General features: G+C 65.1%; 51 protein-coding genes and 1 tRNA gene (1 of these 52 cut by a window edge). 22 read left to right on the forward strand and 30 right to left on the reverse strand.

What is annotated here, in order from left to right; all coding sequences use genetic code 11:
- The 5 genes from J1N50_RS05575 to J1N50_RS05595 form a co-directional block, all read right to left on the reverse strand.
- A partial coding sequence (locus tag J1N50_RS05575; RefSeq protein ID WP_215350843.1) for an acetyl-CoA C-acetyltransferase occupies positions 1-1,149 on the reverse strand: 1,149 nt, incomplete at its 3' end.
- A gap of 65 nt (positions 1,150-1,214) precedes the next feature.
- Positions 1,215-1,997: an SDR family NAD(P)-dependent oxidoreductase gene (locus J1N50_RS05580; protein ID WP_215350846.1), complete on the reverse strand. Its 783-nt coding sequence runs from the start codon at positions 1,995-1,997 to the stop codon at positions 1,215-1,217.
- A 13-nt stretch (positions 1,998-2,010) separates the two neighbouring features.
- The gene (locus J1N50_RS05585; RefSeq protein ID WP_215350849.1) at positions 2,011-3,216 is read right to left on the reverse strand and encodes an acyl-CoA dehydrogenase family protein; all 1,206 of its coding nucleotides are present in this window, start codon (positions 3,214-3,216) and stop codon (positions 2,011-2,013) included.
- Complete coding sequence (locus tag J1N50_RS05590; RefSeq protein WP_215350852.1) at positions 3,213-4,307, reverse strand: acyl-CoA dehydrogenase family protein; 1,095 nt, start codon at positions 4,305-4,307, stop codon at positions 3,213-3,215. Before J1N50_RS05590 ends, J1N50_RS05585 begins: the two co-directional genes overlap by 4 nt.
- 123 nt (positions 4,308-4,430) lie before the next feature.
- Positions 4,431-5,612: an acyl-CoA dehydrogenase family protein gene (locus J1N50_RS05595; protein ID WP_215350855.1), complete on the reverse strand. Its 1,182-nt coding sequence runs from the start codon at positions 5,610-5,612 to the stop codon at positions 4,431-4,433.
- A gap of 118 nt (positions 5,613-5,730) precedes the next feature.
- On the opposite strand from J1N50_RS05595, the gene J1N50_RS05600 reads away from it, so the two are divergent.
- The gene (locus J1N50_RS05600; RefSeq protein ID WP_215350858.1) at positions 5,731-6,711 is read left to right on the forward strand and encodes an NAD(P)H-dependent flavin oxidoreductase; all 981 of its coding nucleotides are present in this window, start codon (positions 5,731-5,733) and stop codon (positions 6,709-6,711) included.
- Positions 6,712-6,820: 109 nt separating this feature from the next.
- Positions 6,821-7,909, forward strand: coding sequence for a flavin reductase (locus J1N50_RS05605; RefSeq protein ID WP_215350861.1), 1,089 nt, complete (start codon positions 6,821-6,823; stop codon positions 7,907-7,909).
- A gap of 15 nt (positions 7,910-7,924) precedes the next feature.
- Here J1N50_RS05605 and J1N50_RS05610 read toward each other — a convergent pair whose 3' ends face one another.
- The 4 genes from J1N50_RS05610 to J1N50_RS05625 all read right to left on the reverse strand — a co-directional run bounded on the left by J1N50_RS05610 (position 7,925) and on the right by J1N50_RS05625 (position 14,226).
- Positions 7,925-9,463 carry an acyl-CoA synthetase gene (locus J1N50_RS05610; RefSeq protein ID WP_215350864.1) on the reverse strand — a complete coding sequence of 513 codons (1,539 nt, stop codon included), beginning with the start codon at positions 9,461-9,463 and terminating at the stop codon, positions 7,925-7,927.
- A 177-nt stretch (positions 9,464-9,640) separates the two neighbouring features.
- The gene (locus tag J1N50_RS05615) at positions 9,641-10,762 is read right to left on the reverse strand and encodes a DUF5938 domain-containing protein (RefSeq protein WP_215350867.1); all 1,122 of its coding nucleotides are present in this window, start codon (positions 10,760-10,762) and stop codon (positions 9,641-9,643) included.
- Between the two features lie 31 nt (positions 10,763-10,793).
- A complete protein-coding gene (locus J1N50_RS05620) occupies positions 10,794-11,564 on the reverse strand; it encodes a glucose 1-dehydrogenase (RefSeq protein WP_215350870.1) in 771 nt (256 codons plus the stop codon).
- A gap of 76 nt (positions 11,565-11,640) precedes the next feature.
- Positions 11,641-14,226 (reverse strand): TonB-dependent receptor, encoded by a 2,586-nt coding sequence (locus tag J1N50_RS05625; RefSeq protein WP_343227844.1) that lies wholly within the window; start codon positions 14,224-14,226, stop codon positions 11,641-11,643.
- Between the two features lie 252 nt (positions 14,227-14,478).
- Here J1N50_RS05625 and J1N50_RS05630 point away from each other — a divergent pair, with 252 nt between their 5' ends.
- Positions 14,479-17,034, forward strand: a complete 2,556-nt coding sequence (locus tag J1N50_RS05630) for a LuxR C-terminal-related transcriptional regulator (protein WP_215350873.1) — start codon at positions 14,479-14,481, stop codon at positions 17,032-17,034.
- Between the two features lie 10 nt (positions 17,035-17,044).
- Here the strand turns inward: J1N50_RS05630 and J1N50_RS05635 are convergent.
- A tRNA-Lys gene (locus J1N50_RS05635) sits at positions 17,045-17,120 on the reverse strand.
- Between the two features lie 43 nt (positions 17,121-17,163).
- Positions 17,164-17,700, reverse strand: coding sequence for a 2-amino-4-hydroxy-6-hydroxymethyldihydropteridine diphosphokinase (gene folK, locus J1N50_RS05640; RefSeq protein ID WP_215350876.1), 537 nt, complete (start codon positions 17,698-17,700; stop codon positions 17,164-17,166).
- A gap of 23 nt (positions 17,701-17,723) precedes the next feature.
- Here folK and J1N50_RS05645 point away from each other — a divergent pair, with 23 nt between their 5' ends.
- Positions 17,724-18,413, forward strand: a complete 690-nt coding sequence (locus tag J1N50_RS05645) for a uracil-DNA glycosylase (RefSeq protein WP_215350879.1) — start codon at positions 17,724-17,726, stop codon at positions 18,411-18,413.
- Here the strand turns inward: J1N50_RS05645 and J1N50_RS05650 are convergent.
- Positions 18,374-18,847, reverse strand: coding sequence for an RNA pyrophosphohydrolase (locus J1N50_RS05650; protein WP_215350882.1), 474 nt, complete (start codon positions 18,845-18,847; stop codon positions 18,374-18,376). The two genes, J1N50_RS05645 and J1N50_RS05650, sit on opposite strands and share 40 nt — an antisense overlap.
- Positions 18,844-19,785, reverse strand: a complete 942-nt coding sequence (locus tag J1N50_RS05655) for an alpha/beta hydrolase (protein WP_215350885.1) — start codon at positions 19,783-19,785, stop codon at positions 18,844-18,846. Before J1N50_RS05655 ends, J1N50_RS05650 begins: the two co-directional genes overlap by 4 nt.
- 187 nt (positions 19,786-19,972) lie before the next feature.
- On the opposite strand from J1N50_RS05655, the gene J1N50_RS05660 reads away from it, so the two are divergent.
- The 5 genes from J1N50_RS05660 to J1N50_RS05680 all read left to right on the forward strand — a co-directional run bounded on the left by J1N50_RS05660 (position 19,973) and on the right by J1N50_RS05680 (position 26,488).
- The gene (locus J1N50_RS05660) at positions 19,973-21,835 is read left to right on the forward strand and encodes a 2-oxoacid:acceptor oxidoreductase subunit alpha (RefSeq protein ID WP_215350888.1); all 1,863 of its coding nucleotides are present in this window, start codon (positions 19,973-19,975) and stop codon (positions 21,833-21,835) included.
- Positions 21,832-22,869, forward strand: coding sequence for a 2-oxoacid:ferredoxin oxidoreductase subunit beta (locus J1N50_RS05665; protein WP_215350892.1), 1,038 nt, complete (start codon positions 21,832-21,834; stop codon positions 22,867-22,869). Before J1N50_RS05660 ends, J1N50_RS05665 begins: the two co-directional genes overlap by 4 nt.
- Before the next feature lie 40 nt (positions 22,870-22,909).
- Positions 22,910-23,860 (forward strand): metal-dependent hydrolase, encoded by a 951-nt coding sequence (locus tag J1N50_RS05670; protein ID WP_215350895.1) that lies wholly within the window; start codon positions 22,910-22,912, stop codon positions 23,858-23,860.
- Positions 23,861-23,999: 139 nt separating this feature from the next.
- Positions 24,000-25,280: an SAM-dependent methyltransferase gene (locus J1N50_RS05675; protein ID WP_215350898.1), complete on the forward strand. Its 1,281-nt coding sequence runs from the start codon at positions 24,000-24,002 to the stop codon at positions 25,278-25,280.
- Positions 25,281-25,414: 134 nt separating this feature from the next.
- On the forward strand, positions 25,415-26,488 hold the full coding sequence (locus J1N50_RS05680) for a serine hydrolase domain-containing protein (RefSeq protein WP_343227845.1): 1,074 nt from the start codon (positions 25,415-25,417) through the stop codon (positions 26,486-26,488).
- A gap of 6 nt (positions 26,489-26,494) precedes the next feature.
- Here the strand turns inward: J1N50_RS05680 and J1N50_RS05685 are convergent, their stop codons facing one another.
- Genes J1N50_RS05685 through purF form a run of 3 tightly spaced genes read right to left on the reverse strand, consistent with a single transcriptional unit; the run spans position 26,495 to position 29,144 of the window.
- The gene (locus tag J1N50_RS05685; RefSeq protein ID WP_215350904.1) at positions 26,495-26,887 is read right to left on the reverse strand and encodes a hypothetical protein; all 393 of its coding nucleotides are present in this window, start codon (positions 26,885-26,887) and stop codon (positions 26,495-26,497) included.
- Between the two features lie 60 nt (positions 26,888-26,947).
- Positions 26,948-27,676, reverse strand: coding sequence for an SDR family NAD(P)-dependent oxidoreductase (locus J1N50_RS05690; protein ID WP_215350908.1), 729 nt, complete (start codon positions 27,674-27,676; stop codon positions 26,948-26,950).
- Positions 27,677-27,686: 10 nt separating this feature from the next.
- Positions 27,687-29,144 carry an amidophosphoribosyltransferase gene (gene purF / locus J1N50_RS05695; protein ID WP_215350911.1) on the reverse strand — a complete coding sequence of 486 codons (1,458 nt, stop codon included), beginning with the start codon at positions 29,142-29,144 and terminating at the stop codon, positions 27,687-27,689.
- Positions 29,145-29,297: 153 nt separating this feature from the next.
- On the opposite strand from purF, the gene hisI reads away from it, so the two are divergent.
- The 5 genes from hisI (at position 29,298) to J1N50_RS05720 (ending at position 34,104) form a co-directional block, all read left to right on the forward strand.
- Positions 29,298-29,672, forward strand: a complete 375-nt coding sequence (gene hisI, locus J1N50_RS05700; protein ID WP_215350915.1) for a phosphoribosyl-AMP cyclohydrolase — start codon at positions 29,298-29,300, stop codon at positions 29,670-29,672.
- Positions 29,665-30,204 carry a hypothetical protein gene (locus J1N50_RS05705; RefSeq protein WP_215350919.1) on the forward strand — a complete coding sequence of 180 codons (540 nt, stop codon included), beginning with the start codon at positions 29,665-29,667 and terminating at the stop codon, positions 30,202-30,204. Before hisI ends, J1N50_RS05705 begins: the two co-directional genes overlap by 8 nt.
- Before the next feature lie 65 nt (positions 30,205-30,269).
- Positions 30,270-30,701, forward strand: a complete 432-nt coding sequence (locus J1N50_RS05710) for a MerR family transcriptional regulator (protein ID WP_215350922.1) — start codon at positions 30,270-30,272, stop codon at positions 30,699-30,701.
- A 64-nt stretch (positions 30,702-30,765) separates the two neighbouring features.
- Positions 30,766-32,568 carry an acyl-CoA dehydrogenase C-terminal domain-containing protein gene (locus J1N50_RS05715; protein ID WP_215350926.1) on the forward strand — a complete coding sequence of 601 codons (1,803 nt, stop codon included), beginning with the start codon at positions 30,766-30,768 and terminating at the stop codon, positions 32,566-32,568.
- Positions 32,569-32,613: 45 nt separating this feature from the next.
- Positions 32,614-34,104: a phospholipase D-like domain-containing protein gene (locus tag J1N50_RS05720; protein WP_215350929.1), complete on the forward strand. Its 1,491-nt coding sequence runs from the start codon at positions 32,614-32,616 to the stop codon at positions 34,102-34,104.
- Here J1N50_RS05720 and J1N50_RS05725 read toward each other — a convergent pair.
- The 6 genes from J1N50_RS05725 to J1N50_RS05750 form a co-directional block, all read right to left on the reverse strand.
- A complete protein-coding gene (locus J1N50_RS05725) occupies positions 34,101-34,952 on the reverse strand; it encodes an HpcH/HpaI aldolase/citrate lyase family protein (RefSeq protein WP_215350932.1) in 852 nt (283 codons plus the stop codon). The two genes, J1N50_RS05720 and J1N50_RS05725, sit on opposite strands and share 4 nt — an antisense overlap.
- A complete protein-coding gene (locus tag J1N50_RS05730) occupies positions 34,952-35,404 on the reverse strand; it encodes a MaoC family dehydratase (RefSeq protein WP_215350935.1) in 453 nt (150 codons plus the stop codon). Before J1N50_RS05730 ends, J1N50_RS05725 begins: the two co-directional genes overlap by 1 nt.
- A 2-nt stretch (positions 35,405-35,406) precedes the next feature.
- The gene (locus tag J1N50_RS05735; RefSeq protein WP_215350938.1) at positions 35,407-35,865 is read right to left on the reverse strand and encodes a GNAT family N-acetyltransferase; all 459 of its coding nucleotides are present in this window, start codon (positions 35,863-35,865) and stop codon (positions 35,407-35,409) included.
- The gene (locus J1N50_RS05740; protein ID WP_215350941.1) at positions 35,862-37,700 is read right to left on the reverse strand and encodes an acetyl/propionyl/methylcrotonyl-CoA carboxylase subunit alpha; all 1,839 of its coding nucleotides are present in this window, start codon (positions 37,698-37,700) and stop codon (positions 35,862-35,864) included. The genes J1N50_RS05735 and J1N50_RS05740 overlap by 4 nt, the downstream gene beginning before the upstream one ends.
- Positions 37,697-38,125: an endonuclease domain-containing protein gene (locus tag J1N50_RS05745; RefSeq protein WP_215350944.1), complete on the reverse strand. Its 429-nt coding sequence runs from the start codon at positions 38,123-38,125 to the stop codon at positions 37,697-37,699. Before J1N50_RS05745 ends, J1N50_RS05740 begins: the two co-directional genes overlap by 4 nt.
- A 180-nt stretch (positions 38,126-38,305) precedes the next feature.
- Positions 38,306-39,904, reverse strand: a complete 1,599-nt coding sequence (locus J1N50_RS05750) for a carboxyl transferase domain-containing protein (RefSeq protein ID WP_215350947.1) — start codon at positions 39,902-39,904, stop codon at positions 38,306-38,308.
- Positions 39,905-40,050: 146 nt separating this feature from the next.
- On the opposite strand from J1N50_RS05750, the gene J1N50_RS05755 reads away from it, so the two are divergent.
- Entirely contained in the window at positions 40,051-42,135 is a 2,085-nt protein-coding gene (locus J1N50_RS05755) for a M13 family metallopeptidase (RefSeq protein WP_215350949.1), read from the forward strand.
- Between the two features lie 17 nt (positions 42,136-42,152).
- On the opposite strand, the gene J1N50_RS05760 is transcribed toward J1N50_RS05755, so the two are convergent.
- Genes J1N50_RS05760 through J1N50_RS05775 form a run of 4 tightly spaced genes read right to left on the reverse strand, consistent with a single transcriptional unit; the run spans position 42,153 to position 44,373 of the window.
- Positions 42,153-42,431 carry a hypothetical protein gene (locus tag J1N50_RS05760; RefSeq protein ID WP_215350952.1) on the reverse strand — a complete coding sequence of 93 codons (279 nt, stop codon included), beginning with the start codon at positions 42,429-42,431 and terminating at the stop codon, positions 42,153-42,155.
- A complete protein-coding gene (locus tag J1N50_RS05765) occupies positions 42,428-42,841 on the reverse strand; it encodes a VOC family protein (RefSeq protein WP_215350955.1) in 414 nt (137 codons plus the stop codon). Before J1N50_RS05765 ends, J1N50_RS05760 begins: the two co-directional genes overlap by 4 nt.
- A 15-nt stretch (positions 42,842-42,856) precedes the next feature.
- Positions 42,857-43,207 (reverse strand): hypothetical protein, encoded by a 351-nt coding sequence (locus J1N50_RS05770; protein WP_215350958.1) that lies wholly within the window; start codon positions 43,205-43,207, stop codon positions 42,857-42,859.
- Positions 43,204-44,373 (reverse strand): isovaleryl-CoA dehydrogenase, encoded by a 1,170-nt coding sequence (locus J1N50_RS05775; RefSeq protein WP_215350960.1) that lies wholly within the window; start codon positions 44,371-44,373, stop codon positions 43,204-43,206. Before J1N50_RS05775 ends, J1N50_RS05770 begins: the two co-directional genes overlap by 4 nt.
- A 100-nt stretch (positions 44,374-44,473) precedes the next feature.
- Between J1N50_RS05775 and J1N50_RS05780 the strand changes: the two genes are divergently transcribed.
- The 5 genes from J1N50_RS05780 to J1N50_RS05800 all read left to right on the forward strand — a co-directional run bounded on the left by J1N50_RS05780 (position 44,474) and on the right by J1N50_RS05800 (position 50,332).
- Positions 44,474-45,370, forward strand: coding sequence for a LysR family transcriptional regulator (locus J1N50_RS05780; RefSeq protein ID WP_215350963.1), 897 nt, complete (start codon positions 44,474-44,476; stop codon positions 45,368-45,370).
- 75 nt (positions 45,371-45,445) lie between these two features.
- Entirely contained in the window at positions 45,446-46,351 is a 906-nt protein-coding gene (gene cysD, locus J1N50_RS05785; protein ID WP_215350966.1) for a sulfate adenylyltransferase subunit CysD, read from the forward strand.
- A complete protein-coding gene (gene cysN, locus J1N50_RS05790) occupies positions 46,352-48,253 on the forward strand; it encodes a sulfate adenylyltransferase subunit CysN (protein WP_215350970.1) in 1,902 nt (633 codons plus the stop codon).
- A gap of 9 nt (positions 48,254-48,262) precedes the next feature.
- A complete protein-coding gene (locus J1N50_RS05795; protein ID WP_343227846.1) occupies positions 48,263-49,006 on the forward strand; it encodes a 3'(2'),5'-bisphosphate nucleotidase CysQ in 744 nt (247 codons plus the stop codon).
- Between the two features lie 186 nt (positions 49,007-49,192).
- Positions 49,193-50,332: a zinc-binding dehydrogenase gene (locus J1N50_RS05800; protein ID WP_215350976.1), complete on the forward strand. Its 1,140-nt coding sequence runs from the start codon at positions 49,193-49,195 to the stop codon at positions 50,330-50,332.
- 424 nt (positions 50,333-50,756) lie between these two features.
- Here J1N50_RS05800 and J1N50_RS05805 read toward each other — a convergent pair whose 3' ends face one another.
- From J1N50_RS05805 to J1N50_RS05820, 4 genes are all read right to left on the reverse strand, one after another.
- The gene (locus J1N50_RS05805; RefSeq protein ID WP_215350979.1) at positions 50,757-51,911 is read right to left on the reverse strand and encodes a cell wall hydrolase; all 1,155 of its coding nucleotides are present in this window, start codon (positions 51,909-51,911) and stop codon (positions 50,757-50,759) included.
- A 9-nt stretch (positions 51,912-51,920) separates the two neighbouring features.
- Positions 51,921-52,841 (reverse strand): cysteine synthase A, encoded by a 921-nt coding sequence (gene cysK, locus J1N50_RS05810; RefSeq protein WP_215350982.1) that lies wholly within the window; start codon positions 52,839-52,841, stop codon positions 51,921-51,923.
- The gene (locus J1N50_RS05815; RefSeq protein ID WP_215350985.1) at positions 52,838-53,506 is read right to left on the reverse strand and encodes an RBBP9/YdeN family alpha/beta hydrolase; all 669 of its coding nucleotides are present in this window, start codon (positions 53,504-53,506) and stop codon (positions 52,838-52,840) included. The genes cysK and J1N50_RS05815 overlap by 4 nt, the downstream gene beginning before the upstream one ends.
- A 151-nt stretch (positions 53,507-53,657) precedes the next feature.
- Positions 53,658-54,968, reverse strand: coding sequence for an MFS transporter (locus J1N50_RS05820; RefSeq protein WP_215350989.1), 1,311 nt, complete (start codon positions 54,966-54,968; stop codon positions 53,658-53,660).
- 127 nt (positions 54,969-55,095) lie between these two features.
- Between J1N50_RS05820 and J1N50_RS05825 the strand changes: the two genes are divergently transcribed.
- Together J1N50_RS05825 and J1N50_RS05830 are read left to right on the forward strand one after the other, a co-directional pair.
- Complete coding sequence (locus J1N50_RS05825) at positions 55,096-56,817, forward strand: DUF885 domain-containing protein (RefSeq protein ID WP_215350992.1); 1,722 nt, start codon at positions 55,096-55,098, stop codon at positions 56,815-56,817.
- Between the two features lie 54 nt (positions 56,818-56,871).
- A protein-coding gene (locus J1N50_RS05830) for a TIR domain-containing protein (protein WP_215350995.1) crosses the window boundary here: on the forward strand, positions 56,872-57,373 show its 5' portion. It continues 650 nt past the right edge of the window; only the first 502 of its 1,152 coding nucleotides appear in the window; it begins with the start codon at positions 56,872-56,874; its stop codon lies off the right edge, out of view.

The following is a 57,373-nucleotide window of genomic DNA, read 5'->3' on the forward strand; positions in this document are numbered from 1 at the left end:
GCCGATCAGGATCGACCCGGTGGCGCCGATCGGGTGGCCGAGCGCCATCGCGCCGCCGTTGATGTTGACCTTTTCGCGGTCGAGGTCGAGGTCGCGGATGAACTTTTCGGCGACAACGGCGAACGCCTCGTTGATTTCCCAGACGTCGATATCGCCCTTCGTCAGACCCGCCTTTGCGAGCACCTTCTTGGCTGCCGGGACCGGCGCATTGAGCATCAGCGTCGGGTCGTCGCCGATATTGGCATAGGCAACGATCCGCGCGCGGGGTTTCAGCCCGTTCTTTTCGGCATAATCCTTCGACGTGAGCAGCACCGCCGCCGCACCGTCGACGACGCCCGACGAATTGCCCGCATGATGGAAATGCTGGATGTCGACATCGGGATAGCGTCGGTTGATCTGCTTGCGAAAGGTCACGCCGCCGCCGAGGTCGAAGTCGGCGAGCGCTGCGAAGCTGGGCTTGAGCGCGGCCAGTCCTTCGGCGGTCGTTTCGGGACGCGGGAACTCCTCGTGGTCGAGCGCGACGCTGCCGTCGGGATTGAGCACCGGCACGACCGACTTGGCGAAGCGGCCCTCCTTGATGGCGCGGTCGGCGCGCTGCTGGCTGACGAGCGCGAGCGCGTCGAGGTCCTCGCGGCTGATACCTTCGATCGTCGCGATCGCGTCGCCGCACACGCCCTGGTTCGACTGCGGATGCAGGGCGTCGAGCGCTTCGTGACCCGATCCCATCATGCGCGGCGGTAGCCCGGCGTTCGCCTGTTCGGCCGCATAAGCAGCGGTGTAGCTCATCATTTCGGTGCCGCCCGCGATAACACAGTCTTCCATGCCGCTCATCACGCTGGCTGCGGCGAAGTTCACCGCGCTGATTCCGCCGCCGCAGAAGCGGTCGAGCGTGGTGCCGCTCGCCTTGATGTCATAACCCGCCGACAGCGCGGCCATGCGGCCAAGGTCGCCGCCCTGCTTGCCGTTCTGCGACGAGGTCGACCAGACGATGTCGTCGACCGTCGCGGTATCGAGATTGTTGCGGTCGCGAATCGCGGCGAGCACGGTCGCGGCGAGATGCTGGGGATGCAGATGCGAAAGCGCGCCCTTGCCGGGCTTGCCGATCCCGCGCGGGGTGCGGACGGCGTCGATGATGTAGGCGTCTGCCATGGGGAGTTCCTTTCTTGGGTAATTATCCGGGTCGTCAGGGGATCGAAGCGGCGTTGTCGGCGTGATCAGCGGGGCGCCATGCGGATCGCGCCGTCGAGGCGGACGGCCTGGCCGTTGAAATAGCTGTTGCGCGCCATCTCCATCGCTAGGCTGGCATATTCGCTCGCCTTGCCCAGCCGCTTGGGGAAGGGGACCGACGCCTCCAGGCTTTCCTTGACCTTCGGGTTCATGTTGCCGAGCAGCGGCGTTTCGAACACGCCGGGCATGATCGAATTGACCCGGATGCCAAGGTCCATCAGGTCGCGCGCCATCGGCAGGACGAGCCCGTTCACGCCCGCCTTGGCCGAGCCATAGATCACCTGTCCGATCTGCGCATCCTGCGCGGCGACCGAGGCGGTGAAGATGATCACACCGCGCTCGCCGTCCTCGAGCTCGGGCAGCCCCGCCATGCCTTCGGCGGCGATCGAGCCGATGCGGTAGCTCGCGGTCAGGATGCCCGCGACGCCATAGGCATAATCCTCGGTCGGGGTGCGGCGGAACTTGCCGCTTTCCTTGTCATAGGCGAGCGTTTTGCCGCGACGCGATGTCATCGCGCAGTGAACGCAGATGCGCTCCTGCCCATGCGCCGCGCGGGCCTTGGCATAGCCGTCGAGTACCGACTGCTCGTCGGTGATGTCGACATGGACGAACAGCCCGCCGATCGCCTTCGCGACCTCTTCGCCGAGCGCATCGTTGATGTCGAAGATCGCGACCTTCACACCCGCCGCGGCCAGTGCTTCGGCGGTCGCACGGCCGAGACCCGAGGCGCCGCCGGTTACAACTGCTGCGGTCGAGGAATCGATAATCATGATGCAGGCTCCTTCAGGCCGGAATCTGGTTGAACGGTATGCCCTTGTCGGGGCGATGGTCCTGCGGCAGGCCAAGAATGCGTTCGGCGATGGTATTGAGCAAAGTCTCGTCCGACCCGCCCGCGATGCGCCCGGTCGGCGCGTTGATCCAGCTCGACGCCCAGTCGTCCTTCGGCGAGGCATGTTCGTCGAACGGGAAGGCGTCGGTGCCCTGAAGGTCGAGCGCGAGCTCGGACAGCTTCTGGCGCGACCGCACCGCGACGAGCTTGTTGAGCGAGCCTTCGGGGCCGGGGGTCATTCCCGCCTGCATCATCAGCCGCGCGCGGCGGTTGATCGAGTCGAGCCCCGCGCGCATCGCATAGTTGCGCGCGATCTGCTGGCGGATGCGGCCATCCTCGATCGCGGGCTTGCCGTTGATCTTCACATCTTTGGCGAGGTCGACGAACAGGTCGAGGTGCGGACCGAAACCGGCGCTGTCGGTGGCGACATAACGCTCGATCATCAGCGTGGTGAGTGCAACCGCGAAGCCGCCACCCACCGGCGACATGCGGTGATCGTCGCTGATTTTCACATCGTCGAAGAAGACTTCGTTGACGTGGCTGTCGCCGCCCGCGAGCTTGATCGGGCGCACGGTGACGCCGGGCGCTTTCATGTCGACCCAAAAATAGGTGAGGCCCTTGTGCTTCGCGACCGTGGGATCGGTGCGCACGACGATGACGCCATAGTCCGAATATTGGGCCCAACTGGTCCAGACCTTCTGACCGTTGATCTTCCAGCCATTGCCGTCGGGTTCGGCGCGCGTGCGGAGGCCCGCAAGGTCGGTGCCGCCCGACGGCTCCGAAAAGAGCTGGCACCAGATTTCCTCGCCCTTCAGCGCCTTGACAACGCGCTCCTTCACGAACTCCCGGTCCGAACCGAACTGCATCAGGACGGGAACCGGCATCCCCAGCGAGATGCCGAAATAGACGTTGGGGAAGCCATGCTTCATTTCCTCCCCTTCGAAGGTGATCTTCTCGATATGGCCGAGCCCTTGGCCGCCATATTCGGTCGGCCAGTTGATGCCTGCGAAGCCCGCATCGAATTTGGCCTTCTGATAGCGGCGGCCGAGCGCGAGATCCTCTTCGACGCTCAACCCCTTGCGCGCCGCCTTGCCGAAGGCGGGCACCATCGATTCGCACCACGCCGCGACTTTCGCGCGGAAGGCTTCAAGATCGCTCATGCGGCTTCTCCTGCCAGGCGGTCGACGAGTATATCTTCCCAGAAGAGGCTGTTTCCCTGTTCGAGAGCGAGGCTGCGCGAACGGCGCATGTGAAGGTGCAGCCCGATCTCCCAGGTGACCCCGATGCCGCCATGGATCTGCACGCAGTCGCGCGCGGCCGTGTCATAGGCTTCGGTCGCCGAAAGGCGCGCCGCGGCTGCGGCCGTGATGAAGTCGGCCTGATCCGCGCGTGCTGCCGCATGAATGCAGTTCGCGCGGGCGAGCTCGACGAGCCCGTAGAGTTCGGCGATGCGATGCTTGATCGACTGGAAGGCGCCGATCGGCTGCCCGAACGCCTTGCGCGTCACGGCATAATCGCGGGCGATTTCCATCAAGGCCTCGGCGCCGCCGGTCTGTTCGTGCGCGGTGACGACGGCCTGCAGCGCCAGAATTTGAAGCGCTGCGCCGTGTGCCGCCGGACCCGTGGCGATCACCTCGGCAGGCGTCCCGGCGAAGCGGAGGTCGGCGATCAGGCGGCTGTTGTCAAAGCTGTCGATCGCCGATCGTTCGACCCCGGCGAGATCGACGAGCGCGAGGACCGGCGTGCCGGCCTCGTCGGCGAGAACGATGGCGACATCGGCGGCCAGCCCCGCAGTGACGCTTCTCGCGCGCCCCTCGATATGGCCGCTTGCACAGGTGAGGTCCGGCCGGGCGGGAAGCGGGTCGGCGCCGGCGGCGAAGGCGACCGCGCCGATGGCTTCGCCGCTGGCGAGGCCAGGCAGCCAGCGCTGCTTCTGCGCATCGGTGCCCAGGAGCTCGATTGCTTTCGCGGCGCCGAAACCCGAGGTCAGAAAGGGAGCGCCGCTCAGCGAGCGTCCGGCCTGATGCGCGATCAGTCCGAGTTCGACGAGGCCGAGGTCGAGACCGCCATAGGCTTCGGGAAGGGCAAGGGCGGTCCAGCCCTGTTCCTTCGCCGTCGTCCAGAAGCCCTCGTGGTAACGACCGCTGGTCTCCAGCAGCGGCAGCAGGTCGTCCTTGCTGATCCGCGCTTCGAGAACGCGGCGGGACTCGGTCGCGATCGCCTGCTGCCCTTCATCGTGCAATATCGACATCGGCCCGATTCCTCACCCTGGTCTGTTTGCACCCATCATCTGTACGTTAACGTAAACGTCAAGTCTTTTGACGTTACGTTCAGGGCGCAGAAGAACATTCCGCGCCCACGAATGTCGCGGCGCTCAGGCTTGGGCGGTCTTCCAGTCGCGTTTGATCTTCTTGGCGAGGCTCCATTTGTGGACCTCGGTCGGGCCGTCGTAGATGCGGAAGGCGCGGACCTCGCGGAACACCTGTTCGACGATCGTCTTGTCGGTCACGCCGGTTCCGCCCATGACCTGGACGCAGCGGTCGGCGATGCGCATCAGCGCCTCCGACACCGCGACCTTGGCCATCGAGCTTTCGACGGTACCGAGCGATCCGGTGTCGAGGACGGCCGCGCACCAGTCGATCATCAGTTCGGCCTGTTTCAGATCGATCATATTCTCGGCGAGCATGAAGCCGACGCCCTCATGCTCGATCAGCGGCTTGCCGAAGGCCTCGCGGCGATTGGCATAGTCGGTCGCGATTTCGTGTGCGCGGATGCACGCGCCCAGCCAGCGCATGCAGTGCGAAAGGCGTGCGGGGGAGAGACGAACCTGTGCATAGCGGAAGCCTTCGCCCGCCTGGCCGAGCATCTGGTCCGCGGGAATGCGCAGATTGTCGATCGTCAGCGTCGCATGGCCGCCGGGCATCGAGCTGTCGATCGTGTTGGGCACCTCGTCGATGCGAATCGCGGGGTCGGGCAGGTCGACCAGGAACATGCATGCCCCCTGTTCGGCCTTCGCCATGATGATGCCGACCCGTGCGCCCTGTGCGCCGGTGATGAAGGTCTTGCGACCGCTCACGACCCAGTGATTGCCGTCGGGGTGGCAGGTCGTTTTCATCATCGACGGGTCGGAGCCCGCGCCGCCCTCGTCGGCGGGTTCGGTCATGAAAAAGGCCGACCGCACCCGGCCGTCGACCATCGGCTTGAGGAAGCGCTCCTTGAGTTCGGGGCTTCCTTCCTTGCCGAGCAGATACATATTGCCCTCGTCGGGCGCCATCGTGTTGCAGGCGAGCGGGCCGAGCGGCGACAGGCCGCTTTTGATCAGCACCACGGCGGTCTCGCGCTGGTTGAGGTGGCTGCCGTCTTGCAGGATGTGCGGCGTCAGCACGCCCGCGGCGCGTGCCTGCTCGCGCATTTCCATGACCAGCTCGTCGGTCGGCGCGCCATGATGGTCGCGGCGGGGATCGCGTTCATAGGGGATGACGGTCTCCCGGACGAAAGTCTCGACCTTTGCGGCAATCGCCAGCGCCCGATCCGATATGCCCTCGTTCGTCGTCATCCCGATTCCCTCCACGCTTCTGCAAATCGCTCAACCCGACGTTGACGTAAGCGTCAAGTTAATTCATGTGCAAAGACGACGGTGCCGTAAGGGCAATAAAATCAGGGAAGGATGGGGCATGGCTTTCAAGACGCGTATCACCGAGATGCTGGGCATCGAACATCCGATCGTTCAGGGCGGGATGCAGAGCGTCGGCTATGCCGAGCTTGCGAGTGCGGTGTCGAACGCGGGCGGCCTCGGCATCCTGACCGCGCTGACCCAGCCGTCTCCCGACGCCCTGCGCGCCGAGATCGAGCGCTGCCGCGCGATGACCGGCAAGCCCTTCGGCGTGAACATGACGGTGTTTCCGACGATCAACGCGCCCGATTACAAAGCCTATGCGCAGGCGATCATCGACGGCGGGGTGAAGATCGTCGAAACCGCGGGAACGCAGGCGGTGCGGGAGATCTGGGAGATGCTGAAGCCCCATGGCGTCACCATTCTCCACAAATGCACGGCGGTCCGTCACGCCCTGTCGGCGGAGAAGGCGGGGTGCGATATCATCTCGATCGACGGTTTCGAATGCGCCGGCCATCCGGGCGAGGACGATATTCCCGGCCTGATCCTGATCCCGGCCGCCGCCGACAAGGTCAAGATTCCGATGCTCGCCTCGGGCGGCTTCGGCGACGGGCGCGGCCTCGTCGCCGCACTCAGTCTCGGCGCCGAGGGCATCAATATGGGCACGCGTTTCTGCGCGACCGTCGAGGCGCCGATCCACGACAATGTGAAACAGGCCTATATCGAGAATGACGAGCGCGGCAGCTTCCTGATCTTTCGCAACTTCAAGAACACCGCGCGCGTCGGTCGCAGCCCGGTCAGCGAAGAGGTCGCGCGCCGTCTCGCCAATCCCGATGCGCAGTTCAGCGACGTGCAGGAGCTGGTGTCGGGCGCCGCGGGGCGCGAACTGCTCCAGACCGGCGACCTGTCGAAGGGCGTGTTCTGGGCCGGGATGGTGCAGGGGCTGATCCACGATATCCCGACCTGTCAGCAACTGATCGACCGGATCATCGGCGACGCCGAAGCGATCATCGACCGGCGGCTTGCCGGTTTCAGGAACTGACGCCCGCCGATCCTCGCGCTCCGTCCTTGCGGTCGGCCAACGGGTGCCGCTATGCTGGCAGGGTCCAACCTGCCGGCCCGTTCACCCGCCGGCCCGTCGAGGGGGCTGCTTGGCTATCATCGAATATAAGGGATTTGGCGGCTTTCGTCTGTCCGTCGATGTTCTGGGCGACGAGAATGATCCCGCTGTTCTGCTGCTCCCCGAACCGGGGCAGGGGCGCGAGGTCTGGCGCGCGGCAGCCGAAGCGCTGGTGCTGTCGGGGCGGCGCGTCGTCAATGTCGAGCCGCGCGCCCGTGCAGCGGAAGTCGGCGATATCGCTGCGCATGTCGAGGATCTGCGCGCTATCCTGGCGCAGATGGGATCGCGCCCCGTCGTCGCGACCGCCCGGCGCGGCGGATGGGTCGCCACGCAGGCGCTGGCTCCCGATGGCGCGCATCTCGCGGCGGGATTGATTCTGGTCGACATGCCGGTCAGCGATGAGGCGGTCGCGTCGGCGCCGCGCCTCGCGCTTCCGACGCTGGTCGTTCGCGGCGGCTTTTCGCCCGCCGAATGCACCGCGGCGAGTGACGCCTTCGCCGCGGCGCTTCCGATCGGCGAAAGCGCCGATATCGAGGACAGAGACCTGGCGTTTGCGGTCGACCGCAACGAGGCGCTGCTCGGCCAGCTGCTCGAATTTCTCGAGCGGCGCCAGCCGCGCGAGGCGATGGAGTTCAAGGCCGGATCGGACCCGCGCACGCTGCGCGATGCGATGGGCTGTTTCGCCACCGGCATCACGATCGTCACCGCGCTCGACGCGTCGGGGGCACCGGCGGGACTGACGGCGAACAGTTTCACCTCGGTGTCGCTCGACCCGCCGCTGCTGCTCGTCTGCATCGCCAATACCTCAGGGACCGCGCCGATCCTGCGCGACGCGGTACATTTCGGCGTCAACGTCCTCCAGATCGGGCAGCAACCGGCGTCGAACCGTTTCGCGTCGAGGGGCGGGGACCGCTTCGCCAACCTGCCATGGGCGCCGGGCGAGACCGGCGTGCCGTTGCTCGGCGGCTCGCTCGTTTCGTTCGAATGCCAGCGCGAGTCGCTGCATGAAGCGGGCGACCATTTTATCCTCGTCGGGCGGGTGGTGCGCGCGCAGTTCGAGCCGCACCGCGACCCGTTGCTCTATTTTCGCGGCAAGTACCGGCGGCTCCATTTCGCCTGACCGGAAAGTTTTCGATCAGGCTGGCGAACCAAGCTTCCCGGCGCGAATTTCGCGCTTCAGCACCTTGCCCACTTTCGACCGCGGCAAGTCGTCCCAGATTTCGAGCTGCTTCGGCGTCTTGACGCTGCCGATGGCGGCCTTGACGTGCGCGATGATCGCTTCGGGATGCGCCCGCTGGCCCGCGCGAAGCTGCACGACCGCGCAGACCCGCTCACCCCATTTGTCGTCGGGAAGCCCGAACACCGCGCCGTCCTGAACCGCCGGGTGCGACAGCAGCGCCGCCTCGACCTCGGCCGAATAGACGTTGAAGCCGCCGGTAATGATCATGTCCTTGGCACGGTCGACGATGAACAGAAAATTGTCGGCGTCGAGATAGCCGATGTCGCCAGTGCGGTGCCAGCCGTTCACCGTCGCTTCGGCGGTCGCTTCCGGATTCTTGTAATAGCCGTCCATGACGAGCGAGCCCCTGACGACGATCTCGCCGCGCTCGCCCTGCGGCAGTTCGTTGCCGTCGGCATCGACGATCGCGACGCGCACGAGCGGCCCCGGTTTGCCCGCCGACGACAGGCGATGCCGCGCGACCGATCCGTCGGGTGCCAGATGATCCTTCGGCGCCATCATCGAGATCATCATCGGCGCTTCGGTCTGTCCGAAAAGCTGCGCCATCACGGGCCCGATCTTGCCGATCGCCTCTTCGAGCCGCGCGGGCGAGATCGGAGCGGCACCGTACCAGAAGCATTGCAGCGCGGAGAGGTCGGCGGCCGCGAGATCGGGATGATCGAGCAGCATATAGATCAAGGTCGGCGGCAGGAAGGTGTGCGTGGCGCGGTGCCGCGCCGCGAGGGTCAGGAACTGGCCGATATCGGGATAAGGCATGATCACCACTTCGCCGCCGAGCGCCATGATCGGAAAGGTCAGCACCCCGGCGGCGTGGGTGAGCGGCGCCATCGCCAGATAGACAGGGCGTCCCTCGAACGGATAGCCGATCAGCGTCAGCGCGGTCATCGCCTCCAGATTGCGGGCCGTCAGCATGACGCCTTTCGGTTGGCCTGTCGTACCGCCGGTGCCGGGAAGCATCGCAAGATCGCCGACCGGCTCCACCTGAAACGGGGCATCGGGAACGCCGGTCAGCCACCCCTCGAGCGAGGGCGCGAACGGTTGTTCGGCATCGAGACAGACGAGCAGCCCTAGCTTCGGCAACTGCGGGCGCAGATCGTCGACCAGATCGGCGAACTTCGAATGGAAGAACAGCGCCGTGCAATCGAAATTGTCGAGAACATAGGCATTCTCCGCGGCTTCGTTGCGCGGGTTGATCGGACACCACACCGCACCGGCGCGCGAGATCGCGAAGACGCAGGCAAAGGCGACCGGGTCGTTGCCCGACAGGATCGCGACGTGCTTGCCCGGCGTGATCCCCGCCGCATTCAGTCCGCGCGCAACGCGATGCGTCAGCGCCTGCACCTCGGCATAGGACAGGCTCTTGCCGTCCATCGTGAGGCAGGGCGCGCCGGCGCCCAGCGAAGCCCCCTTGTCGAGCCAGTCAACCAGCCGCATCAACGGCCTCCGCAAGGATAAGAGCGTGACGCAAAGGAAGATGCAGCCGTTCCCCCGCGAAGGCGGGGGCCCATCATCCGATGGCTCCAAATGGGACCGGCCGGTGATGGGTCCGCGCCTTCGCGGGGACACGCAGCTTCCATGCGTCCCAACACCGGGGGCATCGTCGCTCTCCCCTCAATCATGCACGGTGACGACCGGTTTCAGCACCAGCCCGAACTGGCGCAGCGCGCCGAAAATCTCGCGATGCCCGAAGGCCTGGCAGGCCGACGCGAAGCCCGTGCGGCGCGGCGGCTGCTGGAGCAGGTTCATCGCCGCCCATGCCTGCATCAGCCCGGTCTGCTTATAGTTGCAATTGCCGTGGATCAGCACGTGCACGCGCCCGAGCGGGCCGGAGGCATGGACCGAGTCGATGCTGGTGTTAAGCCGCGGATTTTCGCGCGGCGGCATGTCGCCCTGAACCGATTCCGCCATCTTGGCGAGCGCGGCTTCCTGTTCCGCGAACGGCAGCGGCTTGATGTCGGTATCGATCATCTTCGTCATATTGACGACATTGTCCATCACCTCGCGCGCGAAGACGCCGCCATAGACCTTGACGGTCGAAACGCGCGGGTCGTCCTTGAACCAGAGCGGGTGCGATGTCCCGCCCCACGGCAGGGTCAGCGCGGTGGCGTGCTGGCCGGGGACATGGCATTCGGTGGTCGTCAGCGTCGGCCATTGGACATACTGGTTGTTCTGCAGATAATACCAGTCGGCCTTCAGGATGGTGAAGATCGTCTGCACCGAGGCATAGGTCGGGAAGCCCTTCCACAGCACGAGCATGTCGAGCGTATCGAGCCCCGGCATGTTTTCGAGCGCGATGTTCGCGGCGATCTCTCCCGTCGTGTACATGTGCGCGACGCACGGCGAGAGCAGCAGACCCCTCTTTGCGAAGCCTTCGCCCCACTTCTCCTGCGCCAGCATCATCCAGTCCTGCTCGCCGGTCGTGTCGAGATAGTGACATCCCGCCGCCAGACTCGCCTCGACGGTTTCGGGGCCATATTTGATGAACGGGCCGACCATGTTGCACACGACCTTCGCGCCCTTGAACAGCTTCGTCAGCGCCTCGACGCTATGTTCGACCTCGACGACTTCGTAGTCCGCCGTCTCGATGCCCGGCACCTTGTCCATCACCTCCCGCACGCGCTTCGCATCGCGCCCGGCGGCGATGAACGGAATGCCGAGCTCGCGCAGATATTCGCAGACGAGGCGCCCCGTGTAGCCAGAGGCGCCATAGACGATGACCGGTTTCTTGCTCATGAAATGTCGTTCCTGTTCTGAAGGATACGGATCAGACAGCGGTGTAGCCGCCGTCGACGATCAGCTCGCTGCCGCACATGTATGCGGCATCGTCGCTGGCGAGGAAAAGAAGCGGGCGGGCGATCTCGCGGGTCGTCGCCATCCGGCCGACCGGAATGGCGCCGACCGTTGCGGTCGCGAAATCCGCGGCCGCGTCGCCGAGGCTGCCGACCGCATCAGCGACGAGCTTGGTCTCGCAATAGCCGGGATGGAGCGAGTTGATCCGCACCGGCCAGCCCTTGCGCGCGCAATCGACCGCAACGGCCTTGGTGAGCATCGCAACGCCGGCCTTGCTGGCGTTGTACGCGGGGAAGAGCGGTTCGGCGACGTTCGCCGCGATCGAGGCGACATTGACGATCACACCGCCCTTGTCCTTCATCGCCTCGATCCCGGCGCGCACGCCGAGGAAGACGCTTTCCAGATTGACCGCCATCAACCGTTGCCATTCGGCGAGGTTCGTATCGACGACCGATTTCAGGAAACCCATGCCGGCGTTGTTGACGAGGATGTCGAGCTTGCCCTCGCGCGCGACGACGTCGGCAATCACCGATTTCCACTCCGCCTCGTCGGCGACGTCCTGGCGTCGTGCTTCGGCTTTCAGTCCCTCGGCACGGATCGCGGCCGCCGCGGCGTCGGCCTCGTCCGCGTCGATGTCGGTGATCGTCACCGATGCGCCCTCGCGGGCGAATTCCTGCGCGGCGGCGAGGCCGATCCCGCGCGCAGCGCCCGTGATCAGCACGCTCTTGCCGGAAAAACGCATCATCTGATGCTCCTTGTGAAATGCCATAAAGGGTCGGGGGCGGCGCGGGAGGAGGGGGCGCCGCCCCCAGGGGGGTGCCTCAGAATTTGGCGGTCAACTCGACACCATAGGTGCGGGGCGTGCCGCGGTTGAGATAGTCGAGCCCGAAGATGTCGATGTTGAGCCCATAGCTGTAGTAATATTTGTTGGTCAGGTTCTTGACCCACGCACTGACCGCATAGTTGCCATGCTCGAAGGTCAGGCGGCTGTTCACCAGCCAGTATCCGGGATTGCCGCAGGTGATCGCGGGGCCGGCCGGGCGGACGTTGCCGGGCGCGCCGGGACGGTCGCACGGGGTCTGGTCATAATCGCCGAACGGGTCGAAATAATATTTGCCGGTATAGGCGGCGTCGCCGCGCAGCGTCAGCTTATTGTCCCCGCTTTCAAAGACATCCCAGTCGAAGCCAGCCGAGAAAGTGGTGCGCGGCGCGTTGGGGAAGGGATTGCCGTTGACGTTGCGCGTCGGGCTCGACGGATCGGTCGGATCGATGACATTACCCTTGTATTTGCTGCGCAGCAAACTCATCGAGGCGTCGAGGCGCAGGCTGTCCGCGGCCTGGATCGTCAGCTCGGCCTCGCCGCCGTAGAGGCGGCCATTGGCGCTGCGGGTGAAGGTCGTTGCGCCGATGACCTGCGTCACCTGGTGGTTCTTGTAGTCGTAATAGAAGCCAGCGAGATTGAGCTGCACGCGCCGGTCGAAGAAGCGCATTTTCAGCCCGCCTTCGTATGCGTTGATCTGCTCGGGCTCGATATAGTAAACCTGATTGGTGCCCTGATAGGCGAGCCCGTTGAAGCTGCCGCTGCGATAGCCGCGGCTGTAGTTAAGATAGCCCATGACATCGTCGGCGAAGTCGTAGCTGACGTTGATCCGCCCGGTCAGTCGATTGGCCTTTTCCTTCTGCCGCAGCGCCGGAACGCTCGCGTCATAGGGAAAAGTGTAGGGAATGGTGCTTGCGCGGATCGTCCCGCCAAGGTCGTAAAGCACGGTCCGGCCGTTCAGATATTTGACCTTGTCCATCGTGTAGCGAAGACCGACGCTGACGGTCAGCGCATCGGTGATGTCATAGCTGCCGTCGAAATAGATCGCCGCCGAAGGCCGCTTGATCGTGTAGCGCTGCTCGCCTTCGATCGGACCGAAGGGCGGCGCGCCGGCGGCGCGGCAGGCCGCCGAAATGGCGCCGCCGAAGCCGCCACCGCCCGAATTGTTGAGCTGGATGTCGGTTAGCAGAGCGATCAGCGAGCGGGCGTCGAGGAAGCCGTTGGGATTGCCCGTCGGAACAGCGGCGCAGCTTGCGGGGTTGGTGGGGTCAAGCGCCGGATTGACCGCGAACGCGGGAACGAACGCCGCCGCCTGCGGCGCCGAAACCGGCGCGTTGAAGAAGCTGTTCGGAACCCCCGCGCCCTGCAGAATCGGCTTCAGCACGCCGAAGAAGTCGATCTCGTTGCGCGTGTCGATCTTGTCGACACCATAATAGAGCCCGGCCACCGCGTTGAAGCGGTCGCCCTTGAAGTTCAGACGCAGATCCTGGTTGAAATTCTTGCTGAACGAATTGTAGCGCAGCGCGCAGACGCTGTTGGGCGATCCGTCGCAGTCGAACGGCGAGTTACGGTATTTGCCCGTGTCGTACCCGGTGATCGAGGTCAGCGAGAGGCTGTCGCTGAGTTCGATCGCGACATTGAGCGCAAAGCCCTGCGACGAAGTGTAATAGCGTCCGCCCGTGTCTGCGGCGACTTCATTCTTGCCGAGCGGGGCACCGCCGTTCTGCGCCGGATCGAAGCGCGAGTAGCCGAGCACGTCGCGCCCCTCGGCGAGCTGGCCCAGTGCGTAGGGATTGGGCGCCAGCGGATTGTCGCGCGCGAAATAGCCTTTCAGGTTGATGTCGACCGTATCGGTCGGCTTCCAGCGGAGCGAGGCGCGGCCCGCAACCGTGTTCGTCGTGCCGACATGGCGGTCCTGGACGGGATTATATTGCCAGCCGTCGCCCTTTGCGAAGGTGCCGGCAAGACGGATACCCAGCTTGTCCGGGATCAGCGTCGCCTCGACCGCGCCCTCGACCGTCTTGGTGTCGTAATTGCCGTAGCCGAGCGTGATCGTGCCCTCGTTCCCGTCGAGCTTCGGCTTGTTGCTGAAAAAGCTGATCGCGCCGCCGGTGGTGTTGCGACCGTAAAGCGTACCCTGCGGGCCGCGCAGCACTTCGACCCGTTCGAGATCATAGAGTTGCTGCCCGTGGCTGGCGCGGAAGCTCTGATAGACTTCGTCGACATACACGCCCACCGGCGACGCGGTGGAGGCCGAGAATTCGTTCGCGACCGAGACACCGCGCAGCGAGAAGTTCGGCTGGGTGCGGCCATAGGGCGTCGTGATCTGGAGGCTGGGCACGAAGCCTTGCAGGTCCGATGTCTCGCTGATTCCGCGCGATTCCAGCTCCTCGCCCGCCAGCGCGGACACCGCGACGGGAACGTCCTGCAGGTTCTGCGCTCGCTTCTGTGCGGTGACGACGATTTCGGCGATGCCGCCGCTACTTGCCTCTTCTGGGGCAGAGGTTTCCTGTGCGAACGCGGCGCCCGGCCATCCCATCAGCATCGTCGTCGACAGGCAGGTCGCCAGAAAAGCTTTGTGCGTCACGCTCTCTCTCCCTTCGCTCGGTCCCGTTCTGTGCGGAACCTTCGTCATTCGGGAGGCTATGGCGGCGGGGCGGCGCGCAATAGACAAGGCGTCGGGGGGAGCGATGGGGGGGTGGATGCCTGCCGCTTGCCCCCGAACGGCCAAGGCGATAGCGTCCGATCATCGATGGGGGGCAAAATGACCGTCCAACAGGGATCGAGGAGTATCGCCAAACCGCGCCTGCGGGCCGTGCCGAACGAAGGCGCATCCGCTTTGCGTCCCCGCCATTCGGCGCCTCCCCGCTTTCCCGCCGACCTTGTCGGACTGGCGACGCAGCGGGTTTGGCTGGACAAGCTGTTCCAGCATGAAATCGGCATCGTCTGCGCCCCCGTCGGGTACGGGAAGACGGCATGGTGCGCGACGCTGTTTACAGAGGCGGCCGCTGCGGGCTGGCGGACGGCGTGGTTGTCGGTCGATGCCGAAACCGATGCCGCGATGCTGCTCGCCGCCTTTGGGCTCGATCTTTCGGAGGATATTGGCGCTCCGGCAAGCGCCGATGCCCTGGCGAGGCTCATCGACGCGGACCCGCGTCCCATGCTGTTCGTTGCCGACAATGCCGACCGTCTTGCCGATCCCGTGGCGCGCGGCATTCTTGCCGGGCTGGTCCGGTACCCGCCCGAACGGCTGCGGCTGGTGGTCGTCGGCCGGGCGAGGCCCGATATTGCGCTTGGCGATGTCGAGGCGCGCGGCATGGCGCTGGCGATCGGCCGCGCCGATCTCGGGATGTCCGATACCGCTATCCAGCAGTTCCTGGCCGCGTCGGGTATCGCCCTCGATGCGAGCGAGGCGCGTTCGCTCAATCGCTTCCTGCTCGGCTGGCCCGCGGGCGTTAGAATGGCGGCGCAGTGCGGCGACGATCTGCGCGCGATGGCGGCGGCGGGCGATTGGCGGCCGCTCGCGCGGCGCCTAGCGGCGATCGTCGACCCGGTGGTCGACGCGTTGCCCGCCGCGATGGGCGATATGCTGGCGCGGGGCGCCGTGGCGCCGTGGCTCGACGATGCGCTTTGTCTGTTGATGGGCGGCGGCGACAGCGGGACGGCCGTTCGCGACCTCGCGTCGCATTCGACCTTCCTCGAAGCGGACGGCGACGGCGGATTTCGCATCCTTCCCGCCGTGCGCGCGGCGCTGAAAATCCGGCTCGATCCGGCGGACGCCGTTCAACTGCATCGTGTCGCCGGCCGCTATTACGCCGCAAGGGGACGGACGGCCGACGCCGTGGACCAGTTCCTCGCTTGCGGCGATCTTGACGATGCGGCGGGGCTCATCGCCGAGCTTGCGATGCCGATGATCAGGAATGGCGCGATCGATCGCGTGGCGGCCTGGATCGACCATCTGCCGCCGGAGAAGGTCGCTGCGGCGCCGCGTCTCGCAAGGGTACGCGCCTGGCTTGCGCTGTTTCGCGGCGAAAGCGGCCCGACCGACCATGCCGCACCGGATGAGGCGCGCGCCCTCGACCTGTTGCGCCGCGCCTATGCCGACGACCGGCCCGACGACATCGTCGAGACGAGTGACCGGCTGCTGGCCGCATCGGCAGGAGAAGACGATTTCGTCACCGACATGGTCAGGGTCGCGCTGGCGGAAGGCGCCGCCGGCCGCGGCCTTTTCGGGCTTGTTCACGATGCGCTGCGTCCCGTCATGCAGCATGGCGTCGGGCGCCCGCTCGACCTGGCGGGGGCGCTCGCCGCGAGGTTGAAGGCCCGCGTGTCGCGCGCGCAAGGGCAATTGGGCGAGGCCGAACGGCTGCTGCGCGAAGCGAAGGCGCGGCACGGCGGTTCGGATCTCGCATCGGCCTTGACCGATGCTGCGCTCGCGCGCGCCTGCTACGAACGGGATGCGCTGGATGATGCGGCCGATCTTTCCGCGCAAGCGCTGCCGTATCTCGAGGGCAGTATTTTTCAGGATGCGCTGATCGACGCTTTCATTGTCGCCATTCGCGTCGCGGCGAGCGCAGGGCAGGGCGATCGCGCCGCATCGCTGATCGATCGTGCCGAGTTGCTGGCCTTCCACCGCGGCTGGGCGCCGCTCAAGGCGCTGTGCATCGTCGAACGCGCGCGACTTCGCCTGCCGCAGACGATCGATGCCGAGACCGTCGTGGCGATCGGTGAGGAAGAACGCGCCATAGTCGACCCGCTTTCGGCGCCCGCACGGGCCTTTGCGCTTCTTTCCGAAATGCGCGCCTATGAAGCCATTGCGAACGGAGACCGACCGCGCCTCACCACTGTCGCCGACCGGCTGCTGCGCCTTGCGTCGAGCAGCGACAGCGCCGAACTGCGCGCGAGCGCGACACTGTTCAACATCCTGCCGCAACTCAGCGGGCGCTGCGACAAGATGGTCGAGCTTGAAACGGTGCGCTTCCTCAACCATGCCGCTAGCCGCGGTTTCCGGCGCACGATCGTCGATGTTCTCGACGTCACCGGGGTGCGGGCGGTGCAGAATTTCTGCAGCGAGGCCTATTCTTCCGACTGTTTTCTCGCATTGTTGAAACTGGCCGAACCGTCGCGGCGCAACCCCGCGCTCGAAGGTGGATACAGCGCCGCGCCCGGCGAGGCATTTTCGTTCCTGACCGAGCGCGAGATCGAGATCCTGAGCGCGCTGAATGTCGGCGAGTCGAACAAGGAAATCGCCCGAACGCTGCACCTCGCGCCCGAAACGGTGAAATGGCACCTCAAGAATGTGATGCGCAAATTGCGCGCAGGCAGCCGCGAGGAAGCGGTCGTCAACGCGACGATGCTTGGCCTGAAGCTGATCGAAAAGGTGCCAGCGGCGTAAAGGCGAATTATGGTGAGCCCTGCTGGGTTCGAACCAGCGACCTACTGATTAAAAGTCAGTTGCTCTACCGACTGAGCTAAGGGCCCATCGCGGCGACGAAAGCTTCGGCGCCCGAAGAGAGCCGTCGCCCTAGTGCGCCTCGGCGTTCCGGTCAACCGGCTTGGCACGGATCAGGCGCGCGGCGAGTTGACGGACCGTTCGCCCGCTGACCGGATCGCGCCATTCGGGGGCGACGGTGCGGAGCGGGCCGAGGACGAAGGCGCGCCCGGCCATTGCGGGGTGCGGGACGGTGACGTCGGCGTCGCTCCACGCGCCGCCCGACCAGAGCAGAATATCGAGGTCGAGCGTCCGCGCGCTCCATCGCTGGCCGGTGCGGCGGCCGAACTGCGCTTCGATTTCGTGCAGCCGCGCGAGCAACTCGGGCGGCGTGAGCGGCGAGGCGACGAGCGCGACGGCATTGGCATAGCGCCGGCGCGACGGCCCCAGCGGATCGCTGGCGATGATCGGGCTGGCGTCGACCGGCTCGATCTCGTCGCTTTCGAGTGCGGCGAGCGCGGCGAGCAGAATGCGCCGCGGATCGCCATGACGCGCATGGCGGCGGTTCGAGCCGAGCCCGATGGCATAGAGGGCCAATCGACGCTTTGAGGCGGGCGTTGCGCTGGTCATGGCGGAGCGCCTATCGCAGCCGCGTGGAGATTGTAAGCCCCCTGCCGGGAACCGAGCCGTCCCGCGATTGCCTGCGCTGTCCGCGGCTTGTCGCGTTTCGGCGCCAATGTCGGGTCGATCATCCCGACTGGTGGAACGCGCCGGTTTATGCCTTTGGCGATCCAGATGGATGGCTCGCGTTCGCAGGCCTCGCGCCCGGAAAGCATGGGGCGAACCGGACGGGGCGTCCATTTACCGGCGACCATGCCGGCGACCTGTTGTTCGCGACGCTTGCCGAGTTCGGATTGAGCGAGGGCATTTATGACGCGCGCCCCGACGATGGGCTGCGCCTTCGAGGGGCGATTATCGTCAACAGTGTCAAATGCCTGCCGCCCCGGAACAAGCCGACGCCAGCAGAAATCGCGAACTGCCGCCCCTTTTTCGAACGACAGCTCGCCGCTTTGCCAAATTTGCGGGTCATCGTCGCGCTCGGACGAATTGCGCATGACGCGGCGCTTCGCGCCGCCGGTGCGCGGCTGGCGGCTTACCCTTTCGCGCATGGTGCGGTCCATGCGCTGGCCGATCGACGGTATCTTGTCGATAGCTATCACTGCTCGCGCTACAATATGAACACCGGTCGGTTGACGCCGGCGATGTTCGCCGATGTGTTCCGCACCGCGCTCGTTCTCCGCGATCAGACGAGCGGCCGAAATTCCTCGACGACGGCGCGATAGAGCTGGCGCTTGAACGGCACGATCAGCATTTCGAGCTCATCGAGCTCGGCCCAGCGCCACGCCCGGAACTCCTGGTGCCGGGTTGCGATGTCGACGTCGCTATCCTCGCCCATGAAGCGCATCAGGAACCAGTGCTGCCGCTGGCCGCGATATTTGCCGCCCCACATCTTGCCCATCAGATGGTCGGGCAGGTCATAGAAATACTCGGTCTTGCTGCGCGCAATGATCTCGACCAGCCCGCCATGGACGCCCGTCTCTTCGCCAAGCTCGCGGATCGCCGCTTCTTCGGCATCCTCGCCGGGATCGATCCCCCCTTGCGGCATCTGCCAGGCGTCCTCCGCCGAATCGAGCCGCTGGCCGACGAACACGCGGCCATCGCGGTTCGCGAGCATCACGCCGGCGCAGGGGCGGTAGGGGAGATTGTCGTCACTCATGCGCCGGCTTCGGTGACGATAGCCTTGAGCACTGTCAAGGCGCCGCGAATATCATCCTTCGCGCTCGGAATGCCCTGCGACAGGTTGATGAAGCCGTGGATGGTGCCGCGCGCCTCGCGATAGGTCGTGGGGACGCCCGCTTCGATCAGCTTCGCCGCATAAGCGCGGCCCTGATCGCGGAGCGGGTCGAGCCCTGCGGTGACGAGCAGCGTCGGCGGCATCCCCTCTGCCGGGAAATCGAGCGGCGCGGCGCGGCGGTCAGCCGGGTCGGGGGCATAATGGCCCGAGAACCAGGTCATGCTGCTTTCGGTCAGCAGATGCCCTTCGCCGAAATCGCGATAGCTTTGCCAGTCGTTGCTGGTCGTCACGGCGGGATAGATCGGGTGGATCGCGATCACCGGCTTCGACGCGGGATTGTCGCGCAGCGCAAGCGCGGTGACGATCGTAAGGTTGCCGCCTGCGCTCTCACCCGCCAGCACGAGGCCGGTGCAGGGGATATTGTCGGCGACCCAGCGCGCTGCGGCCTCGCAATCCTCGGGGGCGGCGGGGAAGGGGTGTTCGGGCGCCAGGCGGTAATCGACCGCGACCACCGGCATGTCGAGGCTGCGCGCCGCTTCCGCGCAATAGGCGTCGTGCGTGTCGAGATCGCCGATCACCCAGCCGCCGCCGTGGAAAAAGACCAGCACGGGCCCCGATCCGCGATCGGGCCGATTGTCGTAGATGCGGACGCGAATCTCGCCCGCCGGTCCCGGAATGACGCGGTCCTCGACCTTGGCGATGTCGCCGCGTGGAGAATCCGCCATTTGGGTCATCGCCCGGAACATCTCGCGCGCGCCGTCGGCCGGAAGATCCTCCATCTTCGGGCCTTCCTGCGCGTTGAGGAACGCAAGAAAAGCGGCCACGTCGGGGCGGGTGTAGTGGGTCGTGCCGTCGGTCATCCTGTCCATCCCTTACTCATGTTCTTCGGTCCGGGTATTCGGCATCGGCCGGCCAAATTCAATCGCAAATCGAAACCGACCGCGTCCTGCCGCTTTGCGGCGCACAATTTTTTCTCAATTGCGGCTCGTGCCGTACAGGCCTAGGCCAATGTCACAGGTTCGCAAGATTCAAAGGCAGATACGAAAAATGGCGACAGCGGTAGAGGACCGGGCCGACAATCGGCAGTCCCCCCTTTCGGATGCGGTTGTAGTCAGATTTGCAGGCGACAGTGGCGACGGGATGCAGCTGACCGGCGGTCAGTTTACCTTGTCGTCGGCGCTTGCGGGCAACGACTTTGCGACTTTCCCCGATTTTCCGGCCGAGATTCGCGCCCCGCAAGGAACATTGTTCGGGGTCTCGGCCTTCCAGATCAATTTCGGCTCGTCGGCGATCGAGACCGCGGGCGACGCGCCCGACGTGCTCGTCGCGATGAACCCGGCGGCGCTCAAGACCAATGTTCCGCAGCTGAAGCCGGGCGGGCTGATCATTGCCGACGAGGGCGAATTCAACGATCGCAACCTCGCCAAGGCGAAATATGACGCGAACCCGCTCGACGACGGCAGCCTTGCGAAGTGGCAGCTGCTGAAGCTGAATATCAGCCAGCTCACCATGGATGCCGTGAAACCCTTCGGGCTCGGCAACAAGGAAGCGCTGCGCTGCAAGAATATGTGGACGCTGGGACTCGCGCTCTGGATGTTCGACCGCGACCGCCAGCCGCTGATCGACTGGCTCGAGGCGAAATTCGCCAAGGACCCGAACCTTGCCGCGGCGAACGTCGCGGCGCTGAACGCCGGCCACGCCTATGGCGAGACCGCCGAGCTTGCGGGACCGCTCAAGCAACATCATGTCGATCCCGCGCCCGTCGCGCCCGGTCTCTACCGCACGCTGACCGGCGCCGAGGGCATCGCGCTCGGTCTCGTCGCGGGCGCACAGCTTGCGAAACTGCCGATGTTTTTCGGCGGCTATCCGATCACCCCGGCATCGGCGATCCTGCACCATCTGTCGCGGCTCAAGGAATATGACGTCACGACCTTCCAGGCCGAAGACGAGATCGCGGCAATCTGTTCGGCGATCGGCGCGAGCTATGGCGGGTCGCTCGGCGTGACCAGTTCGTCGGGGCCGGGCATCGCGCTGAAGGGCGAGGCGATGGGCCTTGCCATCATGACCGAGCTGCCGCTCGTCATCGTCAATTCGCAGCGCGGCGGACCCTCGACCGGCCTGCCGACGAAAACCGAGCAGTCGGACCTCTATCAGGCGGTCTATGGCCGCAACGGCGACGCGCCAATGCCGGTGATTGCCGCGCGATCGCCCGGCGACGCGTTCGAATGCGCGATCGAGGCGTGCCGCATTGCGGTGCAATATATGACCCCGGTGATGCTGCTGACCGACGGCTATATCGCCAACGCGGCCGAGCCGTGGGCGGTACCCGACCTGACCAGCTATGAAGCCTTTCCGGTCGAATTCCTGACCGAAGTGCCCGAGGGCGGATTCAAACCCTATGGCCGCGACGATAATCTCAAGCGCCCGTGGGTGAAGCCCGGCACGCCCGGCCTTCTTCACCGCATCGGCGGTATCGAGAAGGAAGTCGACACCGGCCACATCAACTATGCGCCCGACAACCATCAGGCGATGACCGATATCCGCAAGGCGAAGGTCGATGGTGTAAAGGTGCCCGACCAGGTGGTCGAACTCGGCGCCGAGGGCGGCAAGCTCGCGGTCGTCGGCTGGGGCTCGACCTTCGGCCCGATCCATCAGGCGGTGCGCCGCAAGCGCGCCGAGGGCAAAGACGTCAGCCACATCCACATCCGCCACATCTGGCCGCTGCCCGCCAATCTGGGCGAACTGCTCAAGAGCTTTGACAAGGTGATCGTGCCCGAAATGAACACCGGCCAGCTCAAGACGGTGCTGCGCGACCAGTATCTGGTCGACGCGAAGCCCGTGAACAAGGTGTCGGGCCAGCCGTTCACCATCGCCGAAATCGAAACCGCCATCGAAGGAGCGCTCGCATGAACGAGATGACCACCATCGCGCGCACCACCACGCTCAAGGATTGGGAAACCGATCAGGAAGTCCGCTGGTGCCCCGGCTGCGGCGACTATGCGATCCTCAAAGCCGTGCAGCGCACGATGCCCGAAATCGGCACCGCGCCCGAGAACACCGTGTTCATCAGCGGCATCGGCTGCTCGTCGCGTTTCCCCTATTATATGGAAACCTATGGCTTCCACACGATCCACGGCCGTGCGCCGGCGTTCGCGACAGGGCTGAAGCTTGCCAATCCGGACCTCGATATCTGGATCGTCACCGGCGATGGTGATGGGCTGTCGATCGGCGGCAACCACACGATGCACCTCATCCGCCGCAATCTCGATTGCCAGATCATGCTGTTCAACAACGAGATCTACGGCCTCACCAAGGGGCAATATTCACCGACCAGCCGCGTCGGCACGACAAGCCCGTCGACGCCTTACGGCTCGGTCGATCGTCCGGCGCAGCCTGCGGCGTTCGCGCTGGGCGCCGGTGCGCGGTTCGTCGCGCGCGGCTTCGACGTATCGAAAGAGTTGCCCAACGTGCTGAAGGCCGCTCATGCCCATAAGGGCGCGGCCTTTATCGAAATTTTCCAGAACTGTATCGTCTATAATAAAGACGTGTTCGAGGATTTCGCCGCACCGAAGGGCGCCGAAGATCGCCAGCTCTGGCTCAAGCAGGGCGAACCCATGCTCTATGCCAAGGGCACCAAGGGCATCGCGCTCGACGCCGACGAACTGCACCTCAAGACCGTCGATGTCGTCGATGGCGACTGGGAAGCAGCGGGCGTGATCGTCCACGACGTGACCAACCGCAGTGTCGCGCACATGCTCGTCGAAATGCGCTTCGGCGAATTCCCGATGGCGCTCGGCGTCCTTTACGACGATCCGCGCCCGACTTTCGAGGCCGACGTCGTCCGCCAGAACAAGGCGGCGAGCGAAGGCAAGACGGCCGATCTGCAAGGCCTGCTCAAGAAGGGGCAAACCTGGACGGTGACCGAGGGCGGTCCCGAACTCTGACGTCTTGCGAAGGGCTTGCCGGTCGGGTTTATAGGCCGGGATGGACAATCTGACGCACAGTCTCGTCGGCGCGGTACTCGGTCAGCTCGGTCTCAAGAAAAGGACCGGGCTCGCGATGCCGACGCTGATTATTGCGGCGAACCTGCCTGACATCGACGCGGGCTGTGCGATCTATGGCATCGAGTCGCTGTCGATGCGGCGCGGGATCACGCATGGTCCGATCGCGCTGTTGGTGTTGCCGCCGATCCTCTGGGCGCTGATGCTTGCCTTCGATCGCTGGCAAGACCGGCGCGGCAAGCGCCCCGCAGGAAGGCTGCCGGTCGATAAAGGCTGGCTGCTCGCGCTCGCCTATATCGGTTGCCTCAGTCATCCGGCGCTCGATTGGCTCAACAATTACGGCATCCGGCTGCTCGAGCCGTTCAGCCATCGCTGGTTCTACGGCGATACGCTGTTCATCATCGATCTCTGGATCTGGATCGCACTCGGCCTGTCGGTGTGGCTGTCGCTCCGCCGCGAACGGCGCGGGACGGCGAACTGGCAGCGCCCGGCATGGGTCGGCTTTACCGCCGCCTGCGCCTATATTTTTGCCAACGGGTTGATCACCGGCCGCGCCGAAGCGCAGGCGGCCGAGTTGTTGCGAAGGGCGGGGCAGGACGGTGCGCTCGTTGTCGCCAGCCCGCCGCCGCTGGCGTTCTGGAGGCGCGACATCGCCTGGCGCCGCGACGGCTATTACGGCGGCGGCGCCTATGCGCTCGGTTCCGGCAGCACGGTCGAGCCCGGCATTCCCGACGGCATGAACGATCTGCGACTCCAGGAATGGATAAAGGACGACCCTGCCGCACGCGCCTTCCTCTTCTGGTCCAGGATGCCGGTCGCAGAAACCGGGGGCAGCGCGATCGTGCTGCATGACCAGCGCTATATGCAGCCAGTGGCGCGCGACCGCTTTACCGTCCGCGTGGAGGATCCCCGCGCCGCGACGGGTATCGAATAGGCGCGCGTTCGCCCTGCCGCTTGTCGGAAAATCTCTGAAAAATTAGAGGGATCGCGCGCTCGCACTGGCCGCGCGTGACGTCATGAAGGCGTGCGACAACCGATTGTCAGGCCGCTGCTTTTCCGGCAGAAAGCGATAGATGAACACGCATGTCAGTCCCCGCCGCGGCAAGGAGTTACTGCGGGCAGACCGGGCGTTTCGCACCGGCGGAGGGCTGGCGCGCCTGATGGCGCTCGCGCCGGCGCGCTTCTTCCACCGTCAGCTCGACCGCATCGACGCCGGGCTCGCTTATGGCGCGCTCGAAGGTCATCTGCCCGACGGCAGCGTGCGCATCCTCGGCGGTCGCGGCAAGGGGCCGACTGCGATCGTCCATCTGAAAAGCTGGGCGGCGCTCGTGCGGCTTGTGCTGTCGGGTTCGGTCGGCTGGTACCGCGCCTGGGAGGCGGGGGAGTGGAGCTCGCCCGATCCGGTGGCGCTGTTCGACCTGTTCATGCGCAATGGCGAGACGCTCGGCAATGCGGGGCGGCCGCGTGGCCCGTTGCACTGGCTCAACCGTGCGTCGCATTTCCTCAACCGCAACAATCGCGCGGGGTCGCGGCGCAACATCCACGCGCATTACGACCTCGGCAATGATTTCTACAGCCTGTGGCTCGATGCGCGGATGAATTATTCGAGCGCGCTCTTCGGCGATGCAGGACAGACGCTGGAGGAAGCGCAGATATCGAAGCTCGACGCGATCCTCGACCGGCTCGACCTGCGTTCGGGCGGGCGTCTGCTCGAGATCGGCTGCGGCTGGGGCGCGCTTGCCGAACGCGCCGTCGAGCGGCACGACGTCATCTACACCGGGATCACCCTGTCACCGTCGCAGGCCGAGATTGCCGACCGGCGGTTGCACGCGGTCGACCTGTCGGGGCGATCGCGGATCGAGCTTTGCGATTATCGCGATGCGCAGGGCCCCTATGACGCAATCGCGAGTGTGGAGATGGTCGAAGCGGTCGGGCAGGCCTATTGGCCCGTCTATCTCGACACGATCGCGCGCCTGTTGCGCCCCGGTGGCCGCGCGGCGATCCAGTATATCCTGATCAGCGACGCGCTGTTCGAGCGTTACGCGGCCAGTACAGACTTCATCCAGGCCTATATCTTTCCGGGCGGCTGCCTGATTTCCGAAAGCCGTTTCCGCGCGTTGGCCGAGGAGAGGGGGCTTGCGTGGCGTGACGTTCGACATTTCGGGCTCGGCTATGCCGAAACGCTGCGCCAGTGGCGCGAGCGGTTCGATGCGGCGGTCTCCGAGGGGCACCTGCCGGCGGGGTTCGACGACCGTTTCGTGCGGCTCTGGCGCTATTATCTGCAATATTGTGAAGGGGGCTTTCGCGGCGGCGGCATCGACGTCGCGCAGGTGACGCTCGAAAAAACAGGCTGAAAACAAGCAGGGAGAAGGCAATGCGAAGACTTTTGGCAGGCGCGCTGCTGTGCGCAGCCGTGGGGGCTAGTGTCCCCGCAGCCTCGCAAACCACCGAAGTTCGGCCTACCGACAATCTGCCAAAGGATCTGAATGTGCTGTTTTGGAGCCAGGACCAGCGTGACGCCGCCTTCCGGACGATGGAGACGGTCCCGAAAGTCGTCGTGCACACGATCAAGGCCGGCGGTCGCGCCTATCCCATGCCGCGGGGCAAGCCGATCGACCTCGGGCTCGACGTCGACGCCCATATGGCGGCACAGCGCAATGCGGGGCTGATCATCGTCCAGGACGGCAAAGTGCGACTGGAAAAATATGCGCTCGGCTATGGCGCCTCGGGTCGCTGGACGAGCTTTTCGGTCGCGAAGAGCTTCACTTCGACCCTCGTCGGCGCGGCGGTGAAGGACGGCTATATCAAGAGCCTCGACGACAAGGTCACCGTCTATATCCCGGGACTCAGGGGCTCGGCCTATGACGATGTCAGCGTGCGGCAATTGCTGACGATGACCTCGGGCGTCAAATGGAACGAGGATTATACCGATCCCAGATCCGACGTCGCGCAGTTCAATCTGCAAAAGCCGGTGCCGGGCGAAGACATAACGGTCAGCTATATGAAGACCCTGCCGCGCGAAGCGCCGGCGGGGTCGAAATGGGTGTACAAGACCGGCGAGACCAATTTGATCGGTGTGCTGGTGTCGAGCGCGACCGGCAAGACACTCTCGGATTATCTGTCGGAGAAGGTCTGGAAACCGTTCGGCATGGAGCAGGACGGGGTCTGGATGCTCGGGCCGACGGGGCACGAGATCAGCGGCTGCTGCATGTCGGCGAGCCTCAGGGATTATGCGCGCTTCGGCCAGTTCATCCTGAACGGCGGCGTCGCGGGCGGGAAGAAGGTTCTGCCGGACGACTGGCTCGCCGCGGCGACGACCAAACAGGCGGGGATCGACGTTCCCGGCCGCGGCTATGGTTATCAGTGGTGGACGAACGACGATGGCAGCTTCGCCGCGCAGGGCATTTTCGGTCAGGGCATCTTCATCGACCCGAAACGCAGGCTCGTGATTGCCTCGAACGGCAATTGGCCGACCGCGACCGACCCCGAAGGCGTCGGCAAGGCGCGCGAGGCCTTTTACAAGGCGGTGCAGGCTGCGATCGACCGCGAAGCGGCGAAATAAGCGGGGTCAGGCGGCGACGGGAGCCGTCGTCGCCGCGCGCTGGGCGAGCCACGCCGCCGCAAGCGGTATGGCGATGCCCAGCAGCATGATCCACCAGGTGTCGGCCAGCGTCACGGCACGATAGAGCCCGGCGCCGATCACCGCCCCGGCGACGGTCCATCCGGAATTTGCGCTGGCGGAAATGCGCATCGCCAGCCAGCTTCCGCCAAAGGTGCCGACGAACCAGCCGATCAATAGGGCGATGGTCGATGCAAGGGGGATCAGCACCTCCCCCGTTTCGAGGTCATAGACGTCGGGCGACAGTTCGTTTCCCGCATATTGCGCGAGCCATAGCAGCGCGAAAGCGACGACGATCCCCACGATAGTTGCTGCGACCGTCCTCAGGATGCTGCGACCCATAACCAAGCCTTTGACCAGATATTTCGGGCCGAAACCTAACGGCCGAACGCAAAGATCGCGTTAAGCATCCGCCATCACTTTGGGCAAGGCATGGAAAGCGGTGCTGTCGAAGCCCGCGATCATCAACTTCGCGACATATTCGCCGACGGCCGCGGGATCCTTGATGCTTTGCGGATCCTCGCCCGGATAAGCGCGCGCGCGCATCTGGGTGCGCGTGCCGCCGGGGTCGAGGATCGCGGTGCGGACGTTCGAGATATTGCGCATCTCGGCGCCATAGCTCGTCACCAGCACTTCAAGCGCGGCCTTCGACGCGGCATAGGCGCCCCAATAGGCGCGGGGATCGCGCGCGACGCTGCTCGACAGCGCGAGCAGGCGGCCACCCGGCGCGCGGCGGAGCAGCGGATCGAAATTGGCGATCAGCGCCTGCTGCGCGACAAGGTTCAGCGTCAGCAGCTTGTTGAATTCCTTGCCGTCGATCGCGCCGACCGGGGTCAGCGTGCCCAGCATCGCGGCGTTGAGGACGAGCATGTCGAGGTGCTGCCAGCGTTCGGCCATCGCAGCGGCGAGCCGCGCGATACTGTCGCCGTCCGTCAGGTCCAATGGCGCGATCGTTGCGCTGCCGCCGGCTTCGTGAATCCGGTCTTCGAGTTCCTCGAGCCCGCCGGCGGTGCGGGCGGTGATGACGACATGCGCGCCGCGCGCGGCCAACGCTTCGGCGATCGCCGCGCCGATACCGCGGCTCGCCCCGGTCACGAGCGCGACCTGGCCCGCCAATTCTTCAGATACCATGGTCACTCCGTCAGACAACGCGCTCGGCGAGCAGCGAAAACTGGTCATCGACCGCTTGCTCGTCAAAATCGGTCAGCGTGGTCGGATAATCGCCCGTAAAGCAGGCGTCGCAATATTGCGGGACGTCGTCGTTGCGCCGCGCCTCGCCCAGCGCGCGATAGAGCCCGTCGATCGTCAGGAAGGACAGGCTGTCGGCGTTGATGAAGTTCGCCATCTGGCCGACGGTCATCTGTGCCGCGAGCAGCTTGGCGCGCTCGGGCGTGTCGACGCCATAGAAACAGCTGTGCTGGGTCGGCGGGCTGGCGATGCGCATATGCACCTCGGCGGCACCTGCATCGCGCATCATCTGCACGATCTTCAGGCTGGTCGTGCCGCGAACGATCGAATCGTCGATCAGCACGATGCGCTTGCCGCTGATCAGCGCGCGGTTCGCATTGTGCTTCAATTTCACGCCCAGGTGGCGAACCTTGTCGCCCGGCTGGATGAAGGTGCGCCCGACATAGTGCGAGCGGATGATCCCCAGTTCAAAAGGAATGCCCGATTCCTGCGCATAACCGATCGCGGCGGGCGTACCCGAATCGGGCACCGGGATCACCAGATCGGCCTCGACCGGGTTCTCGCGCGCGAGTTCGGCGCCGATTGCCTTGCGCACCGAATAGACGCTGGTGCCGTCGACGATCGAATCGGGGCGCGAGAAATAGACATATTCGAAGATGCACGGCCGTGCCGAGCGTTCGGCGAAAGGGCGGTGCGACGACAGCTGGCCGTCACGGATGATTACCAGCTCACCCGGATCGACCGAGCGGACGAATTCCGCGCCGACGACGTCGAGCGCCACCGTTTCGGATGCAAGGATGTGCGCGTCGCCGAGCTTGCCGATCACGAGCGGGCGGATGCCGAGCGGGTCGCGGCATCCGATCATCCCTTCCGCGGTCAGGCAGATCAGCGAATAGGCGCCCTCGACCTGCTTCAGCGCGTCGATGAAGCGATCGAGCAGGGTACGATAGTTCGATGTCGCGACGAGGTGAATGATGACCTCGGTATCGCTGGTCGACTGGAAAATCGAACCGCGTCGCACGAGAATCTTCTTCAGCGCCGTGGCGTTGGAGATATTGCCGTTATGCGCGACCGCGAAACCGCCCGTCGACAGGTCGGCGAACAGCGGCTGGACGTTGCGCAGCGCCGTCTCGCCGGTCGTCGAATAGCGGACGTGGCCGATCGCCGATGCGCCGTCCAACTGGCGGATGATGTCGTCGCGGTCGAAATTGCCGGCGACATGACCCATTGCACGATGCGTATGGAAATCCTTGCCGTCGAAGGCGGTGATGCCCGCGGCTTCCTGGCCGCGGTGCTGCAGGGCGTGGAGACCCAGCGCCACGACCGCAGAGGCGCTCTCGGCGCCGTGAATACCAAATACGCCGCACTCCTCGCGGAGCTTGTCGTCATCGAAAGGGTGGGTCGTCAGCATGACATTCCAGGGGCAGGGGCCAAGGGGCGGGGGCAGTGACTGCGGCGCATATAGGGAGGCTTGCCGCAAATGTCGCCCCCCAAACTTCACATGATTGTCACAGGGCAGACCCGATGGGTGACAAGCCCCGCAATGCTGCTCTAAAGGCCCATCATGGACCAGAAAGCCGATACGACCGACCGCTTCCAGCCGCGCTTCGACCCCGCGGGTCTCGTCACCGCGATCGTCACCGATGCCGCGACGGGCACGCTGCTGATGGTCGCGCATATGAATTGCGAAGCGATCCGGCTGACGCAGGAAACCGGGCAGGCGCATTTCTGGTCACGCTCGCGGCAGGCGATGTGGCGCAAGGGCGAGACCTCGGGCAACGGACTGACGCTGGTCGAGATGCGCGTCGATTGCGACCAGGATGCCCTGCTGCTCCGCGTGACGCCCGCGGGGCCCGCCTGCCACACGGGCCGTCGCTCCTGCTTCTATCGCCGGGTCGAGGCGGACGGCAGCCTGACGTTCCTCCACGACGATGCGTAGGGCGCTCGCGACGGTCCTGTTCGGCGTGCTGTTGCTCGCGGGCTGCGACAGGCACCCGCAGACGGACGGCGACCGGACGGTCGACACGAACAATCCGCTCGAACTGACCGCGCGCGAACGCGGAATCGTGCGACCCGATACCGCCAGCCCGACGGGCGTGTTCGAACGCTCGCACGAACTCGGGCGCGACGCGATGTGCGTGGTGCCCGACGGCGCAGGTCAATGGCGCTTTGCCTTGTCTGCGTCCTTCGGCCCCGGACTGCGCTGCGCCGCGCGCGGGACGATCGTGCGCGAGGGGCAGGGGTGGCGGATGCGCTTCGCAGACGCCGAGGGTTGCGAAGCGCTGGTCCATGAGGAAGAGGACGAACTCCGGCTGCCTGGCAGCCTGCCCGCGCAATGCCAAACGATCTGTTCCGCGCACGCGTCGCTGTCCGGTTTACGGCTCCCGCGCGCAAGCTGGTCGGAGGAGGACGCGAAACGCTTGCAGGTAACCGATCCGCGCGGCAATATGATCCAGCCCTGCGGCCGTTGACACGCCCCGATTCCCGCCGCGTCGCGCCCTTGACGTTCACGTCAACGGAAACTATTCTCGCCCGCATGACCGAAGAATACGGCCACGCCCATATCGATACGCCCGATCACCTCGGCCGCGACCAGTTCAGCATCACCGACCTGTCGACCGAATTCGGCGTCACCGCCCGCGCGCTGCGCTTTTACGAGGACGAGGGGCTGATCAGCCCGTCGCGCCGCGGCCTGTCGCGCATCTATTCGAAGCGCGACCGTGCGCGGCTCGCGTGGATATTGCGCGCCAAGCGCACCGGCTTCAGCCTTGCCGACATTCGCGAGATGATCGACCTCTACGACGTCGGCGATGGCCGCAAGCTGCAGCGCCAGGTGACGATCGAGAAATGCGAGCAACGCATCAACCTGCTGCAACGCCAGCGCGACGATATCGACAGCGCGGTCGAGGAACTGACACGCTTCATCGATATGGTGAAAAAGGTCGACGCCAGCCAGAAAGTGCGCTGAGCCTCGACTCTCGGGCCTCCCCGGGCGAGATATTGCCAAACCCTGTTTTCCAGAAAGATGAGTCATGCCCGCTTACCGTGCCCCCGTTCAGGATACGCTCTTCCTGATCAACGAAGTCCTCGGCGTCGAACGCTATGCCAATCTTCCCGGCTTCGCCAACGCGACGCCGGACATGATCGAGGCAGTGCTGACCGAGGCAGGGAAATTCTGCGAAGAAGTGCTGTTCCCGATCAATTACTCGGGCGATCAGGAGGGCTGCACGCGTCACGAAGACGGGTCGGTGACGACGCCGAAGGGATTCAAGGAAGCCTATAAGGCCTATTGCGACGCCGGGTGGACGACGCTGACCCAGCCGGAGGAATTCGGCGGACAGGGCTTGCCGCACGTCGTCGGCTTCCCGGTCGAGGAATATCGCATGGCGGCGAACCAGGCCTTTTCGATGTACCCCGGCCTCACCCAGGCGGCGGTCGCTGCAATCCTCGTCAAGGGATCGGAGGAGCAGAAGGCGACCTATGTTCCCAAGATGATCTCGGGCGAATGGGGCGGGACGATGAACCTGACCGAGCCGCATTGCGGCACGGACCTCGGCCTCATTCGCACCCGCGCGGTGCCGAATGGCGACGGCAGCTATGCGGTGACCGGCACGAAGATCTTCATCTCGTCGGGCGAGCATGACCTTACCGAAAATATCGTCCACCTCGTCCTCGCGAAGACCCCCGATGCACCCGACAGCGTCAAGGGCATCTCGCTCTTCATCGTACCCAAATTCCTCGTCAACGAAGACGGCTCGCTCGGCGCGCGCAACACGCTCCAGTGCGGCTCGATCGAACACAAGATGGGCATTCACGCCAATTCGACCTGTGTCATGAACTATGACGGGGCGACGGGCTGGATGGTCGGCGAGGAGAACAAGGGGCTTGCCGCGATGTTCGTGATGATGAACGCGGCGCGTCTCGGCGTCGGCATCCAGGGGCTCGGTCAGGCCGACGTCGCGTTTCAGAACGCGGTGCAATATGCGCAGGATCGCCGCCAGGGCCGCGCGCTGACCGGACCGCAAGACCCGCAGGAAAAGGCGGACCACCTGTTCGTCCATCCCGACGTGCGCCGCATGTTGATGGATGGCAAGGCGGTGGTCGAGGGGCTGCGCGCGCTGTGTCTGTGGGGAGCGCTGCAAGTCGACCTCGCACATGCTGCGGAAACCGAGGAGGAGCGCCAGCACGCCGACGATCTGGTGAGCCTGCTCACCCCCGTGATCAAGGGCTATGGCACCGACAAGGGTTATGAGGTCGCGACCAACGCGCAGCAGGTGTTCGGCGGCCATGGCTACATCGAGGAACAGGGCATGTCGCAATATGTCCGCGATGCCCGCATCACGATGATCTATGAAGGCGCCAACGGCGTGCAGGCGATGGACCTGGTCGGCCGCAAGCTCGCGCAGAACGGCGGCCGCGCGATCCAGACCTTCTTTGCGATCGTCGATGCGGAATGCGCGGCGGCGAAGGACAAACCGGCATTTGCCGATTTTGCGGGGCGTCTCGAAAAGGCGAACGGCGAACTCAAGGCGGCGACGATGTGGTTCATGCAAAACGGCATGACCAACCCGAACAACATCGGCGCGGGCGCGCATCACTATATGCACATCATGGGGATCGTCGCGCTCGGCCTGATGTGGCTGCGCATGGCCGAAGCGGCGCAGAAGGCGCTGGACGACGGGCGCGGCAACAAGGATTTCCTTGAGGCGAAGATCGTCACCGCGCGTCACTTCGGCGAACGTTTCGTCCCCGACGCCGGCGCGCTGCGCCGCAAGATCGAAGCGGGCAGCGAGGCGATGATGAGCTTGACGCCGGAGCAGTTCTTCGCGGCTTGACCGGCGCCTTTGCAACCATCGCCGCCGCCATGCGTGGAGGCGGCGATGAGCGACCTCGTCCCGATCGTCGTTGAAGGCCGCAACTGCTGGCGGATCGAACGCGCCAACAAGGCGCGGATGATCGTCGATGCCGCCGACTATTATGCGCTGCTTGAACGGCTGATGGCCGATGCCAAGGAGCGCATCCTGCTGATCGGTTGGGATTTCGATCCGCGGATCGCGCTGAAGCCCGACAAGGAGGGAGCGGGTGAGCCGCTCGGCGACTATCTGCTTCGCCTCGCAAAGACCTGCCCCGATCGGGACATCGACATCCTCCGCTGGAATTTCGGGGGACTGAAGCAGTTCGCGATGCCGCGCATCGTCGCAATGATCGTGCGGTGGAAAATCACGCGCTCGATCAGCTTCCGGCTCGACAGCGCACATCCGGTCGGGTGCAGTCATCATCAGAAGGTCGCGGTCTTCGACGATCATCTCGCGGTCTGCGGCGGCATTGACGTCGGCGCGCGGCGCTGGGACACACGCGATCACAAGGACGCCGACCCGCACCGCACGGCTCCCGACGGCAAAGCCTATATGCCCTGGCACGACAGCACGATGCTGCTCTCGGGCCCCGTCGGCAATGCACTGGCCGATCTGGGCAACGAACGCTGGCAGCGCGCGACGAAGAAGCCGCTCCGCGAAATCAACGGATCGGGAGAGGGCTGGCCCGACGATCTGGAGGCCGATTTCGAGGGCGTCGACGTTGCGATCTCGCGCACCCGCGCCGAATATGGCGACGCGCCGCAAGTGCGCGAGATTGAGCAGCTTTATCTCGACATGATCGCCGCCGCCAAGCGCTTCGTCTATTTCGAGAATCAATATTTCACCTGCGGCAAGATCGCGGCCGCGATCGCCGAGCGGCTGAGCGAGGATGATCCGCCCGAATTCGTGATGGTGATGCCCGAGACCGCCGACGGTTGGCTCGAACAGATGGCGATGGACGCCGCGCGCGTGCAACTGGTGCGCGAGGTCGCGAAAGCGAAGCACGGCGACCGGCTGCGGGTCTATTATCCGCGCACCAAAGGCGGCACATCGATTTACGTCCACGCCAAGACGGCGATCGTCGACGACCGGGCGATCCGCGTCGGGTCGGCCAATCTGAACAACCGGTCGATGGGGCTCGACAGCGAGTGCGACGTGACCATCGACTCGGCGCTACCGACCAATCGCGGCATCGAGCCAGTCATCCGCCGCCTACGCGAATCGCTGATCGCCGAGCATCTGGATGTCGATCCGCAACAGGTCGCGCGCCGGTTCGAGGCAACCGGCTCGCTGATCGAGACGATCGAAGGGCTCCGCGGCGGAGGGCGCTCGCTTGAGCTGCTCGATCTCGTTCCGCCGGGTCCGATGGACGAATTCATTGCCGAAAACGAACTGCTCGATCCGACAAGCCCCGATGCGATGTTCGAAAGCCTGACCGAACGGGGTCTCAGGAAAAGCTGGCATCGCGGTCGGGACTGGATGGCCCGCACCCGGCCTTTCGGACGAAAACGCTAATCCGCCAGCGACAGGATATGCTGCGCCTGCTTGAGGTGCGGCGCGTCGACCATCTTCCCGTCGACCTGCAGCACCCCGACGCCCGGGTTGGCCGCAAAGGCATCGACGATCGCCTGCGCGCGCGCGGCTTCGTCGGCCGACGGGGTGAAGGCGGCGTTGATCGACGCGACCTGCGAAGGATGGATCGCCATCATGCCCGTGAAGCCGTCGCGGCGCGCGCGCGCGGCATAGGCGGCGAGGCCGGCCTCGTTCTTGATCGCGGGAAACACCGTGTCGACCGCGGCGACACCCGCGCCGTGCGCGGCGAACAGGGTGAGGCTGCGCGCGACCTCATAGGGCGCGGTGTAGCTGCCATCCTCGTTGCGGCTTGTGGTCGCGCCGATCGCGGCGGGTAAATCCTCGGCGCCCCAGGTAAGGCCGATAAGGCGGTCCTTCACTTCGCGATAGCTGCCGAGCGTGAAGATCGCCGCGGCGGTTTCGGTCGCGATGGGCAGGATCGGCGGCAGCGAGGCATCGCGCGCGGATTCGCTGCGCAGGATCGTGTCGAGTTGCTGGATGCTCGGCGCGCCCTCTGCTTTGGGCAGCATGATCGCGTCGGGCCGTCCACCGACGATCGCCGCGACGTCAGCGGCGGTCATATGGCCGTCGAGTGGATTGACGCGCACCAGTGTGATGACCTCGCGCGTTCCCGACAGATATTCGGCCACGGCGGTGCGCGCGGCGTCCTTGTTCGCGAGCGACACCGAATCCTCCAGGTCGAGGATGATCGCGTCGGCACCCGATGCTGCGGCCTTGGCGAAGCGTTCGGGACGATCACCAGGAACGAAGAGGAGTGAGCGCAGGCGCATCAGGCGGCCTTTCCCTTGATCAGCGCGGCCCGCTCGCACTGGCAGACGATTTCGCCGCGCTGGTTGATGCAGCGGTGGAGAAAGGTCACGATACCCGATCCGGGGCGCGATTTGGACTCTTTCAGGCCGATGACTTCGGTCTCCGCGCGAAGCGTGTCGCCGATGAACACCGGCTTCGGCATCACCAGCTTGTCATAGCCGAGGTTGGCGACGAGCGTGCCGAGCGTCGTGTCGCCGACCGACAGCCCGACCATCAGGCTGAAAGTGAAGGTGCCGTTGACGAGGATCTGCCCGAACTCCGACGCCTTCGCCGCCTCGATGTCGAGGTGCAGCGGTTGCGGGTTATGCGTCATCGTGGTGAACAGCAGATTGTCGGTCTCGGTCACCGTGCGCCGGATCTCGTGCGTGATCGTCTCGCCAATCTGCCACTCGTCGAAATATTTGCCTGCCATCGTCAGTCCCTCAAATGCAATTTCATGCCGACATGGCTCTGCACGAAGCCGAGCCGGGCGTAAAAGCGGTGCGCGTCGGTGCGTTTGGCCGACGATGTGAGCTGAACCAGCTTGCAATCGCGCGCGCGGCATTGCTCGACCGCCCACAGGATCATCTTTTCGCCAAGCTTTTGGCCGCGCAGGTCGGCGGCAATGCGCACCGCCTCGATCAGCCCGCGCCAGCTCCCGACGAAGGAAAGCCCCGGCAGGAAGCTGAGCTGCATCGTGCCCACGACGCGGCCGTTCAGCTCGGCGGCGATCAGCCGCTGGTTGGAGTCGGCGTCGATCGCCTCGAACGCCGCCAGATAGCGCGGGTCCGACGGATCGGCCTCGCGGTTCGCGGGAATCGTATCCTCCGCGAGCATGGCGAGAATGGCGGGAAGGTCCGCTACCGTCGCGTCGCGAAGGATAAGCTCGCTCACTCGGCGGCCTCGATCTTCGCGAGCAGCGCCTCGACCTGCACCTGCGCGCCAGCGGTCGCGTTGAGCTCGGCGACCACGCCGTCGAACGGCGCGGTCAGGCTGTGCTCCATCTTCATCGCCTCGAGCGTCAGCAATTTCTGCCCCTTGGTCACCGTGTCGCCCGCGGCGACATCGACCGCGATGATCTTGCCCGGCATCGGCGACAGGATCGCCCCGTCGCTGGCGCCGCCGCTTGCGCTACCGGCGGCGCGCCAGGGGGAGAGCTGCCACACGGCGCCGCTCTCGGCGACGAGCATCGCGGGCGCGGGCTCCTCGGCGCCGGGGCCGTGCAGCGTCACATCGACGCGCTTGCCGTCGAGCAGGAAGGGCGCCGTCCGGACATCCGGCGCGTTGAGACGGAAGCCCGACTGCAGCGACCGCGGGACCATCGCCATCGCGGCATTGGTCAGCGCGGTCTCGGTCGGCATCGGCTCGGCGGTCATGCTGTCGCCATCGCGGCCGATCAGGCCGGTATCGACCGTGCCCGAGACGAAGTCGGGATGGTCGAGCGCGGCGATCAGAAAGGCCGAATTGGTCTTCACCGGCCAGATCGCGCTGTCCTCCAGCATCTCCGACAAGAGTTCGCGCGCTTCCTCGCGATCCTCGCCATAGGCGATGACCTTGGCGATCATCGGGTCATAGAAAGGCGAAACCTCGGCGCCTTCATATACGCCGGTGTCGATGCGGCCGAGATGTTCGGGAAGCTGGAATAGTTCGAGCGTACCAATGCTCGGCAGAAAGCCCTTCGCGGGATCCTCCGCATAAAGCCGCGCTTCCATCGCCCAACCGTTGATCGCCAGCTCGTCCTGCGTCAGCGGGATCGGCTCCCCCGACGCGACGCGGAGCTGCCATTCGACCAGATCGACCCCGGTAATCTCCTCGGTCACCGGATGCTCGACCTGCAGCCGCGTGTTCATCTCCATGAACCAGATGCGGTCGGCGCGCAGGCCTTCGCTGGCGTCGGCGATGAACTCGATCGTCCCCGCGCCGACATAATCGACCGCCTTTGCCGCGCGCACCGCGGCGGCGCAGAGTTCGGCGCGCGTCGCCTCGTCCATGCCGGGGGCGGGGGCTTCCTCGATCACCTTCTGGTGGCGGCGCTGCAGCGAGCAGTCGCGCTCGAACAGGTGGACAACATTGCCATGCGTATCGCCGAACACCTGCACCTCGATATGGCGCGGGGTCAGGATATATTTTTCGATCAGCACATGGTCGTTGCCGAACGAGGCAGCGGCTTCGCGCTGGCACGAGGCAAGCGCGTCGACGAAGTCCGCCGCGGCATCCACCTTCCGCATCCCCTTGCCGCCGCCGCCTGCGACCGCCTTGATGAGCACAGGATAGCCGATCTGACCCGCCTGCTCGGCGAGGAAGGCCGGGTCCTGGTTCTCGCCCATATAGCCCGGCGTCACCGGTACGCCCGCCTCGGCCATCAGCTTCTTGGCGGCGTCCTTGAGCCCCATCGCGGTGATTGAGGACGGCTTTGGCCCGACCCACACCAGCCCCGCATCGGCGACCGACTGCGCGAACTCGGCATTCTCGGACAGGAAACCATAACCCGGATGGATCGCCTCGGCCCCGGTCGCCTTGGCGGCGGCGATGATCTTCTCGCCCACCAGATAGGATTCGCGCGCCGGCGACGGCCCGATATGCACCGCCTCGTCAGCCTCGCGCACATGCAGCGCCTTGGCGTCGGCGTCCGAATAGACCGCAACGGTTCGAATGCCCATCTCGCGCGCGGTGCGGATGATGCGGCAGGCGATCTCGCCGCGATTGGCGATGAGGAGGGACTGGATCATGCACGATCCTCCCCAGCCTGTCCCCGCGTAGGCGGGGAGGGAGGGGGACCATCCGCAGGATGGTGGAGGGGCCGCAAGCTGGCAGCGAAGGTTGCGATGGATTGAGCTGTCGCCGCAGCGTCCTTCAGAACTTCACTCGCTGCTATCCGCACGATCTGCCATCCTCTCTCGGTCAAAATCCGGTCGCGCCGCGCGTCCCGTTCGGGGCGCCCGGCCAGGGCATGTGCCATCCCATCGACTTCAATCAGCAGTCGAATTTCGATACACGCGAAATCGGCGACGTAGTCGAGCACTGGAAACTGGCGCCGAAATTTCAGTCCGGTCCGCTTGCCCCGCAGCTCGCGCCACAAAAGCCCTTCAGGCAACGTCATTTCCCGCCGCAGCTTGCGGGCGAGCTTCACTGTCTTGTCCGGCGCGCCCACCATCCGATGCCGTACACGCGCCAAATCCTCCCCGGAACGGGGAGGGGGACCACCCGAAGGGTGGTGGAGGGGCCAGGCGCTATCGGTCATCTGCAAGCACCAGATGGCGAGGTGTCGACCCCTCCGACCCCGCTTTGCGGGGCCACCTCCCCGTTCCGGGGAGAAATTTGAATGCCCATCGCATCACATCCTGAACACGCCGAACCCTCGGTCCTCGACCGGGGCGTTCAGCGTTGCCGCAAAGGCCAGCCCGAGCACATCGCGCGTCTGTGCAGGATCGATGATGCCATCGTCCCACAGCCGCGCGGTGGCGTGATAGGGGTTGCCTTCGTCCTCGTACTTCTGGCGGATCGGCGCCTTGAAGGCTTCGGCCTCTTCGGGCGTCCATTTGTCGGCGTCGCGGTGGACCGTCGCCAGCACGCTTGCCGCCTGCTCGCCGCCCATCACGCTGATCCGGCTGTTGGGCCAGCTGAACAGGAAGCGTGGGCTATAAGCCCGCCCGCACATGCCATAATTGCCAGCACCGAAGCTGCCGCCGATCAGCACCGTGATCTTCGGCACTGTCGCCGTCGCGACCGCGGTGACCAGCTTCGCGCCATGCTTGGCGATTCCCTCGGCCTCATATTTGCCGCCGACCATGAAGCCGCTGATGTTCTGGAGGAAGAGCAGGGGGATGCGCCGCTGCTGCGCCAGCTCGATGAAATGCGCGCCCTTGACCGCGGACTCGCTGAACAGCACGCCGTTGTTGGCGAGGATCGCGACCGGGATGCCCCAGATATGCGCGAAGCCGCACACCAGGGTGGCGCCGTAGTTCGCCTTGAATTCGTGAAACTCGCTGCCGTCGACGATGCGCGCGATGACCTCGTGGACGTCATAAGGCGCGCGGACGTCCTGCGGGATGATCCCGTACAGCTCTTCGGGATCATATTTCGGCGGGCGCGGTTCCTTCATCGCGACCTTGAAGCCCTCGTCGGCACCGAGGTGGCTGACGATATCGCGCACGATCGTCAGCGCATGTTCGTCATTTTCGGCAAGATGGTCGACGACGCCCGATTTCTTGGCGTGCAGGTCGCCCCCGCCAAGGTCTTCGGCGCTGATCTCCTCACCCGTCGCCGCCTTCACCAGCGGCGGCCCGGCGAGGAAGATCGTGCCCTGACCCCGCACGATCACCGTCTCGTCGCTCATCGCGGGAACATAGGCGCCGCCCGCGGTGCAGCTGCCCATAACGCAGGCGATCTGCGGGATGCGCTTCGCCGACATGTTCGCCTGATTGAAGAAGATGCGCCCGAAGTGATCGCGGTCGGGAAACACCTGATCCTGATGCGGCAGGTTGGCGCCGCCGCTGTCGACAAGGTAGATACAGGGCAGGCGGTTCGTCTCGGCAATCTCCTGCGCGCGGAGATGCTTCTTCACCGTCATCGGATAGTAAGTGCCGCCCTTCACGGTCGCGTCGTTGCAGACGATCATCGCCTGCCGCCCCGACACGCGGCCGATCCCCGCTATGATGCCCGCGCCGGGAACCTCGCCCTCATACATATCGCACGCGGCGAGCTGGCCGATCTCGAGGAGCGGCGAGCCCGGATCGAGCAGCCGTTCGACGCGCTCGCGCGGCAGCAGCTTGCCGCGGCTCGTGTGCCGCTCGCGCGACTTCTCGTTGCCGCCCAGCGCCGCTTCCGCGACGCGCGCATAGAGCTCGTCGCGCAGCGCGCGATTATGCGCAGCATTGGCGCGAAAGCCATCACTGTCAGGGTTGATCATCGTTCCCAATATTGGCGCGCTCACGTCGCAATCTCTCCTCTGTGGGCAGGTCCGATTATCCTGCCGCTCGTCGACGAACAAGCACCGCAGGCCGAAAATGGTTGGCATTGAAACCATCTGGCCGCAGGCCTATGCCCGCCGCGTGCCCCCTGAAAAACAAGGTTAGCCCAATGAAAAAAGCCGTCTTTGCCATTCTGCTTTCGACCGCCGCGATCGTCGCGGGGCCCGTCGCCTGTTCGAAGGGCGACAAGGAAAGCGCCGCCTACACCGTCGGGACCGAACTCGGCATCAGCAAGGCGGCGATGGATCCCAGCGTCAAACCGGGCGACGACTTTTACGCCTATGCCAACGGCAACTGGCAGAAAACGACCCAAATCCCGGCTGATCGTTCGTCGACCGGCGCCTTCTACACGGCGTTTCTCGAAACCGAGAAGCGCACCCGCGAGCTGGTCGACGCGATCGTCAAGAGCGGCGGCGACCCGAAGACCGACGACGGCCGCATCGCCGCTTTCTACAAGGCCTACACCAACACCAAGGCGATCGACGCCGCGGGCATGAAGCCGGTCGAAGCCGACCTCGCCCGCTTTGCCGCGATCTCCGACAAGGCCGGGCTCGCGAAGGTGCTGGGCGAGCAGACGCGCGCCGACGTCGACCCGCTCAACGCCACCGACTTCGAAACCGAAAATCTGTTCGGCATATTCGTGACGCAGGGTCTCGCGACGCCGGGCGAGGTCATTCCCTATGTTCTGCAGGGCGGGCTCGGGATGCCCGAGCGCGAATATTATCTGTCGGCCGATCCGAAAATGGCCACGCTGCGCACGCAATATCAGGCCTATATCGCCAAGCTGCTGACCGAAGCGGGGCAGAGCGACGCCGCGGCGAAGGCGAAACGCATCTACGACCTCGAGGTCAAGATCGCAAAGGCGCACGCCAACCGCGCCGATAGCGAAGACTTCGCGAAGTCGGCGGGCGTCTGGACGAAAGCCGATTTCGCCAGGAAGGCGCCGGGGCTCGACTGGGATGCCTATTTCGCCGCCGCCGGCCTGGGCAATGTGTCGAAATTCGGCGCCTACCACGCCCGCGCGATCACCGGCCTGTCGGCGCTTGTGGCGTCGGAGCCGCTCGAGGCGTGGAAGGACTGGCTGGCGTTTCACCAGATCAACACGCACACCGACGTCCTGCCGTCGGCGCTCGACAAGACGCATTTCGCCTTTTACGGGACGGCGCTTGCGGGCACGCCGGAGCAGCGCAGCCGCGACAAGCGCGCGCTCGACGCGCTGAACATCTATCTCGGCGACGCGGTCGGCCGCGTCTATGCCGAGAAATATTTCCCGGCGCCTGCGAAGGCCGAGGTCGGCGACATGGTGAAGGGGATCAAGGCCGCGTTCGCGAAGCGCGTCGAGACGATCGACTGGATGGCGCCCGAAACCAAAAAGGAAGCGATCAAGAAGGTCGAAACGATCGTCGTCGGCGTCGGCTATCCCGAGACCTGGCGCGACTATGGCCGCTACACGGTCAGCGCGACCGACGCCTATGCGAACATGGTTGCGGGCGAGAAAGCCGAATATGCGCACCAGCTCGCGAAGATCGGCAAGCCGCTCGACAAGGGCGAATGGTGGATGGTCCCGCAGACGGTCAATGCGGTGAACCTGCCGGTCCAGAACGCGCTCAATTTCCCCGCCGCGATCCTGCAGCCGCCCTTCTTCAACGCCAAGGCCGATCCGGCCTATAATTATGGCGCGATCGGTGCGGTCATCGGCCACGAGATCAGCCACAGTTTCGACAATAACGGCGCCGCGTTCGACGCAAGCGGCGCGCTCCGCAACTGGTGGACCGCTGCGGACCTTGCGAAGTTCAACGCTGCGGGCGCGGCGCTCGCGGCGCAATACGACAGCTACAAGCCGTTCCCCGACCTTGCGGTCAACGGCAAGCTCACGCTGGGCGAGAATATCGCCGACGTCGCCGGGTTGCAGGCGGCCTATGACGCGTACCGCGCGTCGCTGAACGGGCAGGAAGCGCCGGTGATCGACGGCTTCACCGGCGACCAGCGTTTCTTCATCGCCTATGCGCAGACGTGGGCGACGAAGATGCGCGACGAGGCGCTGCGCGCGCGGATCGCGACCGACGGCCACGCGCCGGGTATGTACCGCGCGCTCACCGTCCGCAACCTCGACGCCTGGTACAAAGCCTTCGATGTCAAGGAAGGCGACAAGCTCTACCTCGCGCCCGACAAGCGCGTGCGCGTCTGGGGCTGATCTACGGGGGCGGGGCGTCATGCTCCGCCCTCATTCTTTTTCGTGGGCTTCTTGCGGATCAGGTGGCTGTAAACGCCGACCAGATTGATGCACAGCAGCGCGACATTCTGCCAGCCGATCCCCTCGCTGTCGGGTTGCAGAAATCCCCAGCCGATCAGCGCAAGGCTGCTCGTCACGAAGATCACGAAGGCCCAGCCGGTCCACCGCTCGCCGAGATTGAGCGAGACAAGCAGCGCCGCGAGCGTCGAGGCGGCGGCGCCATAATATTGCAGCGCGTCGAGCAGGGTGTCGGTCATGCGCCGGTGGCCCCGAACACGAACTCCAGTTTCAGTCCGTCAGGATCGGCGAAGAAGACGGCGTAATAGGTGGGGCCGTAGCGCGGATAGTCGGCAGGCGCATCGAGCACGGTCGCATCGATGCTGCGCAGCAGATTGTGGAGCGCATCGACATCCTCGCGGCTTTCGGCGGTCCATGCAAGGTGATGAAGCCCCGGCGAGTAGCGATCGTGTGGCCGCTCCGCCCCTGCGCCGCGTGCCTCCAGAATCCCGATCGAATGGAAGGGCTCGCCTTCGCGGTCCCAGTCGCTGCCATGGTCATAATCGGCGGCGCGGCGATAGCCGAGGAAGCCAAGCACCGCGTCGTAAAAGACACGCGACCGCTCCTTGTCGGTGACCGTCAGGTCGATGTGATGGACGAGGCCGCGCATACTAAGATCCTGACCCTAAGCCAACGCGCCGATAACGGCGAGGATGCCCGACGCAGTCAGGAACGGCCAGCCGATATGCTTGCCACGCGTATAGACCGCATCGAACAGGCCGGTCGCGGTCCAGGCTGCGCCAATCAGCAGGATAAGATCGCGCGGCGTGCCGGGCCAGACGACCGCCGCCGCCGACACCAGCATCAGCACCGACAGCGCATACCACGCCAGCCGGAACACCCTGCGCGCCAGATCGATGCCCATCACGCCCTGATCGCGCGTCATCAGCGGCCGGATTAGCCGCCGTTCGCCCAGAAAGCCGTGAACTGCGGCGGTCGACGCCATGAAGGCGGCCGACAGCCAGAGCCAGATCACGCGCCGGCGCCGATCAGCTCGCGGCCGATCAGCATGCGGCGGATTTCGTTCGTGCCCGCGCCGATGTCGAGCAGCTTGGCGTCGCGCCAGTAGCGTTCGACCGGCCAGTCCTTCGTGTAGCCCGCGCCGCCGAGCGCCTGGATCGCCTCGCCCGCGACCTTCACCGCATTCTCACTTGCGAGCAGGATCGCCCCCGCGGCGTCGAAGCGCGTGGTCTGCCCCGCGTCGCACGCCTTGGCGACGTTGTAGACATAGGAGCGCGCCGACTGGAGCATGACATACATGTCGGCGACCTTCGCCTGCATCAGCTGGAACGATCCGATCGGTTTGCCGAACTGCTTGCGCTCGCGAACATAGGGAATGACCGTGTCGAGGCACGCCTGCATGATCCCGAGCTGGAGCCCTGCGAGCACGACGCGCTCATAGTCGAGCCCCGACATCAGCACGCCGACGCCGCCGTTTTCGGGCCCCATCACCTGCTCTTCGCTGACCTCGCAGTCGGTAAAGACCAGCTCGGCGGTCGGCGATCCGCGCATACCCACCTTGTCGATCTTCTGCCCGATGCTGAACCCCGGCATATCCTTTTCGATCAGGAACGCCGTGATCCCGCGCGATCCCGCGTCGGGGCTGGTCTTGGCATAGACGACCAGCGTGTCGGCGTAGGTCGCGTTGGTGATCCAGAATTTCGTGCCGTTGAGGACGTAGCCGCCCTGAACCCTGTCCGCCTTCAGCTTCATCGAAACGACGTCGCTGCCGGCGCCCGCTTCGGACATCGCGAGGCTGCCGACATGCTCGCCGCTGATCAGCTTGGGCAGATATTTCGCCTTCTGCGCGGCATTGCCCCAGCGGCGGATCTGGTTGACGCAGAGGTTCGAGTGCGCGCCATAGGACAGGCCGATCGCGGCGCTCGCGCGGCTGACTTCCTCGACCGCGATGACGTGCTCCAGATAGCCGAGCCCGAGCCCGCCAAATTCTTCCTCAACGGTGATCCCGTGCAGACCGAGCGCGCCCATCTGCGTCCACAGCTCGTCGCGCGGGAACCAGTCCTCGGCATCGGCCTTGGCCGCGAGCGGCGCGATCTGTTCGTCGGCGAAGCGGGCGGTCGTGTCGCGGATCATGTCGGCGGTCTCGCCGAGCGCAAAATCGAAATCGGGGGTGGCGCGCATGAGCATCCCTTTGATCAGGGTCGGAACATGGCCCGGTTGTGCCTCAAAGCATCTTCATATGAAAATTGAAACTTCATACGTATCAGTATAAGAAAATCTTATGATAAAGCGCTCGCACATCCGGCAGTTCCTCGCCGTCGTCGACGCGGGCAGCTTTACGCGTGCCGCGCAGCAAATCCGGGTCACCCAGCCCGCGCTATCGACCGGCGTGGCCGATCTCGAGCGTCTTGTCGGCGCGCCGCTCTTCATCCGTAACCGCCGCCAGATTCGTCTCACCGAAGCCGGCGGCCGGTTCCTGCCGATCGCGCGCGATCTTGAGCGGGGTTTCCGTACCGCCGACGGCTTCGGCCGGGGCGAAGAGAGCGACAAACCGGTGCTCAGGCTCGGGACGATCCGCTCGGTGCCCGGCGAGTTTTTCCAGACCGTCGCCGCCTTGCTTTCGCGCGATTTCGCTTTGGAGATCGGCGAGAATAGCGACTCCGAACTCCGCGCAGCCATTCACGGCGGCCGCCTCAACATGGCGCTCGTCCCGCTCCGGTCGGGCGAGCGCGGTGCCAATGTCGTTTCGCTGTTCGAGGAACCGATGGTGATGTTCGTCGGGACGGGGCATCCATTGGCGGGGCAGGATGCGGTCTCGCCCGAGGCGCTGGCGCCCGAGACGATGATCGCGCGCCGCTCGTGCGAGTTTCTCGACGCGACCAGCCGCTTCTTCACCCGCCACCGCGTCCGCCCGCGCTTCGCGCTGCGCAGCGACAGCGACGACCGCTGCCTGCGCATGGTCGCGGCGGGGATCGGGATCACGACCGCGCCCGTCTCGCTGGCGATTGACGGAGTCGTTCCGATCAAGGTGAGCGGCTACGACTTCCGCCGCGAACTCGGCCTCTTCATCGATCCCGCGTGGCGTGCCCAGCCCGAGATGGAGCAACGTCTCTCCCGTGCTCTTCCGGCCATCCAACGCGCCGCCGCCGAATGGCAGGAGGCGAGGGTCAATGGCTGAGCTTTCAAGTCTGGCTTGCCCCCCCGAAAGGCCATACAGCTTGATCGCCCTCGGCCGGGGCGGCAAGGGCGGGGCATGACCGATACACTGACCCATCTCGACCGGCTCGAGGCCGAGAGCATCCATATCATGCGCGAAGTGATGGCCGATGCGGCGAAGCCGGTGATGCTGTATTCCGTGGGCAAGGACAGCGCGGTGATGCTCCATCTCGCGCGAAAGGCCTTCTATCCCTCGCCGCCGCCATTCCCTTTGCTGCACGTCGACACGACCTGGAAGTTCAAGGCGATGTACGACATGCGCGACCGCATGGCCGCCGAGAGCGGTATGGAGCTGATCGTCCATCAGAACCCCGAGGCGAAGGCGCGCGGGATCAACCCGTTCGACCACGGCCCGCTGCACACCGACATGTGGAAGACCGAGGGGCTGAAGCAGGCGCTCGACCTCCACGGCTTCGACGTGGCCTTTGGCGGCGCGCGGCGCGACGAGGAAAAGAGCCGTGCGAAGGAACGCATCTTTTCCTTCCGCACCGCGACCCACGGCTGGGACCCGAAGAAGCAGCGACCCGAGCTTTGGAACCTCTACAACGCCCGCAAGGCCAAGGGAGAGAGCATCCGCGTCTTTCCGATCTCGAACTGGACCGAGCTCGACATCTGGCAATATATCGCGCGCGAAAATATCCCGATCGTACCGCTCTACTTCGCCGCCCCGCGCCCCACGGTGGAACGCGACGGCCTGCTGCTGATGGTCGACGACGACCGCTTTCCGCTCGAGGATGGCGAGGTTCCGGTGGAACGTTCGGTGCGCTTCCGCACCCTCGGCTGCTACCCGTTGACGGGCGCGGTCGAAAGCGAGGCGACGACGCTTTCCGAGGTGATCCAGGAAATGTTGCTGACGACGACCAGCGAACGGCAAGGCCGCATCATCGACAAGGATGGCGGTGATGCCTCGATGGAAAAGAAGAAGCAGGAGGGGTACTTCTAAATGACCGATCCTGTTTATGTCACCGACGCGCTGATCGCCGAAGATATCGACGCCTATCTCGCGGCTCACGAAAGGAAGTCGCTGCTGCGCTTCATCACCTGCGGTTCGGTCGACGACGGCAAGTCGACCTTGATCGGCCGCCTGCTCTACGACAGCAAGATGATCTTCGAGGACCAACTCGCCGCGCTCGAAGCCGACAGCAAGCGCGTTGGCACACAGGGGCAGGAGATCGACTTCGCGCTGCTCGTCGACGGCCTCGCCGCGGAGCGCGAACAGGGGATCACGATCGACGTCGCCTATCGCTTCTTCACGACCGAAAAACGCAAGTTCATCGTCGCCGACACGCCGGGGCACGAGCAATATACGCGCAATATGGTGACCGGCGCCTCGACCGCCGACCTCGCCGTCATCCTGATCGATGCGCGCAAGGGCGTGCTGACGCAGACGCGGCGGCACAGCTTCCTCGCGCACCTGCTCGGTATCCGGCACATCGTTCTGGCGGTGAACAAGATGGACCTTGTCGGGTACGACAAGGCCGTCTTTGATCGCATTACGCTCGCCTACCGCGCGTTCGCGAGCGAGATCGGGATCACCCACTTTACCCCGATCCCCATCTCGGGGTTCAAGGGCGACAATATCACCGCGCTTTCGGCGAACACACCCTGGTTCAGGGGCCCGGCGCTGATCGAGCACCTCGAGGCAGTCGAGATCGGCGCCGCGGCCGACGAGACGAAGCCCTTCCGAATGCCGGTGCAATGGGTGAACCGCCCCAATCTCGATTTTCGCGGCTTCTCGGGCCAACTCGCGAGCGGGACGGTCCAGCCCGGCGATCCGGTGCGCATCCTGCCCAGCGGCAAGACGACAACCGTCGATCGTATCGTTACGCTCGACGGCGATCTCGATAAAGCCGTCGCCGGCCAGTCGGTGACGCTCACGCTTGCCGATGAGGTCGACTGCTCGCGCGGCGACGTGATCGCCGCCGCCGATGCGCCGCCCGAGGCAGCCGACCAGTTCGAGGCGACGCTCGTCTGGATGGCCGACGAGGCGATGATCGCGGGCCGCGCCTATTGGCTGAAACTTGCGACGCAGACGGTGTCGGCGACTATCCAGCAGCCGAAGTACGAGATCAACGTCAACACGCTCGACCATCTCGCGGCGAAGACGCTCGACCTCAACGGCATCGGCGTCGTCGAACTGTCGACCGACAAGCCGATCGTTTTCGAAGCCTATGCGGACAAGCATGCGCTCGGCGGGTTCATCCTGATCGACAAGCTCACCAACGCCACCGTCGCGGCGGGGATGCTGCACTTCAGCCTTCGCCGCGCGCAGAATGTCCATTGGCAGGCGACCGACATCAGCCGCGAGATGCGCGCGGACCTCAAGAACCAGAAGCCCGCCTTGCTCTGGTTCACCGGCCTCTCGGGTTCGGGCAAGTCGACAATCGCCAACCTCGTCGAGAAGAAGCTGCACCGGATGAACCGCCACAGCTTCCTGCTCGACGGCGACAATGTCCGCCACGGGCTCAACCGCGACCTTGGCTTCACCGAGGCCGACCGGATCGAGAATATCCGCCGCGTCGGAGAGGTGGCGAAGCTGATGACCGATGCCGGGCTCATCGTCATCACCGCCTTCATCTCCCCCTTCAAGGCCGAGCGCGACATGGTGCGATCGATGCTGCCCGAAGGCGAGTTCCTCGAAATCTTCATCGACACGCCGCTTGCCGAAGCCGAGAAGCGCGACGTGAAGGGTCTCTACAAAAAGGCGCGCGCCGGACAGCTCAAGAATTTCACCGGCATCGACAGCCCCTATGAGGCGCCCGAGCAGCCGGAAATCCGGATCGACACGACCGCGATGACACCCGATGAAGCGGCGGACCTGATCATCGATCGCTTGCTGGGATAGAGTGTGACTGTGGGGGAAACGGACGAACATCTGGCCGAACGGCTCGCAAATGCTGCGGGTGAGATCTTGCTCGACCTTCGGGCATCTGGCGAATTCGTCGACAAGGCGCTCGGCAGGGTCGGCGACGCACGGGCGAACGCCATGCTGATGGACGAACTCCGCGCCGCGCGCCCCGACGACGCGATCCTGTCCGAGGAAGAAAAGGATAATGTTGCGCGCTGCGGCGTCAGCCGCGCGTGGATCGTCGATCCGCTTGATGGCACCCGCGAATATAGCGAGGGACGCAGCGACTGGGCGGTCCATGTCGCGCTCGCGGTCGACGGAGTGCCGACGGTGGGCGCAGTGGCGTTGCCGGGCCTCGGGCTTATGCTCACCTCAGGATCGCCGACGCCGCTTGCGCCGGCCAATGCGCCGCTGAAAATGCTCGTGAGCCGCACCAGGCCGGCAGCCGAAGCCGTCTATGTCGCCGAAAAAATGGGCGCCGATCTGGTCGCCATGGGCTCGGCAGGCGCGAAAGCGATGGCGGTCGTCCGGGGCGAAGCGGATATTTATCTCCACACCGGCGGCCAATATGAGTGGGACAATTGCGCGCCGGCGGCGGTCGCGATCGCGGCAGGCCTCCACGTCAGCCGCGCCGACGGCTCGCCGCTCGTCTATAACTGCGCGAACCCCTATCTCCCCGACCTGTTGATCTGCCGGAAGGAGCTGGCGGACGAGGTGCTGCGCCTGGCGGGCGAATTTGTCGTTGAATAGGTTCCCGTTTCGGACGAATCTCGACACTCATGCTATCGTCATCCTGAACTTGTTTCAGCATGACGGGATTTGAAAGGCGGCTCCACATTTCGAAGAAGCTACCTCCATCCAAGCTTCGCGATTGCCTCGGCGTCCTGCTCCCCCTAAACCAGTTTCATCCAAAAACCGAACACCGGGAGATGCGCGATGACCGATTTGCCCACCACCAACACCGTCATGGTGACCATCGTGAAGCCCGAGGGGCAGCTCGAGGTCTATTTCGAGCGCCGCCCGATGCCCGAGCCCAAGCCGCACGAGGTGCTGGTGAAGGTGCTCGCGACGCCGATCAATCCGTCCGACCTCGGCCTGCTGTTCGGCGGGGCCGACATGGCGACCGCCCGCGCCGGGGAAAGGGACGGACTCCCGATGATCACCGCCGATGTCCCGCCCGCGGGCATGCGCGCGATGGGCGGGCGGATCGGCGACGCGCTGCCGATCGGCAACGAAGGCTGCGGCGTGGTCATCAAGGCCGGCGACTCGCCCGAAGCGCAGGCGCTCGTCGGCAAGACCGTCGCGCTGCTCGGCGGCGAGATGTATGCTGAATATCGTTGCCTTCCCGTTCAGATGACGATGCCGCTGCCCGACGGCACCGATCCGGTCGACGGCGCCTCCTGCTTCGTCAATCCTCTGACCAGTCTCGCTTTCACCGAAACGATGCGGATGGAGAACCACAGCGCGATCGTCCACACGGCGGCCGCGTCGAACCTCGGCCAGATGCTCGTGAAGATCTGCGCGAAAGACGGCATCCCGCTGGTCAACATCGTGCGCAGCGACGCGCAGGTCGAGATACTGAAGGGCATCGGTGCGCAGCATATCGTCAACAGCAGCGCCGACGACTTCATGGATCGCCTCGTCGATGCGATCGCCGAGACCGGCGCCACGATCGGTTTCGACGCGACCGGCGGCGGCAAGCTGGCGGGGCAGATCCTGACCGCAATGGAAGCTGCGGCGGTCCGCAAGATGACGACCTACAGCCGCTATGGTTCGGACACGTTCAAACAGGTCTATATCTACGGCGCGCTCGACCTGTCGCCGACGACCTTCTCGGCGCGCAGTTTCGGCCTGACCTGGGCGCTCGGAGGCTTCCTGCTGACGCCGTTCATGGCGAAGGCCGGGATGGAAACGGTGGGTCGGATGCGCAAGCGCGTGGTCGACGAGCTGACAACGACGTTCAAGAGCCACTACAGCCACGAGATCTCGTTGACCGAGGCGCTGGATATCGACACGGCGCAGGCCTACAACGCGAAGCGCACCGGCGAGAAATATCTGATCAAGCCGCACGGATAGCGCGGGTTGCGCCCGGTTTCGACCGATTGCGGCGATAAGGCCCTCCCTGTCGCGCAGCGATGGGGAGGTGGCTGCGCGAAGCGCTGACGGAGGGGCTTTCGCGCCGACGTCGCGGCCCCTCCACCAATCGCTTCGCGAGCGATCTCCCTCCCCATGGCTGCGCCACAGGGAGGAGCTTGCGACTGCTCCCCACCCCAAGGCAGACGCGAAGAAAGGTCTGTCCTACATTATCCGGCTGTGCCAGCCTTCATCCGGTAGATGACGGCGTCGCGCCGCGGCAAGGCGGGCAGGATGGGTTCGGCAGCGCTCCCGGGCACAAATGGGCGACGCAATGGGCTGAACTTTCCTGAACTTTGGACATTCAGGCAGCGCTGATCCCGGTGAACCCGCCGCTCCAAATCCGACATTCACGAAGAGTCGGCCGCTACCGCTTCATGCACTGGCGCACATCGTCGCGCTTATACTCGCTGCAATTCCACAGCGCCTTCTCGAACCCCGCCCTGTCGTCGCGGAGGTAGGAAAAGGTCATCGCCGATCGCTGCATGTCGCTCATCGCGTCGCTGTCGGGCTTCAGCATCGGGTTGGTCCAGCCCATGAACTTGCAATAGGGCTTCTCGCCGCAGAGCCTGAGCGCCGTGGTCACAAAACTCTCGGGCGTCGCGCGGCGGTCGAGCGAAACATAGATGGTGTCGCGTCCCGCTTTCTCGCCCGCGCCGGGGACGAGCTTGGCCTCGCCGACGGCGGCGTTGGCATCGACGCCGGCCAGTTCCACCGGCGGCAGCGTTCCGATCGCCAGCGCGTGCGAGGGCGACAGCGCCGCCATCTTAACGATTCCGGCATCGTTGCCCGACACCAGACCGCGAAACGCGCCGGGCGTTCCCCAGAAGCCCGGCCAGCGGAAGAAGAGGTGCGTATCGACGACCGCGATCTTCTCGAGGCTGTCGCTCCAATAGGGACGCACCCAGTCGGTGTGATAATGCGTCGCGAGCCCGACCTTGGGATAGGTCGTCCCCGACAGCATCATCTCCGCATTCGCCTGCGCACGTGCCCAGGCGGCGTCCGAATAGCGGCGATTGAGAGCGCCATCGCAGGTGAAGGTGAACTGGCACCCCGTCGTGCGCTCCGAACCCTGGAACACGACGCCGCAGATCGACTTGGGAAAGGCGGGATGGCGCGCGCGGTTGATGACGACCTGACCGACCGCCTGCTGGCCCTTGGCGTCGTCGCCCGCTTCATAGAGCATGGCGGCGGCAAGGCAGTCGCGCGCGCGGGCGCGGCCGTCGCCGCTACCGGCGTAGATGAAAGGGCGCGCGGCGACGAAACCCTTGGTGACGAGCGGGATTTCGGCATTCTGCGCCTTGGCGTCGGCCTCGCTCACCGGCGCCAACTCGACCGGCGCCACCTCCGGAACGACGTCGGCAGGCGGTGCGACCGGATGCGGGCGCACACCATGCTTGCCCGCCCCAGCATGGTTGCTCGCGTAGAGGACGGCAACGATCGCCGCGGCCGTCATCAGGACGAACAACCAGCCCGTCCAGTCGCGCCGCAGGGGCATCGCCTGTTCGCCTTCGGGGCGCATCAGCGGAGATCAGATTTCGGGCAGGAAATCGGGAACCGACAAATAGCGCTCGCCGGTGTCGTAGTTGAAGCCGAGCACGCGCGTGCCGGGGGGCAATTCGGCGAGCTTCTGGCTGATCGCGGCAAGCGTCGCGCCCGACGAAATGCCGACGAGCATGCCTTCTTCGGTCGCGGCGCGGCGCGCGAAATCCTTGGCGGCGGCGGCATCGACCTTGATTACGCCGTCGAGCAGATCGGTGTGCAGGTTGCGCGGGATGAAGCCGGCGCCGATGCCCTGGATCGGGTGCGGCGCGGGCTGGCCGCCCGAGATGACGGGGGAGGCTGCGGGCTCGACCGCGTAGACCTTCAGGTTCGGCCAGTGCTGTTTCAGGAATTGCGCGGTGCCCGTGATATGGCCGCCGGTGCCGACGCCGGTGATCAGCACGTCGATCGGCGTGTCCTTGAAATCGGCGAGGATTTCGGGCCCCGTCGTGCGGACGTGGACGTCGATGTTCGCTTCATTCTCGAACTGCTGCGGCATCCACGCGCCGGGCGTCGTCTCGACCAGCTCGATCGCGCGCTCGATCGCACCCTTCATGCCCTTTTCGCGCGGGGTCAGATCGAAGGTTGCGCCATAGGCGAGCATCAGGCGGCGGCGCTCCAGCGACATGCTCTCGGGCATGACGAGAACCAGCTTGTAGCCTTTGACGGCAGCCGCCATCGCGAGGCCGATGCCGGTGTTCCCCGACGTCGGCTCGACGATGGTGCCGCCTTCCTTCAGGCTGCCATCGCGTTCGGCCGCCTCGATCATCGCAAGCCCGATACGATCCTTGATCGACCCGCCGGGGTTGCTGCGTTCCGACTTCACCCAGACTTCGGCGTCGGGGAACAGCTTCGCCACGCGGATGTGCGGGGTGTTCCCGATGGTCTCCAGGATCGAATTGGCTTTCATGATCGGTGCGCTCTTTCTTTATACTCGAACCGCGGGTCGAGACGGACCCGGTTCGGCCAGTCCCCGGCGCGCAGCCACTTGGTCTCGTCGGCCAGGGCGGGCAGCGGCGGGGGTTGTAACGAGGCGAGCAGATACTGTCCATAAGGCCAGTCGCCGATCCCTGAATCCGCGTTGATGTGACCGAACGGCCCGGCGTTGACGAAACGCGCATCCCACTGCCGCGACAGGCGCCAGACGTCCGCCGTCTTGGCATAGGGGTCATTGTCGCTTGCGACGACGATCATCGGCGTATGCGAGGTGAAGCCCGGCGCGTCGCTGAAGCCATAGACGCGATTTTCTTGCCGCAACCGCGCCAGTTCGGGCGGCGCGACGAGCAGCGCGCCGGCGATGCGCGTGCGCGTCAGCGCGCTGGCTGCGGCAAACCAGTGCGCGAAAGCATGGCAGCCGAGGCTGTGCGCGGCGACCAGCACCGGCTCGCTTTCGGCGTCGATCGCTTCGGCGATACGCTTGACCCATTCGTCCTTGTCGGGGTTCGACCATCGGCCGAGATCGACTCGCTCACAGTCGGCGAACTTGTGCTCCCACAGGCTCTGCCAATGGGTCGGGCCGCTGTTGTGCAGCCCCGGAATGGTCAGGATTTTGTGGCGTATGGTGGCGCTGGGCATCGGGGGTTCTCCATCGAGGTGGGGGAGGGGAACCGCGGTGACGGGTGCAATCGAGGTAATTCAACTATTTTAATTGGCAATCACTTTGTGATGAATGGGAGGCAGTTTGCGACGAGCCGATTTTGCATTTTCGGGCGACCGCAAAAATGCGCTATTCGGCCGGTTTGAATTGCGGTTCGAAGGTCTTGGCGCGGCGCAGTTCGGGAAAGAGCCATGCCCAAAGTGCGGTTACACCGACCGCGGCCGCTCCGCCGACGACTACGGCAGGAACCGGACCCAGCGCCGCGGCCATCGCGCCGGCCCGCATCTCGCCAAGCTCGTTCGACGCCGATATGGCGAGGCCCGACGCTGCGCTGACGCGGCCGCGCATATGATCGGGGGTGTTGAGCTGGATCAGCGTCCCGCGCACGAAGACCGAGAACATGTCGGCCGCCCCGAGGAGGACAAGCATCGCGAGCGAAAGCAGGAGGCTGGTCGACAGGCCGAAGGCCACTGTCGCGAGGCCAAACACAACAACTGCCCAAAGCATCTTCACGCCGACGTTGCGTTCGATCGGGCGGAACGATAGTCCCAGCGCCACAATCGCCGCTCCCAAGGCGGGGGCCGCGCGCAGCAGCCCGAGCCCTTCCGAGCCGACATGCAGGATGTCGCGGGCATAGACGGGCAGCATCGCGGTCGCACCCGACAGGATCACCGCGAACAGGTCGAGCGTGATCGTGCCGAGCAGAAAGCGCTCGATCCAGACGAACTTCAGGCCGTCGAGCATCTCGCGCAGCGGATGGCGGCGCACCTCGACGGGCGGTGGCAGCACAGGGCGGACACGGCTGATCGTGAACGCCGAGACGGCGAGGAGGATGGCCGCGAAGATATAGACCGCCGTCGGATGCGCGGCATAGATCAAGCCGCCGACCGCCGGGCCGATAACCGAAGCGGATTGCCAGGCGATGCTGCTCATCGCGATCGCCCGCGGGAGTACAGCGGGCGGAACGATATTTGGCGCGATGGCGCTCATCGCGGGGCCCGAAAAGACGCGCGCCACCCCATGCAGCGCAGCAAGGCCGAACAGCAGCGGCAGCGTCAGCCCGCCGACCCATGTGAACCAACCGAGTGTGGCTGCGATCGTGATGTCGATCAGGTTAGAGAAGATCGCAACGCTGCGGCGCTCGAACCGATCGGCCGCCCAACCCGCGACCGGCGTCAGCAGCGCAAGCGGGATGAACTGCACGAGCCCGAGCAGTCCGAGCTGGAACGACGCCTGCCTGATCGACATGCCATAGTCGGTCCGCGCGGTGTCATAGAGCTGGTATCCGATCACGACGACCATCGCGATCGTTGCCATCACCGCGGTGAAGCGTGCCGCCCAATAATAGCGGTAATCGGGAAAGCTGAGTGGGGAGGGAGCTCTCGGCGTCGATTCCGGCATCACCGGTTCGTCGCCGTCGGGAGGGAGTATCGTTGCCATCGCCTCCCGCCCTATCGGAGAATTCGCCGGTGTCCAGTCGCCCTCGCCGATGCCGTTCGTCGATTTACGGATGTCATCGCCCGATCATGGTGGCACTAGCCGCCCATCGATTGAGGGAGATCATCGAATGACGCGTAAATTTGCCCGCTTCGGCGGCGCCGCGATGGCTGCGACGCTGCTGGTCCTGACCGCCTGCAACGCATCGGACAAAACGCCGGCATCGGCATCGGGTGCGAAGAACTGGACCGAGTTCCGCGATAATTTCCTCGCGGGCTATTTCCCGCTCAACCCCAATTTCGCGGTCTATCAGGGCAAGCACGAATTCGACGGCAAGCTCCCCGACTGGTCGCCCGAGGGGCTCAACAAACAGATCGCCTTCCTCGAAAAGACGATCGCCGATGCCAAGGCGTTCGACGGCGACATGACCGATGCGGAAAAGTTCGAACGCGACTACCTTGTCCACGTGGCGCAGGGCCAGCTCTTCTTCCTGAAGGACGCCGATTTCCCGCACAAGAACCCGGCTTATTATGTCGGCCAGCTCGATCCCAACGTCTATATCGCGCGCCCCTATGCCGACGCGACGACGCGGATGAAGGCCTTCATCGCCTATGCCCGGAAAGTTCCGGCGGCGGCCGAGCAGATCAAGACAAATATCAAGCTGCCGTTGCCCGCAACCTTCGTCAAATATGGCACGGCGGGTTTTGGCGGCTTCGCCGACTATTACACCGGCGACGCCAAGAAGGCGTTCGCCGAAGTCAAGGACCCCGAACTTCAGAAGCAGTTCGATGACGCAGCCGCGAAGGCCGCCGCGTCGATGAAAGATCTCGCCGCCTATATCGGGTCGAAACCCGGCACGGCCGACGGCTATGCGATCGGCGCCGACAAGTTCGCCAGGATGATCCTGACCAACGAAGCGGTCGACACGCCGCTGGATGAGCTGGAACGCATCGGACAAGCCGACCTCAAGCGCAATCAGGACGCGCTGAAGGCCGCCTGCGCGACCTATGCCGCGGGGATGACGATCGCCGATTGCATGAAGAAGATGAACTCGGACAAGCCGGCTGACGGTCCGGTCGCCGAAGCGCGGCGCCAACTCCCGACGCTGCGCGCCTTCCTCGTCGAGAAGGATCTTGTGACGATCCCCGGCACCGAACAGGCGCAGGTCGAGGAATCACCGCCCTACAATCGCCAGAACAGTGCCTATATCGACATTCCGGGGCCGTATGAAAAAGGCCTGCCGTCGGTCTATTATATCTCGCCGCCCGATCCGACGTGGGACAAGGCGACGCAGGATGCGTTCGTTCCCGGCAAGAAGGATCTGCTTTTCACCTCGGTGCACGAGGTGTGGCCCGGGCATTTCCTGAACTTCCTCCACTCGAACCGCGCCGAAAGCATCTTCGGCAAGCTGTTCGTCGGCTATGCCTTCGCCGAAGGCTGGGCGCATTATACCGAGGAAATGATGTGGGATGCGGGGCTCGGCAATGGCGATCCCGAAACGCATATCGGCCAGCTTTCGAACGCGCTGCTCCGCGACTGCCGCTATCTCTCGGCGATCGGGCTGCATACCAAGGGGATGACCGTCGCGGACTCGGAAAAGCTGTTCAAGGAGCAATGCTATCAGGATGACGGTAACGCCAAGCAGCAGGCGGCGCGCGGCACCTACGACCCGCTCTACCTCAACTACACCATGGGCAAGCTGATGATCCGCAAGCTCCGTGACGACTGGACGAAAGGCGACCGGACGAAGTGGAAAGCCTTTCACGATGAATTCCTGTCCTATGGCGGCCCGCCGATCCCGATGGTGCGCGCGGCAATGATGAAGGAGGATAGGCCGAAGGCGGTCTTCTGAGGCTGGCGAATCGACGGACCCGCGGCTAGCCTCCCCGAAACGGGAGGCTAGCCGATGGTCGACGTCTTCATTTCCTACTCGCGCGACAACAAGGCGCGCGTCGCACAGATCGCGCAGGCAGTTTCCGTCGCCGGCTATGACGTGTGGTGGGACGCCGAATTGCCGCCTCACCGGTCCTACGGCGATGTCATCACCGAAAAGATCGGCAGCGCGAAGGCCGCGATCGTCGTCTGGTCGCACCAATCGGCGCAGTCCGAATGGGTCCGCGCCGAAGCCGACGTCGCACGCAACCAGAAGAAGCTGGTGCAGACGGCGATCGACGATGTCATGCCGCCGCTTCCCTTCAACCAGATCCAGTTTGCCGAGCTTGCCGACTGGAATGGCGAGCCCGATCATCGCGGCTGGCGCAAGGTGCTGATGAGCCTTGAGGAACTATGCGGGCGGGAAGCCGCGCTGGCTGGCGCGGCGCCCGAGCCGCCGAGGCCGGCCCCGAACAACAGGCAGGCGCAACCCGGCGCTCGCAAGCCGTCCATCCTGCCGTGGGCACTGCTCGGCG

The organism is Sphingopyxis soli (assembly GCF_018682675.1).
Lineage (GTDB): Bacteria > Pseudomonadota > Alphaproteobacteria > Sphingomonadales > Sphingomonadaceae > Sphingopyxis > Sphingopyxis soli.

Bases quoted from the DNA above. Each gene is read 5' to 3' on its own strand.
- J1N50_RS05580 (WP_215350846.1), bottom strand. From the start codon at position 1,997: ATGATTATCGATTCCTCGACCGCAGCAGTTGTAACCGGCGGCGCCTCG.
- J1N50_RS05585 (WP_215350849.1), bottom strand. From the start codon at position 3,216: ATGAGCGATCTTGAAGCCTTCCGCGCGAAAGTCGCGGCGTGGTGCGAA.
- J1N50_RS05590 (WP_215350852.1), bottom strand. From the start codon at position 4,307: ATGTCGATATTGCACGATGAAGGGCAGCAGGCGATCGCGACCGAGTCC.
- J1N50_RS05595 (WP_215350855.1), bottom strand. From the start codon at position 5,612: ATGACGACGAACGAGGGCATATCGGATCGGGCGCTGGCGATTGCCGCA.
- J1N50_RS05600 (WP_215350858.1), top strand. From the start codon at position 5,731: ATGGCTTTCAAGACGCGTATCACCGAGATGCTGGGCATCGAACATCCG.
- J1N50_RS05610 (WP_215350864.1), bottom strand. From the start codon at position 9,463: ATGCGGCTGGTTGACTGGCTCGACAAGGGGGCTTCGCTGGGCGCCGGC.
- J1N50_RS05615 (WP_215350867.1), bottom strand. From the start codon at position 10,762: ATGAGCAAGAAACCGGTCATCGTCTATGGCGCCTCTGGCTACACGGGG.
- J1N50_RS05620 (WP_215350870.1), bottom strand. From the start codon at position 11,564: ATGATGCGTTTTTCCGGCAAGAGCGTGCTGATCACGGGCGCTGCGCGC.
- folK (WP_215350876.1), bottom strand. From the start codon at position 17,700: ATGACCAGCGCAACGCCCGCCTCAAAGCGTCGATTGGCCCTCTATGCC.
- J1N50_RS05650 (WP_215350882.1), bottom strand. From the start codon at position 18,847: ATGAGTGACGACAATCTCCCCTACCGCCCCTGCGCCGGCGTGATGCTC.
- J1N50_RS05655 (WP_215350885.1), bottom strand. From the start codon at position 19,785: ATGACCGACGGCACGACCCACTACACCCGCCCCGACGTGGCCGCTTTT.
- J1N50_RS05660 (WP_215350888.1), top strand. From the start codon at position 19,973: ATGGCGACAGCGGTAGAGGACCGGGCCGACAATCGGCAGTCCCCCCTT.
- J1N50_RS05665 (WP_215350892.1), top strand. From the start codon at position 21,832: ATGAACGAGATGACCACCATCGCGCGCACCACCACGCTCAAGGATTGG.
- J1N50_RS05670 (WP_215350895.1), top strand. From the start codon at position 22,910: ATGGACAATCTGACGCACAGTCTCGTCGGCGCGGTACTCGGTCAGCTC.
- J1N50_RS05675 (WP_215350898.1), top strand. From the start codon at position 24,000: ATGAACACGCATGTCAGTCCCCGCCGCGGCAAGGAGTTACTGCGGGCA.
- J1N50_RS05685 (WP_215350904.1), bottom strand. From the start codon at position 26,887: ATGGGTCGCAGCATCCTGAGGACGGTCGCAGCAACTATCGTGGGGATC.
- J1N50_RS05690 (WP_215350908.1), bottom strand. From the start codon at position 27,676: ATGGTATCTGAAGAATTGGCGGGCCAGGTCGCGCTCGTGACCGGGGCG.
- purF (WP_215350911.1), bottom strand. From the start codon at position 29,144: ATGCTGACGACCCACCCTTTCGATGACGACAAGCTCCGCGAGGAGTGC.
- hisI (WP_215350915.1), top strand. From the start codon at position 29,298: ATGGACCAGAAAGCCGATACGACCGACCGCTTCCAGCCGCGCTTCGAC.
- J1N50_RS05705 (WP_215350919.1), top strand. From the start codon at position 29,665: ATGCGTAGGGCGCTCGCGACGGTCCTGTTCGGCGTGCTGTTGCTCGCG.
- J1N50_RS05710 (WP_215350922.1), top strand. From the start codon at position 30,270: ATGACCGAAGAATACGGCCACGCCCATATCGATACGCCCGATCACCTC.
- J1N50_RS05715 (WP_215350926.1), top strand. From the start codon at position 30,766: ATGCCCGCTTACCGTGCCCCCGTTCAGGATACGCTCTTCCTGATCAAC.
- J1N50_RS05720 (WP_215350929.1), top strand. From the start codon at position 32,614: ATGAGCGACCTCGTCCCGATCGTCGTTGAAGGCCGCAACTGCTGGCGG.
- J1N50_RS05725 (WP_215350932.1), bottom strand. From the start codon at position 34,952: ATGCGCCTGCGCTCACTCCTCTTCGTTCCTGGTGATCGTCCCGAACGC.
- J1N50_RS05730 (WP_215350935.1), bottom strand. From the start codon at position 35,404: ATGGCAGGCAAATATTTCGACGAGTGGCAGATTGGCGAGACGATCACG.
- J1N50_RS05740 (WP_215350941.1), bottom strand. From the start codon at position 37,700: ATGATCCAGTCCCTCCTCATCGCCAATCGCGGCGAGATCGCCTGCCGC.
- J1N50_RS05745 (WP_215350944.1), bottom strand. From the start codon at position 38,125: ATGGTGGGCGCGCCGGACAAGACAGTGAAGCTCGCCCGCAAGCTGCGG.
- J1N50_RS05755 (WP_215350949.1), top strand. From the start codon at position 40,051: ATGAAAAAAGCCGTCTTTGCCATTCTGCTTTCGACCGCCGCGATCGTC.
- J1N50_RS05760 (WP_215350952.1), bottom strand. From the start codon at position 42,431: ATGACCGACACCCTGCTCGACGCGCTGCAATATTATGGCGCCGCCGCC.
- J1N50_RS05765 (WP_215350955.1), bottom strand. From the start codon at position 42,841: ATGCGCGGCCTCGTCCATCACATCGACCTGACGGTCACCGACAAGGAG.
- J1N50_RS05775 (WP_215350960.1), bottom strand. From the start codon at position 44,373: ATGCGCGCCACCCCCGATTTCGATTTTGCGCTCGGCGAGACCGCCGAC.
- J1N50_RS05780 (WP_215350963.1), top strand. From the start codon at position 44,474: ATGATAAAGCGCTCGCACATCCGGCAGTTCCTCGCCGTCGTCGACGCG.
- cysD (WP_215350966.1), top strand. From the start codon at position 45,446: ATGACCGATACACTGACCCATCTCGACCGGCTCGAGGCCGAGAGCATC.
- cysN (WP_215350970.1), top strand. From the start codon at position 46,352: ATGACCGATCCTGTTTATGTCACCGACGCGCTGATCGCCGAAGATATC.
- J1N50_RS05800 (WP_215350976.1), top strand. From the start codon at position 49,193: ATGACCGATTTGCCCACCACCAACACCGTCATGGTGACCATCGTGAAG.
- J1N50_RS05805 (WP_215350979.1), bottom strand. From the start codon at position 51,911: ATGCGCCCCGAAGGCGAACAGGCGATGCCCCTGCGGCGCGACTGGACG.
- cysK (WP_215350982.1), bottom strand. From the start codon at position 52,841: ATGAAAGCCAATTCGATCCTGGAGACCATCGGGAACACCCCGCACATC.
- J1N50_RS05815 (WP_215350985.1), bottom strand. From the start codon at position 53,506: ATGCCCAGCGCCACCATACGCCACAAAATCCTGACCATTCCGGGGCTG.
- J1N50_RS05820 (WP_215350989.1), bottom strand. From the start codon at position 54,968: ATGGCAACGATACTCCCTCCCGACGGCGACGAACCGGTGATGCCGGAA.
- J1N50_RS05825 (WP_215350992.1), top strand. From the start codon at position 55,096: ATGACGCGTAAATTTGCCCGCTTCGGCGGCGCCGCGATGGCTGCGACG.